The 57,671-nt window shown below is 43.6% G+C and carries 43 protein-coding genes and 6 pseudogenes (2 of these 49 only partly in view); 15 read left to right on the top strand and 34 right to left on the bottom strand.

Annotated elements, in window-relative coordinates; translation table 11 throughout:
• The 8 genes and pseudogenes from M9196_RS11850 to M9196_RS11815 form a co-directional block, all read left to right on the top strand.
• Nucleotides 1-204, top strand: partial view of a TRAP transporter large permease gene (locus tag M9196_RS11850; RefSeq protein ID WP_250617740.1) — the final stretch only. Its footprint begins 1,110 nt before the window's first position; only the last 204 of its 1,314 coding nucleotides appear in the window; its start codon lies beyond the left edge, outside the window; its stop codon occupies nt 202-204.
• A 311-nt stretch (nt 205-515) separates the two neighbouring features.
• Complete coding sequence (locus M9196_RS11845; RefSeq protein ID WP_250617739.1) at nt 516-2,522, top strand: heparinase II/III domain-containing protein; 2,007 nt, start codon at nt 516-518, stop codon at nt 2,520-2,522.
• A 123-nt stretch (nt 2,523-2,645) separates the two neighbouring features.
• Nucleotides 2,646-3,324: pseudogene (locus tag M9196_RS11840) on the top strand (IS5 family transposase); the annotation flags it as partial.
• 57 nt (nt 3,325-3,381) lie between these two features.
• Nucleotides 3,382-3,585, top strand: coding sequence for a hypothetical protein (locus tag M9196_RS11835; RefSeq protein ID WP_250617738.1), 204 nt, complete (start codon nt 3,382-3,384; stop codon nt 3,583-3,585).
• A gap of 123 nt (nt 3,586-3,708) precedes the next feature.
• Nucleotides 3,709-3,891: a hypothetical protein gene (locus M9196_RS11830; RefSeq protein ID WP_250617737.1), complete on the top strand. Its 183-nt coding sequence runs from the start codon at nt 3,709-3,711 to the stop codon at nt 3,889-3,891.
• A gap of 246 nt (nt 3,892-4,137) precedes the next feature.
• Nucleotides 4,138-4,899 (top strand): 2-dehydro-3-deoxy-D-gluconate 5-dehydrogenase KduD, encoded by a 762-nt coding sequence (kduD, locus tag M9196_RS11825; protein WP_250617736.1) that lies wholly within the window; start codon nt 4,138-4,140, stop codon nt 4,897-4,899.
• Between the two features lie 98 nt (nt 4,900-4,997).
• Nucleotides 4,998-5,760 (top strand): annotated as a pseudogene (locus tag M9196_RS11820) (IS6 family transposase).
• An 89-nt stretch (nt 5,761-5,849) separates the two neighbouring features.
• Nucleotides 5,850-6,393 (top strand): annotated as a pseudogene (locus M9196_RS11815) (winged helix-turn-helix domain-containing protein); the annotation flags it as partial.
• Here M9196_RS11815 and M9196_RS11810 read toward each other — a convergent pair.
• Nucleotides 6,376-6,624, bottom strand: a pseudogene (locus tag M9196_RS11810) (transposase); the annotation flags it as partial. The pseudogenes M9196_RS11815 and M9196_RS11810 sit on opposite strands and share 18 nt — an antisense overlap.
• A 59-nt stretch (nt 6,625-6,683) precedes the next feature.
• On the opposite strand from M9196_RS11810, the pseudogene M9196_RS11805 reads away from it, so the two are divergent.
• Nucleotides 6,684-6,890 (top strand): annotated as a pseudogene (locus M9196_RS11805) (transposase); the annotation flags it as partial.
• A 304-nt stretch (nt 6,891-7,194) separates the two neighbouring features.
• Here the strand turns inward: M9196_RS11805 and M9196_RS11800 are convergent.
• From M9196_RS11800 to kduD (M9196_RS11785), 4 genes are read right to left on the bottom strand one after another with little or no spacing between them, the layout of a single operon-like run.
• On the bottom strand, nt 7,195-7,830 hold the full coding sequence (locus M9196_RS11800) for an RpiB/LacA/LacB family sugar-phosphate isomerase (protein WP_250617735.1): 636 nt from the start codon (nt 7,828-7,830) through the stop codon (nt 7,195-7,197).
• 39 nt (nt 7,831-7,869) lie between these two features.
• On the bottom strand, nt 7,870-8,190 hold the full coding sequence (locus M9196_RS11795) for a cupin domain-containing protein (protein WP_250617734.1): 321 nt from the start codon (nt 8,188-8,190) through the stop codon (nt 7,870-7,872).
• A 13-nt stretch (nt 8,191-8,203) separates the two neighbouring features.
• Nucleotides 8,204-8,722 carry a YgjV family protein gene (locus tag M9196_RS11790; protein WP_250617733.1) on the bottom strand — a complete coding sequence of 173 codons (519 nt, stop codon included), beginning with the start codon at nt 8,720-8,722 and terminating at the stop codon, nt 8,204-8,206.
• An 18-nt stretch (nt 8,723-8,740) separates the two neighbouring features.
• Entirely contained in the window at nt 8,741-9,502 is a 762-nt protein-coding gene (kduD, locus tag M9196_RS11785) for a 2-dehydro-3-deoxy-D-gluconate 5-dehydrogenase KduD (RefSeq protein WP_065677435.1), read from the bottom strand.
• Nucleotides 9,503-9,761: 259 nt separating this feature from the next.
• On the opposite strand from kduD (M9196_RS11785), the gene kdgR reads away from it, so the two are divergent.
• The 3 genes from kdgR to M9196_RS11770 all read left to right on the top strand — a co-directional run bounded on the left by kdgR (nt 9,762) and on the right by M9196_RS11770 (nt 13,228).
• A complete protein-coding gene (gene kdgR / locus M9196_RS11780; RefSeq protein ID WP_065677436.1) occupies nt 9,762-10,544 on the top strand; it encodes a DNA-binding transcriptional regulator KdgR in 783 nt (260 codons plus the stop codon).
• An 88-nt stretch (nt 10,545-10,632) separates the two neighbouring features.
• Complete coding sequence (locus tag M9196_RS11775) at nt 10,633-12,501, top strand: DUF294 nucleotidyltransferase-like domain-containing protein (RefSeq protein ID WP_250617732.1); 1,869 nt, start codon at nt 10,633-10,635, stop codon at nt 12,499-12,501.
• A gap of 1 nt (nt 12,502) precedes the next feature.
• Nucleotides 12,503-13,228, top strand: a complete 726-nt coding sequence (locus tag M9196_RS11770; RefSeq protein ID WP_250617731.1) for an exonuclease domain-containing protein — start codon at nt 12,503-12,505, stop codon at nt 13,226-13,228.
• Nucleotides 13,229-13,244: 16 nt separating this feature from the next.
• Here the strand turns inward: M9196_RS11770 and M9196_RS11765 are convergent, their stop codons facing one another.
• From M9196_RS11765 to M9196_RS11745, 5 genes are all read right to left on the bottom strand, one after another.
• A complete protein-coding gene (locus tag M9196_RS11765) occupies nt 13,245-14,834 on the bottom strand; it encodes a methyl-accepting chemotaxis protein (protein ID WP_250617730.1) in 1,590 nt (529 codons plus the stop codon).
• 73 nt (nt 14,835-14,907) lie between these two features.
• The gene (locus M9196_RS11760) at nt 14,908-15,582 is read right to left on the bottom strand and encodes an oligogalacturonate-specific porin KdgM family protein (RefSeq protein ID WP_250617729.1); all 675 of its coding nucleotides are present in this window, start codon (nt 15,580-15,582) and stop codon (nt 14,908-14,910) included.
• Between the two features lie 14 nt (nt 15,583-15,596).
• A complete protein-coding gene (locus tag M9196_RS11755; RefSeq protein ID WP_250617728.1) occupies nt 15,597-16,778 on the bottom strand; it encodes an alginate lyase family protein in 1,182 nt (393 codons plus the stop codon).
• Nucleotides 16,779-16,989: 211 nt separating this feature from the next.
• On the bottom strand, nt 16,990-18,990 hold the full coding sequence (locus M9196_RS11750; RefSeq protein WP_250617727.1) for a glycoside hydrolase family 55 protein: 2,001 nt from the start codon (nt 18,988-18,990) through the stop codon (nt 16,990-16,992).
• Between the two features lie 101 nt (nt 18,991-19,091).
• A complete protein-coding gene (locus M9196_RS11745; RefSeq protein WP_065677440.1) occupies nt 19,092-20,858 on the bottom strand; it encodes a sodium:solute symporter family protein in 1,767 nt (588 codons plus the stop codon).
• A gap of 509 nt (nt 20,859-21,367) precedes the next feature.
• On the opposite strand from M9196_RS11745, the gene M9196_RS11740 reads away from it, so the two are divergent.
• The 3 genes from M9196_RS11740 (at nt 21,368) to M9196_RS11730 (ending at nt 26,707) form a co-directional block, all read left to right on the top strand.
• Complete coding sequence (locus M9196_RS11740; protein ID WP_250617726.1) at nt 21,368-23,134, top strand: sodium:solute symporter family protein; 1,767 nt, start codon at nt 21,368-21,370, stop codon at nt 23,132-23,134.
• Between the two features lie 94 nt (nt 23,135-23,228).
• Entirely contained in the window at nt 23,229-24,671 is a 1,443-nt protein-coding gene (uxaC, locus tag M9196_RS11735) for a glucuronate isomerase (protein ID WP_250617725.1), read from the top strand.
• Nucleotides 24,668-26,707 carry a heparinase II/III domain-containing protein gene (locus M9196_RS11730; RefSeq protein ID WP_250617724.1) on the top strand — a complete coding sequence of 680 codons (2,040 nt, stop codon included), beginning with the start codon at nt 24,668-24,670 and terminating at the stop codon, nt 26,705-26,707. The genes uxaC and M9196_RS11730 overlap by 4 nt, the downstream gene beginning before the upstream one ends.
• 992 nt (nt 26,708-27,699) lie before the next feature.
• On the opposite strand, the pseudogene M9196_RS11725 reads toward M9196_RS11730, so the two are convergent.
• From M9196_RS11725 to M9196_RS11610, 24 genes and pseudogenes are all read right to left on the bottom strand, one after another.
• Nucleotides 27,700-27,902, bottom strand: a pseudogene (locus tag M9196_RS11725) (transposase); the annotation flags it as partial.
• 128 nt (nt 27,903-28,030) lie between these two features.
• On the bottom strand, nt 28,031-28,471 hold the full coding sequence (locus tag M9196_RS11720; protein ID WP_237304580.1) for a DUF411 domain-containing protein: 441 nt from the start codon (nt 28,469-28,471) through the stop codon (nt 28,031-28,033).
• Nucleotides 28,472-28,490: 19 nt separating this feature from the next.
• Nucleotides 28,491-29,051 (bottom strand): hypothetical protein, encoded by a 561-nt coding sequence (locus tag M9196_RS11715; protein ID WP_248368445.1) that lies wholly within the window; start codon nt 29,049-29,051, stop codon nt 28,491-28,493.
• Between the two features lie 18 nt (nt 29,052-29,069).
• Nucleotides 29,070-29,624 (bottom strand): copper-resistant cuproprotein CopI, encoded by a 555-nt coding sequence (gene copI / locus M9196_RS11710; protein WP_182287720.1) that lies wholly within the window; start codon nt 29,622-29,624, stop codon nt 29,070-29,072.
• A 67-nt stretch (nt 29,625-29,691) separates the two neighbouring features.
• Nucleotides 29,692-32,817 (bottom strand): efflux RND transporter permease subunit, encoded by a 3,126-nt coding sequence (locus M9196_RS11705; protein ID WP_250617723.1) that lies wholly within the window; start codon nt 32,815-32,817, stop codon nt 29,692-29,694.
• Complete coding sequence (locus tag M9196_RS11700) at nt 32,817-34,526, bottom strand: efflux RND transporter periplasmic adaptor subunit (protein ID WP_250617722.1); 1,710 nt, start codon at nt 34,524-34,526, stop codon at nt 32,817-32,819. The genes M9196_RS11705 and M9196_RS11700 overlap by 1 nt, the downstream gene beginning before the upstream one ends.
• Before the next feature lie 13 nt (nt 34,527-34,539).
• Nucleotides 34,540-35,859: a TolC family protein gene (locus tag M9196_RS11695; RefSeq protein ID WP_250617759.1), complete on the bottom strand. Its 1,320-nt coding sequence runs from the start codon at nt 35,857-35,859 to the stop codon at nt 34,540-34,542.
• A gap of 164 nt (nt 35,860-36,023) precedes the next feature.
• The gene (locus M9196_RS11690) at nt 36,024-36,434 is read right to left on the bottom strand and encodes a hypothetical protein (protein WP_250617721.1); all 411 of its coding nucleotides are present in this window, start codon (nt 36,432-36,434) and stop codon (nt 36,024-36,026) included.
• Nucleotides 36,435-36,511: 77 nt separating this feature from the next.
• Nucleotides 36,512-37,828 (bottom strand): heavy metal sensor histidine kinase, encoded by a 1,317-nt coding sequence (locus M9196_RS11685; RefSeq protein WP_250617720.1) that lies wholly within the window; start codon nt 37,826-37,828, stop codon nt 36,512-36,514.
• Nucleotides 37,825-38,508 carry a heavy metal response regulator transcription factor gene (locus M9196_RS11680; RefSeq protein ID WP_077460046.1) on the bottom strand — a complete coding sequence of 228 codons (684 nt, stop codon included), beginning with the start codon at nt 38,506-38,508 and terminating at the stop codon, nt 37,825-37,827. Before M9196_RS11680 ends, M9196_RS11685 begins: the two co-directional genes overlap by 4 nt.
• 30 nt (nt 38,509-38,538) lie before the next feature.
• The gene (locus M9196_RS11675; protein WP_250617719.1) at nt 38,539-38,880 is read right to left on the bottom strand and encodes a P-II family nitrogen regulator; all 342 of its coding nucleotides are present in this window, start codon (nt 38,878-38,880) and stop codon (nt 38,539-38,541) included.
• Nucleotides 38,881-38,933: 53 nt separating this feature from the next.
• Nucleotides 38,934-39,314, bottom strand: a complete 381-nt coding sequence (locus tag M9196_RS11670) for a DUF3316 domain-containing protein (protein ID WP_250617718.1) — start codon at nt 39,312-39,314, stop codon at nt 38,934-38,936.
• Nucleotides 39,315-39,597: 283 nt separating this feature from the next.
• The gene (locus M9196_RS11665; protein ID WP_250617717.1) at nt 39,598-39,840 is read right to left on the bottom strand and encodes a hypothetical protein; all 243 of its coding nucleotides are present in this window, start codon (nt 39,838-39,840) and stop codon (nt 39,598-39,600) included.
• Between the two features lie 19 nt (nt 39,841-39,859).
• Nucleotides 39,860-40,147 carry a hypothetical protein gene (locus M9196_RS11660; RefSeq protein ID WP_104046715.1) on the bottom strand — a complete coding sequence of 96 codons (288 nt, stop codon included), beginning with the start codon at nt 40,145-40,147 and terminating at the stop codon, nt 39,860-39,862.
• 180 nt (nt 40,148-40,327) lie between these two features.
• A complete protein-coding gene (locus tag M9196_RS11655) occupies nt 40,328-43,048 on the bottom strand; it encodes a heavy metal translocating P-type ATPase (protein WP_250617716.1) in 2,721 nt (906 codons plus the stop codon).
• A gap of 1 nt (nt 43,049) precedes the next feature.
• Complete coding sequence (locus tag M9196_RS11650) at nt 43,050-43,484, bottom strand: MerR family transcriptional regulator (protein ID WP_250617715.1); 435 nt, start codon at nt 43,482-43,484, stop codon at nt 43,050-43,052.
• 388 nt (nt 43,485-43,872) lie between these two features.
• A complete protein-coding gene (locus M9196_RS11645; protein WP_250617714.1) occupies nt 43,873-44,802 on the bottom strand; it encodes a Tn7-like element transposition protein TnsE in 930 nt (309 codons plus the stop codon).
• Nucleotides 44,777-45,502, bottom strand: coding sequence for a hypothetical protein (locus tag M9196_RS11640; protein WP_250617713.1), 726 nt, complete (start codon nt 45,500-45,502; stop codon nt 44,777-44,779). The genes M9196_RS11645 and M9196_RS11640 overlap by 26 nt, the downstream gene beginning before the upstream one ends.
• A gap of 10 nt (nt 45,503-45,512) precedes the next feature.
• Nucleotides 45,513-47,030: a TnsD family Tn7-like transposition protein gene (locus tag M9196_RS11635; RefSeq protein ID WP_239032805.1), complete on the bottom strand. Its 1,518-nt coding sequence runs from the start codon at nt 47,028-47,030 to the stop codon at nt 45,513-45,515.
• A 2-nt stretch (nt 47,031-47,032) separates the two neighbouring features.
• Nucleotides 47,033-48,691, bottom strand: a complete 1,659-nt coding sequence (locus M9196_RS11630) for an AAA family ATPase (protein ID WP_248368452.1) — start codon at nt 48,689-48,691, stop codon at nt 47,033-47,035.
• A complete protein-coding gene (locus M9196_RS11625) occupies nt 48,691-50,775 on the bottom strand; it encodes a transposase (RefSeq protein ID WP_237304592.1) in 2,085 nt (694 codons plus the stop codon). The genes M9196_RS11630 and M9196_RS11625 overlap by 1 nt, the downstream gene beginning before the upstream one ends.
• Nucleotides 50,762-51,592: a TnsA endonuclease N-terminal domain-containing protein gene (locus M9196_RS11620; RefSeq protein WP_237304593.1), complete on the bottom strand. Its 831-nt coding sequence runs from the start codon at nt 51,590-51,592 to the stop codon at nt 50,762-50,764. Before M9196_RS11620 ends, M9196_RS11625 begins: the two co-directional genes overlap by 14 nt.
• Before the next feature lie 261 nt (nt 51,593-51,853).
• Complete coding sequence (locus tag M9196_RS11615; RefSeq protein ID WP_250617712.1) at nt 51,854-55,702, bottom strand: RNA-directed DNA polymerase; 3,849 nt, start codon at nt 55,700-55,702, stop codon at nt 51,854-51,856.
• Between the two features lie 70 nt (nt 55,703-55,772).
• Nucleotides 55,773-57,671, bottom strand: the 3' portion of a protein-coding gene (locus M9196_RS11610) for a DEAD/DEAH box helicase family protein (RefSeq protein ID WP_250617711.1). It continues 1,710 nt past the right edge of the window; only the last 1,899 of its 3,609 coding nucleotides appear in the window; its start codon lies beyond the right edge, outside the window; it ends in the stop codon at nt 55,773-55,775.

Here is a 57,671-nt window from a genome sequence, read left to right as displayed (position 1 = left end):
ACCTTTAACCTATGTATTGGCTTATGTACTCCGCCAGTAGGTACGGCACTGTTTGCCGGTTGTAAAATTGGTGAGGTGCCAGTAGCTAGTGTAATTAAACCGCTGATCCCACTTTGGGTCGCGCAGATAGCGGTACTTATGCTGATCACCTACGTACCATGGGTCACTATGTGGCTGCCAAATCTATTTGGTTACGGCATGTAACCTTCTCATTTAGAGGTTGAATCCGGAAAAGCCAGTAGGGTATCCCTGCTGGCTTTTGTTATATTCCCCCCAGCAAGAAGCTATCCCTTTACGCGCCCTACCGCACATAAACGAAACTCACCCAAACCAAGCAACCAAGCAACCAAGCAACCAAGCAACCAAGCAAAAATAATTAACACAATGTTTCATGTATTACAAAACAAGACTTTCCTTATCGACCGCGATAGTCTGATCCCGCTTTAGGCTATAGATTTGCTAATACCAAGCCACGAAAATTTTAATCTATTAGCTTCTCAGGGGAGTAAGTGAGTATGCTGCAGTTCTCATCACAACAGATGGTCGCGATTAAAAACAAAGCCACTCAATCTATGATTGATGCGCAGAAAAACGACAACGAAGTAGTGCTGAACAATCCGGTGTTGGTTCCTGAAGATGGCCGCGCAACATGGAATCTTTATTACTTTTTCCCGGAACACGGAGTACGTCTAACATCTGCTCGCGATCAGCCCCTGTCACACATCTGCCCTGTTGATGGTAAAGAGTTTACCGGTGAACCGTATGACGGTGCTTGGTGGCGCTGGCTAAATGGGTTGAACGCCAAAGCCTGTTACGATTTAGGCTTGCTGTGGCAAATTACCGAGGAGCCGATACATCTAGAAATAGTTCGCGAAATCTTACTAGAATATGCAAATTACTACCCTAATTACGAAGTTCACGGCGGTATTCCTTACAATGGGCCAGGTAAAGCAAACGCACAAACCCTATGTGAAGCAAACTGCCATATTGATTTAGCGCGTGGCTATGATTTCATTAAGCAAGCACTGACAGAGCAAGAGCAGGACAAAATTGAAAAGCGCTTGCTACGTGAGGGGGCCGAGTTCTTAATGGAGCATCGTTCCGCTCAGCTGCATAACCATGAAATGAAAATCAATGCGACTATCGGTGTGATTGGACTGATTCTCGATGACCACCGCTATATCGACTTCGCGCTAAATACCGACTACGGAATCCACTACCAGCTAAACCATGGTTGCCTTGGTGAAGGTATGTGGTTTGAAGGCTCAGTGCATTATCACTATTACGCCCTGCAAGCTCTGCTGAACTTTGAAAAGATCGCCCATAGCACACCATATTCTGTGAGCAACAACCCGAACTACCTCAAGATGATGAAGTTCCCACTCAAACTAGTGATGAATAATGGTGATTTCCCTCGCTTGAACGACAGTATTGCCGGGCAAGAAAAGTTAACTCATGCACACCTATTTGAGTTTGTCTACAAGCAAACACCGTGTGAGGAATTTGCACAAGTATTGACGAACATCTACCAAAATATCAGCCGCGATAATATCGATGCGTTGCTGTATGGTGTTGATGAGCTGCCAAATGCTGAGCCGATAAAATGTCAATCAATGCACGCTGAGCAAGCGGGCCTGACTATCTGCTATGATGAAGCTCGCAACAATTCAATGCTACTTAAGCACGCTCCTTATGGTGGTGAACACGATCACTATGACCGCCTTGGCCTGATCTTGAACCGAAACGGTAAAGAGATCCTACCGGATCTAGGTACCACAGGTTACGGCGCAGAGCTCCACTACGGTTATTACAAAAACACTTCCACGCACAATACCTTGGTCGTTAACCAGCAAAACCAGTCTCCGATCAATCCGACACTACTCAACTACCAGCAGAATGAAAAGTTTACTCTGGTCGCAAGCGAAGCGAACTGGGCAAACAAACCAGCTGAAGTCGACAGCCACACTCTCGTACAGTGGAATGAAGAGGCTTACCGTGATGTCTGTTTCCGCCGAGCTATTCTTTGGTTAGGAGATGCAGCAGTTGAACTGAATACGGTTATTAACCCACATCAGCAACAATTCGATTTAACTTACCACGTGCGCGGCACACACCTTGCCAATGAACAACGTAAATCAATCGTTAACCCCCTAAGCGGTGCTTTGGAGCGCATGCGTGATGTCCAGTTAATAGAAAGCCAAACTGAATTCACTCAGTGCTATGCCATTGAAGGACAGCCTGAATTCAACCAGCACTTTGCCGCCGATCGTGAAGTCGATGTTGTTACTGGATATGCGCCTGATAACCCAGCAACCTCTGATATCGCTTATAGTTTGGTACGCTCAAACCAGCCTGAGTTGAAAACTGTGCTGTTGCACGATTTGTCTGAAAAGCAAACATATCAGTTGCAAAAGGTCATCTGGTGTGAGAAACAAGTCGAGTTCAGTTTACTCAAATCGAACCTTACGCGCCGTTTCAGATACAACCAGGCCAACAACCAGATCAGTGAGTTGGCCGAATAGCAGCTAAGTACAAATACTCGGATAGTTTGGCAACCGCCAATTGGCTATTAATCGAGTAGGAGGAGGCCTCACGGCCTATTCCTCTCACACCACCGTTCGGTTTGAGGATTTCTACACCAAGGACTGGCTGATGTTCCATTAAGATGCCCACACTATACCTGCATCAGCCGCCGAGCAAAGGATGTTGAAATCTCATTCAAACCAACGACTCGCGGCGCAATACAACACCTAGCTATTGACGCAACAGGCCTCAAGATTTATAGCGAGGGTGAATGGAAAGTAAAACAACATGGTACCGAGGGAAAAGCGAAGAATGTGGCGCAAGATTCACATAGCCGTTGATACCTCCACTCGTGAAACTGTTGCTGCAGAGGTGAGTTTGTCTGGTGTAACAGACGCCGAAGTACTGCCAAATCTTCTGAAGCAAACACGACGTACCATCAAAGCAATATCAGGTGATGGTGCTGAAGACTCCAGAGAGTGTTATGAAGCTATTGGACGCAAGAAAGCCTCTCATTTGATAGCGCCACGCGATGGCGCAGCTTTTGGGGAGAAAGGACATCCTCGGAATCTGCCTGTTGGCTACCAAAAACTTTACGGCTCGAACAAGAAATGGAAGCAGAAGTACGGCTATCACAAACGCTCACTGTCTGAGACCGCTATGCATAGGGTAAAGTAACTTTTTGGCGGTTCATTTAACCTGAGAAACTAAAATGCTCAGGTTGGAGAAGCTTATACCATGATCCAAGCACTGAACAAGCTTACTAGGCTAGGTATACCTGAAACTCAGTGCATTGGCTGAAATACAACCACTTGGGGAACCTAGCGCTTTGAACATGATTTCGGAAACAAAGCCGGTATGTTCATCAAGAATACCCCGCGCTGGGCTGCTTGGGGCACAGTAGTATTCGGTATCTTGGTCTCTTGGTTGTGTGTCAATGTCTTCACTCCTGAAGCTCTGGGTGATTTGTTAGGCATCGATTTCACGGGGCGTGAAACGTCTGAAATGCGTAATATGATTACTATTATTACTCACCTATTCCTAACTGCAAGCTTCTTCTAGGCGACGACTTTATTCTACAAAGAAGACTCTCTAAATGATCAGGAAAAAGCAGAAGTAGCGCAGTTTTTTGAGAACATCGAAGCAGAATGTATTGCTGAAGACGGTCAAGATGAATACGACAAAATGCAACGCGGAAAATTGGGTCCTATCACCGCAGGTCTATTAGCAATGATATTGCTGCCAAACTCACTGTGGGGGCTATTCTTGTTCCTATGCTGTGCAGGTCTGATTTTGTTAGCAAGCTACCTACTCAAGAATAGTGCCAGTAGTAAAGTCCAATCAGCTGAAGACTTAGCGTTCCCATGATCACCATGTCTGGTGAGCTATGCAAAGCAACGGGACAGGTGAATACTCCCGCCGTATTTTGTGCAACTTGTTAGGCAAATGAGTTCAACAACACGAAAGTCTTTATTCATCCATAGGTGAGCTCAAACCTGACCGCAAAAAAATAAAACTGCGTTTCATTTATTTTATTTCCTGCGAGAGAATGATAATATTGTCTCGGTATTAACTCCCTGGTTTTTCAACCAACCATCATCACGAGGAATAGATATGATACTCAACGCATTTAATCTTGAAGGCAAAGTTGCCATTGTTACCGGTTGCAATCGTGGGTTAGGACAAGGTATTGCACTAGGGCTTGCCAAAGCTGACTGTAATATTGTCGGTGTGAGCTCATCGGGTAGTGATGAAACTAAAGCCAAAGTGGAAGCACTTGGGCGTCAGTTCATCGATATTCGAGCCAATTTGATGAAAACTGACGATATCCCGGGCATTATGGCTTCCACGCTAGAGCAGTTCGGTAAGGTCGATATTCTAGTCAACAACGCTGGAATTATCCGCCGTGAAGATGCCATCGACTTCAGCGAGCAAGATTGGGATGATGTCATGGATATCAACCTCAAAACCGCCTTTTTCCTCAGCCAGGCTGTTGCCAAGCAGTTCATCGCTCAAGGCAATGGCGGCAAGATCATCAATGTCGCCTCTATGCTTTCTTTCCAAGGCGGGATCCGCGTACCTTCATACACCGCATCGAAAAGTGGCGTCTTGGGTATTACCCGCCTGATGGCTAATGAATGGGCGAAGCATAACATTAATGTTAATGCGATCGCGCCGGGTTACATGGCAACTGACAACACTGCACAATTGCGCGACGATAAAAAGCGGAGCCATGAAATTCTCGATCGCATCCCCGCTGATCGCTGGGGCAACCCTGAAGATCTTGCAGGCCCAGCGGTTTTCCTCGCGTCGGATGCAGCCAACTATGTCAATGGTTTTACCATGGCCGTTGATGGTGGCTGGCTGGCGAGATAAGCCCTTCACAAATACACAAAGCAAATAAAAATGGCTTGTTGCGAATAACCGGGGTCGACGGCAAACTTGCAGATTGACGTCATCTAATCGAGCTCGTAATGAAGAACCCCGAGTTTAAATGGAAGCACTTTGCCCCTGAAATCATTCTGTGTTGCGTTCGCTGGTATGGGTTGACCCCAATGAGCTACGCTAACCTTAGCGAAATACTGCAGGAAAGAGGAGTTTCAGTTCACCGCACGACCAGTTATCGATGGTTCATTGAGTATGCCCCAGCATTACGCAAGAAATTACGCCGTCATCAATTCATCCGAGCAGACTCTTAGTGGCAGCTCGATGAAACCTGTGTCAAGGTGAAAGGAAAATGGCATTACCTATACCGAGCTATCAATAAGCAGGGCGAAACAATGGACTTCTATTTCTCCCACAAACGTAATAAAGATGCGGCTTATCAGTTCCTGAAGCGGTGTCTGAGCCACTATCCAAAAGAGTTACAGCCTCAAACATGAAACACGGACAAGCATTCCTGATATGCTAATGCGATTACCCGTTTGAAAAAGGAGGGGCGACGTCGAGCAACGGCAAGTAAAGTATCTCAATAATGGCGTTGAATCCGATCACGCCCCCATCAAGAAGCTCGTTGTAGGTACCGGCGGATTTAAAATACGAAAGTGAGCCTGGCCAACCATACAGGAATTCGAATCTCTACCGATATTGAACAAAGGGCAGTTTGATTTTTGGTTACGCCGAGATGAACATAAAGCCCTTGTGCGGGAGAGATCCGCCTTCATGAATCGCTTGTTCAATGTTGAGGTTATTTACCTATACACACTTCCCGTCGAGGCATTGGGCTATTCTATCTAATGCTAGGTTCTCCAAGTTGAATAGGCCTACTATACCGGTGATCATTGAAGGTGCTTGATTTTCGATGAAATCAGGATCATCTAAGCACCATGAAAATTACACTGACTCCCCAACAAAAGCAGCAACTTGAGCAGATGCACGATTCAACTCGTGATAGTCGAGTGTGCGACCGTATCAAAGCGGTTTTGCTTGCCTCAGAAGGTTGGAGTCAAACTATGATTTATCAAGCCCTTCGTATTCATGAATCGACTGTCGCTCGCCATCTCAGCGATTACGTGCTTTCTGAAAAGCTTAAGCCTGAAAATGGTGGCAGCCAAAGCAAACTTTCTGCCACTCAAACCATGCACCTCATCGAACATTTGACTGAGCATACCTATGCTCATACTCATCAAATTGTCGCTTATGTCAAAGAGGAACTTGGCTTTAGCTATACAGTTGCTGGGATGAACGAATGGTTTCAGTTACAAGATGCCTAAAGGCGTGCCTCATAAGTTTGATGAAACAAAGCAGAAAGCCTTTATTGAGGCTTATGAAGCGCTCAAAGCAAGCTGTAGCAAGGGTGAGTCGATTTTATTCATTGATGCGTCCATCCTATATCGCATGGTTGGATACGAACCGAACAAGATCTAGCTCTTCAGCTTGCTCAGCCAATAATCGTTTGAGTTTGGCATTCTCTGTGGCGAGTTCTCTTTCTCTATCGCTGATTTTCGCGTCTTTTTTGACGGCTTTACGCCATCCATAGATTTGAGATTCATATAACGATAGCTGTCGTGCGGCAGCAGCGACACCGACTTTGTCTGCTAACTTAAGCGCTTCAGCTTTGAATTCAGGAGTATGTTTGATTCGTGTTTTCTTAGTTGTCATTGTTCACCTCGTTAGTGATTGTACTCACTTAACTCAGTGTCCAAAACTTCTGGTGCGGATCACTTCCACCTTATAGCCCGAACCTAAATCCAATCGAACGGCTTTGGAAGGTGATGAATGTACATTCGAGGAACAATGTATATTTCAGGAATAAACGGGAATTCAGAGAAGCTATCGAGAATTTCTGCACTGTGACTCTTCCAGAGATCGCAGGCTCTTTGACATCTCGAATTTTTCAGGTGCTAAAGCCAGCACCTTCAAGTTGATTGGGTATATCTCATTTCAAAGTAAACTTGATATGCTACTTTAAGAGTATATTTTAGGGCTTCAATATGAGTTTTTAATTTTTGAGAGTGAACAATGATTATCGGTGGAATGATGAGAAACTGATAATAGAATCAGTTCATTACTAGACATGAAAAAAACCAGTGATAACACTGGCTGGCCAAATCCCGATATGGACATCAAAACAAATAATAAAATAGCCAATAAGTGCTGCTACGTTTGATTTGAAGCAGCCTCAGATACAAAATTTCAAGGAGTTCTGAGGCCACTTTAAGTCAGATCAAATTAGTCAATCAACGTGCGAACGTATTCAGCAATTTCAGTGACCTGGCAATTAGCAAAGAAACATTCTTGGAACTGAGCGCCACCAACAGCTTGCTTGACTAGATCTTGATCAATCGCTTTTAGTGATGCTACAACGTCCTTGCAAACAGCAGCCTTAACATCATTAAGAATTGCTGCGTTTTGCTGCTGAGGTACAACTCGTTCTACAGGGTAACCTTCGCCACGAGCACCAGTAAATGCTTTTTCGAAGATATAACGAACATTCAGCTCTCCAGCCCAACCAAAGCCTTTCGCAAATGCCAATGAAATAGCATTACCATTGTTAATTTGGTTGAAAAGGAATGCATCTGATGGTTCTAAGCAGTAACCACATACCACACCTGGGTGAAGGTTGCTTGCCACCAACGCACCTTGGCCTGTGCCACAGCCAGTCACGATAAAGTCTACTGCTTTTGAGTTCAGTAGGATGCTCGCCATGATACCTAGGTGAATGTAAGTTAGGTGGTGGTCGTTTTCATCTGTCATACCGACATTGAATACGTCGTGGCCTAAATTACCTGCCACAAGGTTTAGTTCAGAAGCAACCATCGCATTTTTTGGTGCTTGGCTGTTTTCCATCATTAGTGCAATTTTCATAGTAGTTCCCCGACGAGAAGGCTCGTCATTAGTTTAATCTTAAACAAAATCTTTGCGCATTGGTGTGAACGTATCGATTAGCGTACCTGCCTCAACACACACACAACCGTGTTCAATATCTGGCTGCTTATACATGGTGTCACCGGCCTTAACGATGTGCTTTTCCTCGCCAATCGTGAATTCAAAAGCGCCAGACAGCACATAAGTAAGCTGCTCATGTGGGTGCGAATGCATAGCACCAACCGCACCTTTTTCAAAATGGACTTCAACCGACATCATGTTGTCGTTGTGTGCAAGCACCTTTCGGCTGACACCGTCACCTAAGTCTTCTAACTGCACATTTTTATTGAATACGAACATGTGTAAAAACCTATTATGTTTGTGATTCGCTAGACACCAAATCACTTGATTTACGTAATCGATAAATGGTTACTAGGTTCGTCACTATAAGCGTCGCCTCAAGTAAGGTGCCACCTATTGAGCCAACCAATATATTGTTGATTAGCCAACATGTCGCACCAAGCAAAAAGCCAATACGCATTGCCACGCCGCTGAGAACAAACATTGAGAACGTCCCGATCACCGTGCCAAAAATTGACCAAAGCTGCCCTATACCATCAGCAACCCAAAACCCAAAACCACCTGCAACAACAATGAACAATACTGCTACAAGCTTGGACCGTGTATGTATCGATACCAACGTTCTTGCTGCCGACAGTCCGGCTGCCGCGGCAGATACGGTTGAACCTAGTAGTAAATAGTGGAAAAGATGATTGATATTAAAGACAAACATTAAAATTTTGAGCTGCCTGTCGTCTTTTTGGTAAAAGGTAGAAATTCCTAAACCAAAACTCAAAAAACCTAATACCTGTCCGACAGAAAATAGATCCATCACCTTCTCTTAAGCCTGTTAGCGAGACAACCAACCACCGTCAACGGCAATAGTGTAACCATTGATATAGTCAGATGCTTTCGATGCCAAGAATACACATGGCCCCGCTAGATCTTCAGGAGTGCCCCAACGGTCAGCTGGAATACGCTCTAAAATTTCAGCATTACGCTGCTCATCAGCGCGTAGTGCTACTGTGTTATTCGTTGCCATGTAGCCCGGCGCAATAGCGTTAACATTAATGCCTTCTTTTGCCCATTCGTTAGCCATTAGTCGAGTCACACCCATCACTCCACTCTTTGAAGCGGTGTAAGATGGTACTCGAATGCCACCTTGGAATGACAACATTGACGCGACGTTAATGATTTTGCCACCTTGACCTTGCGCGATAAACTGTTTCGCTACCGCTTGTGACATAAAGAACACCGACTTTATGTTGATATTCATCACGTCATCCCAATCTTGCTCAGAGAAGTCAATGGCGTCGTTACGACGGATGATGCCTGCATTGTTTACCAAGATATCAATTCGACCTAACTCCGTAACTGCACGATCGACGATGCTTGGAATATCATCTAACTTCATTAAGTTAGCGCGAATATCAACAAACTTGCGACCTGTCTCTTCGATCATCGCAATCGTCTCTGACGGTTCAACAATGTTCACGCCAACAATGTCACAACCTGCTTTAGCAAGCCCGATAGCCATTCCTTGCCCAAGACCGGTATCACAACCAGTTACCACTGCTACCTTGCCTTCAAGGCTAAACGAATCAAGAATCATAATCTGTACCTTTGTAGTGAATGTGTGGTGAACAAAAAAAGGCCGATGTTCACTCTGTTGAAACTTACATTACACAAAAAATGATACGACCGAAAGTTATTTTTGAAATTGCGTTTTAATTTTTAAAGTTAACTACAACTAATGTGATTGATATCTCAATTATTGGTTTTAAATTAATGAAATGGCTTTTCGAAACTACTGACTCGCTCCAACATGTCAGGTATAATCAGGTACTATCGAAAATGACTCAGAGCGTGAAATGGAAAAATCAACTCAACCGGAAGCTGTATCGTCAGTATTAAAAGTATTTAACATCCTCTCAGCACTGGCTAACCAAAAAGAGATTGGTGTATCCGAGCTATCTCAACGCTTGATGATGTCAAAGGCGACAACCTATCGCTTTTTACAAACCATGAAGACACTCGGGTTTGTTGAGCAGGAAGGGGAAGCCGATAAATACTCACTGACATTAAAATTATTTGAGTTAGGTTCAAAAGCTTTAGAGCATGTCGACCTCATTAATCTTGCTAATACTGAGATGGCGAAAATCTCCAAGATCATCAATGAAACTGTTCACTTGGGCTCCATTGACGAAGACTCCATCATCTACCTACACAAGATAGACTCCAGTTATCATCTACGTATGCACTCACGCATCGGTCGCCGCAACCCGCTCTACAGCACAGCTATTGGTAAGGTGTTGATGTCTCATATGGATGAGCAAGAAGTACGAGCTCTCTTGGCTGATGTTAAGTTTAAAAAACACACGCAGCATACGCATGAAAACGCAGACCAACTGCTTGAAGAATTAAACCTTGTTCGTGAGCAGCATTTTGGTGAAGACAACGAAGAACAAGAGCCAGGATTGCGTTGCATTGCAGTACCGGTTTACGACCGATTTGGTGACCCTATTGCGGCTATCTCTGTTTCGTTTCCTACTATTCGATTCGAAGAAAACCGCAAACAAGAGTACATTGCCCAGCTCCACTCGGCTGGCCGCAATGTTTCTGAGCACTTGGGCTATCACAATTACCCTGTCTGACATTAATACAGTTAAAAAAGCAGCACTCGTGCTGCTTTTTTTGCCGCCAAGCACTTTATTGAAACGCCATTTCACTTAAGGGATTTACATGGGTACTTCAGCTTCAAATAACATTTTCGACTTTTTGATTCACCTTGACCCTTTCGACCTTCTGCCAAAACAGGTGGTTGAATCACTAGCAGGCTCAGTCACAGTCAAATACCTAGCCAAGGGAGAAAGTATTGAGTTTCACTCGATGTGCGAGAAACGGTACCTCTATGTGATTCGAAAAGGCGCAATAGAGCAGCGTACCCAAATCAATAAACTCCGAGCCCGTCTCGGTGAAGAGGATCAGTTTGGGTTTACTTTCCTTGAGCCCCTAAATGAAGCAGAAGATGGCTACCGAGCGGAAGCTATTGAAGACTCGCTCCTTTATCTAATACCACATGCAAACATTCAAGAGACATGCAAACAACATCCCGAGTTTAAAGACTACTTTGCCGCTACAGCAAAAACACGTTTGCACTCCGCCATACGCTCTATCGTCAACAAAGAAGAGAAAAGCTTGTTCTTTCGTACGGTGGGAGAAGTCGCCAGCGAAAATATCACAGTATCAAGTTACGATGACTCGATCATGGATGTCGCCAAGGCCATGTGTGGTAAGCGTCGCAGCTCATGCGCCGTGGTACTAAAAGAACATGAAATTGTCGGCTTGGTCACCGACCGCGATATGACCCAACATGTTGTCGCTCAGGGTGTCGATACCCAGCGACCTATTTATGAAGTCATGACACGCAACCCCATTTTGATCAATAGCGAAGACAAAGTGATTCAAGCGATTTCACTCATGTTGCAGTATAATATTCGATGCCTGCCTGTCATTGCCAATAACGAAGTAAAAGGCTTATTGACGACTACACATCTGGTTCATAACCATCGTACTCAATCGCTCTTCCTCATTGAAAAAATCAAGTACGCCAACTCGATCAATGCGCTTGCTAGCCTACGAGATGAAAAAGAAACCATTTTCCAAGCCTTGGTCGAAAGTGGTGTGAGCGCCGAGATTCATGGTCAGGTGATGTCGATGATCATGGATGCGTTCAATAGACGAATAATCCAACTAACAGAAGAAGTGCTCGGTCCACCACCTTGTGAATACGCTTGGATGGTTGCTGGGTCGCATGCAAGAAACGAAGTACACATGCTCTCTGATCAAGACAATGCTCTCGTACTCGCAGAAGATGCAACCGAGGACGACCGATTCTACTTCGCTTACTTTGCAATGCGAGTGTGTAATGGATTAGCCGCAGTGGGCTATCCCCTTTGTGATGGTAAGTACATGGCAGCCACAGCCAAATGGAACCAGAATGTAGGTCGCTGGAAAGAATACTATACAAAATGGGTAGCTAGCCCAGAATACAATAAACTGCTCAACATCAGTGTCTTCATGGAAATACGCTGTGTGTACGGGAACGCGGAACTTGTCGATACGCTTCAAAACCACCTACACCAGACCATTCATGCAAACCCTCGCTTTATCCCAGCACTAACACGCGATGCCATCGAAACATCACCGCCCCTTGGTATTTTCAATAGTCTGGTACTAGAAAAAAGTGGTGATAACACCAAGTCACTCAACATCAAAAAATTTGCGCTGAATCTCATCATTGATCTTGCTCGGATATACAGCCTTGCCGCTGGAGGGTCGCTAACAGGGACTGAAGAGCGGTTTCGATATGCAGTTGAGCAAGGTACCTTGTCTCAAAACAGTTGCGACAACATTATCGGCGCGTACCGTTTTCTAACTCAAGTTCGTTTTAGGCACCAGCTCAACGCACAGCTTCGTGGTGATACTCCGGATAACCACATCCGCCCTGACGAATTCAGCAGTTTTGAACGCAAGCACCTAAAAGAGGCGTTCAAGATAATCAGCGAACTGCAGGATGTCGCTAAACTCAAATTTGTAGGCGGGTTCTAACATGCTGACCAAAGCCCTACAAAAGCTATTCTCTAAAGGCGACAATATTGAAGCTTTGCACCAATCCATGCAGGCTAAACGCTGGTCTTCTCATGCCCTCGAGCATTACTTTGCCCACCCGCTCCCTAATGCAGAGCGCCCGTTGTCTGAACAACAATTTGTCGCACTCGATTTTGAAACGACAGGATTAAATCCAGACACTGATAGAATCCTCTCTATTGGAACGGTAGAGTTAAACTATGAAGAGATTGATTTAACCAGTGTTAGCGAAGTGATTTTGCGCCACGACGTTGTTGTGCGACCAGAGAGCGCTATCATTCATGAAATTATGCCCATTCAAGTTCAAAAACAGGGGGTGGAGCCCGAGCCAGCACTCGATCAATTAATCGAACATTGTGCAGGCAAAACTATCATTGCCCACAGTGCGGGCATTGAGTATGGCTTTTTATCGTCGTATCTCAAAAGGCGCTATCAATTGGAAAAACTGCCTTGTTACATGATAGACACCTTGATGCTTGAGAAGCGATTTAGCTATTTAGGAAAAAATAGTGGCCATGCTAGCTTCCAACTCGATGATCTGCGCCAACACTATAATTTGCCCGATTATCAGGCCCACTCAGCAGCCAGTGATGCATTAGGTTGTGCGGAGCTATTATTAGCTCAAGTAAAGAGACTAAGACTCTGTCATCGCCCGCTCAGTGAGGTGATGTGCAAACCACCCTATTAAACGTGACAACTCATGCTTAACCTGCCACTAGCTCTTGTTTTTCAAAACCATGGCTATTGGATTGCAGATCGTCCGATAGCCGTTTTAGCTCACTTGAATTCAATGAAAACTGCTCAATTCGCTTCAAATTTGCCTCTTGAACTTTGAGCAGTTTCTCAATTGATAAATAAACCTGCTCAGAAATAGCCAACTCATTTTTTGTCAACTGTTTTAAATCCGCAACGATATTCTGTACATCACTCGCACCTTGCTTTACTTGACTAAAAATAACACCGACCTGTTCAGATTTCTTTTCGCTTTGCGAGATTTGTTCAAGCAGCTTTTTCAAGTCCGTGGAAACATGTTCAGACTCCGACAGTATGTGTTCACTTATTTTAGATATTTCCACAGTCGCATCCGATGTTCTGGCTGCAAGACTTCGAACCTCATCAGCTACCACAGCAAAACCACGCCCTTGCTCGCCCGCTCTCGCGGCTTCTATGGCTGCGTTGAGCGCTAGCAAATTTGTCTGCTCAGCGATGCCTTGGATCACCTCAACAACCCCTGATATCTGTTCATACTTTGCGGCTAACAGGCCAAAACTTTTCAGTGAACCATCAAGGCTTGAGCGAATATCCTCCACTGAACACTCCATAGATTGAATCGCGTCTGCCCCTTGCTCAGACAAAGACTGCGATTGCAAGCTATTCCAATGTGCCTTATCAATTCCAATGTTGATTTCTTCAATGCTGAGCTCGAGCGCCTTCATGGAATCAAATGTGTCATCTGAAATCGAGCGAATTTGACCTAAGCTTTCCGTCGTCGCCGCGACATTACGATCTAGGTTATCAGTAGACTGATTGATCATCACCGAAACAGAGCCGATCTTATCAACAAACTGTTTGAGTGACGCTTGCATCTGACTAACGGACTCTAAAATGCTTCTTTGCGGTACAGACTGCTTCACAGACTGAGATAAGTGTCCATCGGCGATCCGCTTGGTTAATGAAACGACCACATTGGGTTCCCCGCCTACAGAACGGTAGATACTGCGCGCAATGAGGCCGCTTATCAATAATATCACCACTAAAATACCGCAGCTGTAGATCAAAAGGCGCGTCACGAGCTGCTGATAACTTTCCTCAACATCATCCATGTATATCCCAAGCCCCATTACCCATTTGAGTTCTGGGATCATGGTAATCGCACTTACCTTGGTCACCTTTTCCGACGAGTTCGGTTTACTCACCTCGCCGACAACATAGTTGAACTCCTTATCCTTTAGCAGGCTTACATGCCGAGCATAAGAGCTTTGGAACGCCCCCAGTTTTTCGCCACGCACATGCACGCGAGCGATAGCATTGTGGTCATTCGCCCAAATGTAAGCATTACCCAAACGGTAAGTGGACAGAACAGCAATGATGCGTTGCTCAGCCTCTTCCGGGGAGCGGCTTTGTATGATGGCATCCGATGCTTGCTTCTTTGCAAACGAGAGTAACGATGCCACTTCATGCTTTTTGGTTTCGACTAAAGATGTTTTGATTGAATCCAAGCTTACAAACACAATCAACGCGATACTCAACATCGCTGTAATCAGCAGCAGTGCGCCCTTTTTTATCAATGTCATAATCCCTCACTATAAAAAATGGCCACATTAACAAGCTAGCGTGGCCATACGGACAATCAATTACAGTAAACGTCTAGAAGCTATAAGTAATGCCGATACGGCTTCGTAGTTGACGATCGTTTGAAGAGCTCGATACCGAAACATTGGCGAACTCCACATATGGGCGCCAACTCCAGTCTTCGCCTTTATAGCCAAGTTTGAACATTGCGTCCCAGTTGGTGTCGCCGTTGTCAAACAACACTTGGTCATCCAAACCTTTCTCATAGTTCGCCTCTAAACCAAACTGAAAACCATTGTATTTATAATCAAGGTTAGCGGTGACTTTGCTCTTCTGTTCAGAAGAACGGTCATCAGAGAAGTTACGGAACTCATGGCGATAGCGAAGCTTGGTAACAAACCCTGACTCAAAAGAGTACTGAGCGCGAAGCTGAGGTTTATAGGTCACGTGACCAGGGAAGAACGTAATTGGCATACCTGGAATAAGCATCCAATTGTCATCAATTTTGTATTTGTAGCCGAAGTCGAATTCGTTGCCTTTCGATTGCCATTCTGAAAATGGTTTACCCTTTTGCATGGCTTCAACACCAAAATACATATTTCCAACGCCAGCACCAAGCTTCACGCGACTCGCATATGTTTCACTTTCGTGTTTATATTCTTGACGAAAGTCGAGAGATGCCGCAGAAATAGAGGCACTAGCAACCAATGCCACAACCGCAGTTGTAGCTATTTTATAGATCTTAGACAAAGTTTAATTCCTTTTTATTTGAATAGTAGATTTGCAACTTTCTTGCTATTTTCTTTTTCTTTACTCAGCTCAGAAATAGCATTGGTAAATACCGGCTCGCCATATACTTTCTGAGCATAAAGTAAATTCACATAGGCTTTCGAACCATCAAATCCTTTTAATTCTTTGTATTGCCATTTATCAGGTTGATTAGCATGTTTAGCTATATATTGATAACCTTTTTCTAAAGAGTGCTTATCGACTTCATAATTCCAAACGTCGATGCCAAGCTTGTCTCCAAAATGACCAAGGTGACTGTAGGCTTCTAGGTTAAAGTTTGAATAATGCCAAGGGCGAGTACGTTCGAGCTCTCCATGTTGACGACCATTCATATCAAACTGACTACCAATTCGGCGCATTTGAGTGATTCTCAGGCGCTGCTTTGCAATATCTTCTTGGCCGACAAAAATGGCAAAAGCAGCCACTTGTGCGTCATACCACGTACCATGATTGTTGTGCCAATTATCCTCTTCAAAGCCATGATTACTGGTTAGAAGCCATTGGTTAAATTCACTAAACCAAGTAACCATAGTCTGATAGTCTTTCGGATCAAGTTGCTCTTGCAAGATGTTGATACTATCCAGCACTGGGATGAGCAAGCGACTATCAATAATGCCAATACCGCGCCCATCAACAATTCCTGGGATTGCTTGAGCATGATTGAGGTTAGGGTTCATTCGTGTTTTTGGGTCGACAAACCATGCACTAAGCTGAGCTTTCGCTTTGTTTGCGTAAGCTTTATTGTCTGTGAAGTAGTAAGCAAGGCTCAGATCTGTCACATCTTTAGCAAAACGAATAAAACGCTGCTTGTCCGTTGCTGCGCTTTTGGTGGCCATATTATAATCGCCATCACGACGCACATAAGGTAAGCCATCTTCAGTATCTGGATTCGGCCACCAGTATGGTCCAAAGCTAAAATAATCGTGTTTGTCACCACTGGCTGGTAATAGTGTTTTGTTAGTCACCGGATCTATTGGTGCGTTAAGCGCCTTATCTGCTTTTTCAACTAATGCATCTATAGAGCCCTGTTTCATAGTTAAATGTTGCTTGTTATATTCAAGCGCTGCTTCATCATATGAGATGAAGTCAATATTACCCGCCATCACCCCCCAGGAAATAGCAAGAGAAATAGCAAGCATACTTTTACGAATCATCATAAACCTCCTTAATAAAACCAGAAACAATATTAATTGAAACGCCGGTTTAAAATACAGATCAAGATCACTTTATAATATACAACTCATATAAAAAGTGACAATTGTGATTTTGATCAACGATTAAATAATATGGAAGAAATGATGTTTCAATAAATATAAAAAAGGAGCTCTTTATGAGCTCCTTTTTTATATTTATTGAAACATCTGATATCTAATAAGCTCTAAATTTAACATACTGACAATTATTATTTGGTATCACTTTAACCAGCTTACCTGTTAGAGTATTATTGCTCACATAGTTTGATGTCACGTTAACTGAGCCGCTACCATCAATGCTGGATAACGTCCCCCTGAAATCACAACTATTATTTGCATCACTGTCCCACAATTGCACTGTCTTTCCTGCGAGATCTCTATCAATCGCTACACAGCTTGCTTGGGATAAGTCCAACTCCATTTTCTGCCCCCAACTATATTGGGTGACGACATCACACCCTTCAGACACAGGTGGATCGACTGGATCAACAGGCTCCTCTGGATCGACCCCCTCCGGAGGCCAAGAACCTCCAGCCACAGTGACACCAGAAGTTGGTATCTGCTGATGAACGCCCTCTGCCAACGCTTGATTCCAAGTCGCTATTGGCTCTTCATTAATATTGAGATGTTTGTACTGGCTGCCATCCCAATTGAGCGCGTACTCGACATCAGGTTCATCGAATAGCCCCCATCGAGTAATACTGTCACCCGAACTCTTTGCTTTCTCCAGTGTATTGTTGGTTAGGACATTATTAGGCCCTGTCGGTCCTGACCACTTACTGGCGTGGTCGCCGGAGCCAACCCAAATCGGTTGCCACGTTGACCCCGATTCTGGCGCCCCATTAGACCAACTGCGATGCTCGTACGGCACGGCGATATGATTTAAGCGAACCAAATTATTTCGCTCCCAGCCACCGTGGAAGTTCATATCAACATTCAGTGTATTGTGCTCGACGATATTTCCAGTCGCTGACCATTGGAGAGCGAGGTGTCGAATGTTACGAATATCGTTATTGTGGATCCAGCTGTTGTATAACTTAGAGCCACGAACATAGCCATTTCCGCCAGCCCCCTTATTCCACGAGCCGTCGATCGTGTTGTTGGAGATGGTGACTGCTTTGGCGAACTCACTGACAATAGGATGTGAACCGATCATGTCGATACGGACATTATCAACCCAGCCGTTATACGCCCACTTGAGAATGATGCCGTGAATCGCATCTTGTGCACATACGTTCTCATATCGATACAAGACGCCATTAGGGTTGCTCGCCGAAAACTGGTTGCGATTGTAGCCCTCACAATGGCTGCCTTTCGTGTCCATGGTTAGAAAGAAGTCTTGCAGACCAAAGTTTTCTACCGCACTGACTGGCATGACACGGCTGTTGTAACCACTCTCATTGTTTAGCGGAATATCAAACTCTAGACCGCCGTCAAGGGTGACCGAATTGTTGCCACTGTTTACCGCTGTCACTTTAAAAATCTGTGTGCGCATGTGACCGGTTTTTATGTGACTACCACTTCTTCTCGATTCTGGCACTTGCCCTTTATCCAAAAACGCTTTGTCGTTGGCGGCACCGACATAAATAAGATCGCCCTGACTAAACTCACCGGCTTTTCCTGATTCTAGTACAATGGTGTTGTCACCCATTTTTGCAGGTTGTGCAAACTCAATGCTGTGTTTCCAGTGGAAGTTGACGCTCCCCTCGTAAGCGGGTTCCTTGACATGCTTCTGTCGAGTTTCGACACGAAATACGCCAAAACCAGGCCAGTATTTCTTATCAAAATCAGGGGCGTTACTCGCATCCACACCATAAGGTGACCAAGACTTAACGACTATTTGAGTACCCGTGGCTGGATCGCTTCCCGCCCCTTTGATAACCAACCCTGACTTGTCAATATGGATTTCATCACTCAGGTTAATAGTGCCCTGTGGCAGTATTATCACCGTATTTTTACTCGTAGAAGCGGTAACCTCATTGTCAATAATGGCTTGCAGTGCAGCAGAATCATCGATGCCATCGTCGACGATAACACCGTGATCAACTGCGTAGATAGTATTTTGAAATGTCGTAGGTAACGTTGCGCCTTGTTTATAACCTGGAGCTGAAATGCCAGATGCGCTATATAGGGTTAGAGGAATAAGTATGGCGAGTGTGTTCACGTTCATTTTCACGTTTAGATCTCCCTTCCGCGTTTATTATGTACTTCTTTTAGTTACTGGTTAAAAAAAGGAGCTACTGTGAACTGCGTAGCTCCTCATGGGGGGGATTTGAATTATGTGGCGCTACTAGTCGTAAGCTTATCGGCTTGTTTTGCACTTTTCAGAAGCAAACTACCAACCGTCACAATGACCGCTCCACAGAAGACAAAGGCCATTCGTCCCCAGAATGGATTCGGGATGAGTACCATTAGCGTCACTAGAACACCAAATACAAGAATCAATTTGCCTAGCATGTTGCGTTGTTGACGATCCAGTTCATCTTGACCTGCTTCTTCTACTACAGGAGTAGCAACATCGCTCCAGAACTCAGTCAGTTCAGATTCACGTTCACCAACTGGCTCTTTGTAGAACTTAGTGGTTAGGCAGAAGAAACCACCCGTGATGAACAAGTGACCCATGATACCGAGTAGGACTTTTAGGTCTTTCGCTTCACGGCCCGTAAATGGCGTGTCTAAGTTCAGCCAGTTTGCTACAACATCGGCAGTAATCACGAAACTAACAAGGTAAGAGACAATAATACCGACAGCCAATGTTGCCCATGCCGCCCAATCTGGCGTCTTCTTGATGAAGATACCGAAGAATAATGGGACCAATATTGGCATCTGCAGTAGCGTACTGACGTACATCATCGCATCGAACAAGCTCAATCCACGAAGAGAGTTAATGAATAGGGCAACTGCGATAATCAGAGCACCAAACACCACAGTAACCACTTGGCTTACACGCATTAGTTTCTTGTCGTCAGCCTTTTTATCAATGATTGGTGCATAGAAGTTACGAACAAAGATACCGGAGTTACGGTTAAGGCCAGAGTCCATTGAAGACATGGTCGCGGCAAATACCGCAGACATAAGTAGGCCAACCATACCAACAGGCATCGCATTCTCAACGAATACCAAGTAAACCGCATCCGCTGCTTTTTTACCTAGCTGTGCTGCGTGCACTGTGGCTGCATCTGGGTAGATCACTGCCGACACCCAAGGAGGCAAGAACCAAATAGCAGGACCAATCAGCATAAGAACAAACGCAAGTAGCGCGGCTTTACGAGCATTGGTCGAATCTTTAGCTGTTAAGAATCGATAAGAGTCCTGCATGTTGTTGATGTTTTGAAGCTGCTTCACGAACATGAAGATGAACCATGCCACGAACAACAGCGGATAGTTCATATTTGAACCCATGATCGAATCCGCAGGGAACTGTTCAATTAGGTTCGTAGGACCACCTATCTTAATTAGAGCGGCAACAGCACATACTACGGTCACGGCCATAATGACCACCATCTGAACAAAGTCGGATGCTACAACACCCCACGCGCCGCCGATAACAGAAATAAACAGGACGATTAGACCTGTAACAACGATTGTTGTCTCAATATCTACTTTGAATACCGCGCTGACAAACAGTGCCAAACCATTTAGCCAAATACCGGTATAAACGATGCTGGTTGGCATGGTCGCCCAAGTAAATACTTGCTCATTTGTAGCACCAAAACGACGACGAACGCCTTCAATCGGTGTTACGACTCGCATTTGGCGAAAACGGTATGAAAAGAATAACCAAGAAAGTAAAAAGCCAAATGCGTTAGCCATAAATACGACCATAATGGGAAAACCATCGGTAAAGGCTTTACCTGCCGCTCCCGTAAAGGTCCAAGCACTAAATTGCGTCATAAAGGCAGTTGAGCCGACCATCCACCAGAGCATTTTACCACCGCCTCGAAAGTAGTCACTGGTAGAACTACCTGCGAAACGTTTAAAGATGACGCCTATCGCTATCATAAAGATAAAGTAAACGCCCACGACGAGCATATCGACATTCATTCTGAACTCCTTTTACATTTTATATATTTTTAGACTAATTTTTAAAACTCCGTTTCATTATTAAACAAATGACGTTTTTATAAAGTCCAGCCAGGTTATTATGTGAGCTATGTAACTAATTATCTCTAACTGTGTGATTTTGTGTTACCGCGATCAAAGAATGTGCAACAGGCAAGATCAACCGTTTCTTATATGGTTGTAGGTAACTCATTTATTAACCCATGACTCACCCTTTATTGTATGTATCACCAAGTAAGATAAGGCACAGTGTGCGTTTACTATTGGATGAGTAGCGAGCCAACTCCGACTTAATAAGCACATAAGCGTAGACAAGATAGGGGGCTGAAAAACCTAATAAGAAAAAGTCACAGTCAACATAAAAAAATGAAAAATCGTTTCATTCATCACAAAAACCCACAGTTCGTTGGTAATTGCGACGCTGCAAATGCAATAATGAACCATCGTTTTAATTTCTATCTAATCAATTTTTCATTTTAGAGGTAAGTTTTATGAATATTGACATTGTTGTTGTCGGTGTCTACTTCGTCTTCATGATCGCTGTAGGTGTCATATTCAAGCGTCTATCAGGCAGCTCGACCAGTGACTACTTTCGCGGGGGCGGTAAAATGCTCTGGTGGATGGTCGGCTCAACTGCCTTTATGACTCAGTTCAGCGCTTGGACGTTCACCGGGGCAGCAGGTAAAGCATTTACCGATGGCTTCCCTATCATGGTTATTTTCATGGCCAATGCGTTCGGTTTTTTGCTGTCTTGGCTGTTTTTCTCCTACCGCTTCCGTCAAATGCGTGTTGTCACTCCAGTAGAAGGGGTGCGTCGCCGCTTTGGCACGACAAACGAACAGGTATTTACATGGGCAACCATGCCAACCAGCATTGTTTACACTGGTATTTGGCTAAACGGTCTAGCGCTGTTTGTTAGTGCCGTTTTCAATATCGACATCGAAACGACCATCGTCATCACCGGTCTGATTGTTCTATTTATTTCCGTGATCGGCGGTTCTTGGGGTGTGGTTGCGTCCGACTTTGTGCAAATGGTTGTAATCATGGCGGTAACTGTCGTATGTGCCGTTGCAGCTCTCATCAAGATTGGAGGTCCAAGCAACTTAATTGAGCAATTCCCAGCAGACTCAATAATGGGTGCGAACATGAACTACCCGCTACTGTTCGTAGCATGGTTCATCTTCATGTTTGTGAAACAGCTTCAAAACATCAACAACATGCAGGATTCTTACCGATTCTTGACCGCTAAAGACTCCACCAATGCGCGCAAAGCGGCACTGTTGGCGTTTGTTCTTATGCTGATTGGCCCTGCGATTTGGTTTATGCCACCATGGGTAACGGCTGTCCTTTACCCTGACGCTGCGCTAGTACACGCTGACGCGCTCGGCGGCAAAGCAGCGGATGCCGTTTATCTTGTGTTCGTTGAGCGTGTCATGCCAGTGGGTATGGTAGGCCTTCTAATGTCAGCTGTTTTTGCCGCGACCATGTCATCAATGGACTCAGGTCTTAACCGTAATGCTGGCGTCTTCGTTCGTAACTTCTACAGCCCAATCATCAATAAGAATGCATCTGAGAAAAAACTGATGCGTGTTAGCCAAGGCGTCACTATAGTGTTTGGTGCTCTGATTATCGCAGTTGCACTATTCATCAACTCCCTTCGTGAATTGAGCCTATTTGATGCCATGATGTACGTAAGTACATTGCTACAAATGCCTATCCTAGTTCCACTGTTCTTTGGCATGTTCGTTAAGAAGACGCCTGATTGGGCAGCTTGGGCTACGCTAACAGTCGGCATGGTGGTCTCTTATATGGTGAGTTTTGTCATCACACCAGATGTCATCGCGAACCTTCTAGGTATCGAGGGTGGCTTCACTAGCCGTGAGGCGGCAGACTTGACGGTAATGAATGGCATCATCGGTCACCTTGTATTCACTGGCGGATTCTTCTGTCTAACCACTAAGTTCTATAAAGAGCCACAAGGCGAACGTAAAACGGAACTTAATGAGTTTTGGACTGACGTTGCTACGCCTGTCATCGAGGAAGAAGGACAAGATGCCGTCGACCGCCAACAGCGCAGCATGCTTGGTAAGCTCATCTTAATCTTCGGTTCGTTAGTTATCTGTATGGTACTGATACCAAACCCATTCTGGGGTCGCATGGCATTTTTGTTCTGTGGCGGCGTGGTACTCACTGTTGGTGCTTTACTGTTAAAAAGCGCCAAGGATACCAAAGTAGTGGACCTACAGACTCAAAGTTAGCGTAATGACAAGGGGCTGGCCACCAGCCCCTATTTTGCGTTTAGCAATCCACTCGTCACCGCTAACACCGTTGAGTTTTCAAAAGTATTTCGAGATGAAACCCATGAACCAATACATTCACGACGATTTTCTTTTAACCTCAGATTTGGCTCGCCGCTTGTTCCATGACTACGCCAAAGCTATGCCGATAATTGATTATCACAATCACCTAGATGCGAAACAGATTTGGGAAAACCATCGCGCGAGTAACATCGCTGAATGCTGGCTGCATAGTGATCACTATTTATGGCGAGCGATGCGCAGCAATGGAATTGAAGAACACTATATAACCGGCGATGCGCCCGACAAGAAAAAGTTCGAGAAATGGTGTCAAACCGCCCCTTATCTTCTCGGCAACCCGCTTTATCAGTGGTCTCACCTAGAGCTGGAGCGTTTCTTCAACTGCTCACTATTATTAAACCCGGACAATTGCGATGCCATTTGGTCACACTGTGAAGCCGAACTTGCCACATCTAGGCTCACAACTCAGAGTGTGTTGAAGCAGTGTCATGTCACTACGCTTTGCACTACAGATTCACCGCTCTCCGATCTTCACTATCACAAACTGATTGCCGAGTCCGACTTTGACGTTGAGGTGCTCCCTACATTCAGAGCAGACGACCTATTTGCGTTTGGATCGCCAAGTGCTTTTCGCAAGATGATTGATACATTAAGCACGATGACCTCTTTGCATATTGCATCCATCAATGACTTTCTCAATGCGATTTCAAAGCGAATCGAAGCATTCCATAACGCTGGCTGCCGACTATCCGATCTTGGACTCACTCAAGTGCATTTTGCACATTGCTCACATAATTCCGCTCATCAACTATTTGAAAAGCTGCTAACAGGGAAAGTGCTTAAAGATATCGAAAGCAAACAACTTAGCTCTTTTCTGTTCAACCAGTTAGGTCAGCACTACCATAGCCGTGGCTGGGCAATGCAACTCCACATTGGTGTATTGATTAACGTTAACGAACGCAGAAAACAGGAGCTTGGCGGTGGCACCGGATTTAGCGTGATGAATGATCGCCTTATTGCCGAAAATCTAACCCAGCTTCTCAGTCAATTAGATTTAACCAACCAGCTACCAAAAACGGTGCTTTACAGCATCAATCCAAATCACAATGCACTACTTAGTTGCATTGCCGGTGCTTTTCAAGACAGTGACTCCGCCGCTGGAAAAGTCCAATTTGGCGCAGCATGGTGGTTTAACGACCATAAAGACGGCATGGAAGCCCAGCTCACCACATTAAAGAACTTAGGTGCTCTAGGCCGGTTCATAGGTATGTTGACCGACTCTCGCAACGTATTTTCGATGAGTCGCCACGAATATTTCCGCCGTGTACTTTGTAATCAACTCGCCGCTTGGGTCGAAAATGGAGAGCTTCCAAATAGTGAAGCGCTACTGAAAGACACCATAGAAAACATCTGTTATTACAATGCAGAGCGCTACTTTAATTTTCCTCAATCCAGACTCACAGGAGATGCTCAATGATCCAGTTTAGCGAACAACAAATTCAATCCATCAAACAGCGCGCTTCTGAGCAAACTATCGCCCAACTCATAGAAGACAATCATGTTGTGCTCAATAGCGATACCTTGGTTCCGCCCGACGGTCGTGCGACCTGGAACCTGTATTACTTTTGCCCTGAGCATGGCGTTCGCCTAACGTGGGATCGTGAAAAGCCACTCTCGCACTGCTGCCCAGTTGATGGTAAAGCGTTCACGGGTGAACCATATGATGGCGCCTGGTGGCGATGGCTAAATGGCCTGAATGCAAAAGCGTGCTACGATCTTGGCTTGCTTTGGAAACTGACTGGAGAACAACGTTTCTTCGATAAGGTTAAAGACATCTTGCTTCAATCCGCTAAATACTATCCGGACTACGAAGTTCATGGTGGCATCCCCTACAACGGTCCTGGCAAAGCGAATGCACAGACTTTATGTGAGGCAAACTGCCACTTGGATCTTGCTCGCGGTTATGACTTCATTCGTGAGCAACTGTCACTCGACGAGCAGTCATACATCGAGCAGCGCCTACTTCGTGAAGGGGCTGAGTTTTTGATGGAATACCGAACTGACCAGCTACACAACCATGAAATGAAAATCAACGCCACCATTGGTGTGATTGGGTTGATCCTCGAAGAGAGCCGCTACATCGATTTTGCTCTGAATACTAACTACGGTATCCACTATCAACTTAACCACGGCTGCTCAGAAGAGGGAATGTGGTTTGAGGGCTCAATTCACTATCACTACTACGCCTTACAAGCGCTGTTAAACTTTGAAAAAATCGCCTACTCAACGCCTCATTCCGTGAGCTCCAACTCTAACTTTGTTAAGATGCTCAAGTTTCCACTAAACTTGGTACTTAATACGGGCGACTTCCCGCGTCTCAATGACTGTATTGCCGGCCAAGAGCGCATTACTCACTCACACCTGTTTGAGTTTGCCTACGCGCAGTACCCTTGTGATGAGTTTGCGAGTGTTCTTACTAGCATCTATCAAAATATCTCAAGAGATAACATCGATGCTCTACTTTACGGTGTAGATGAACTTCCAAAGGCTGCGCCACTGCAATGTCAATCTATCCACACCGCTCAGGCGGGCGTGACGATTCATTACGACCAAAGCAATGATCATTCTCTGCTTGTTAAGCACAGTCCTTATGGTGGCGAACACGATCACTACGATCGATTAGGCTTGATCATTGTTCGCAATGGCAAAGAGATACTGCCCGATCTCGGTACCACCGGGTATGGCGCAGAGCTGCATTACGGCTATTACAAGAATACCGCTACGCACAACACCCTTGTTGTGAATCAGCAGAACCAATCGCCAATCGATCCAACGTTACTTCACTTCTCTGACTCTCCAATTTGCAAAGTCATAGATACGCTTGCCGATTGGAATCAACCAGCAGCAGAAGTCGATAGCCACACCATCGAGCAGTGGGATAGCCAGTCATATCAGAACGTCATGTTCAGGCGTATCTTGTTCTGTGTTGGCGAAGCGTATGTAGAAGCAAACCTGATAGCCAATCCGCATCAGCAACAGTTGGATTTGACCTACCATATTCGCGGTGAACATACCGAAATGGACAGCTATGAGGTTTGCGCTAACCCGTTGCCAGGCGCACTAAACCGAATGACCAATACACGTCAGTTGAGTTCGGTTTCAGCGCACTCCCATCGCTACGCCATTGAAGGACAAACGCCATTTAGCCAAAAAATGGTATTCAGTTCGCCGTGTGATATCTTGATTGGTGAAGCGCCAGATAACCCAGCAACATCAAACCTCGCGTATACTCTGGTTCGCTCCAATGCGACCATGCTAAACACCATGGTACTTCACGACCTATCGCAAAATGCAGATCTTCTGCTTGAAGATATCTCTTGGAGCGACACCGAAATCACATTCAGTATCAACCAAGATGGAAACAAAACCACCATCACCTACAATTTGTATTCGCATTCTTTGCGAACTCAAAGTTGGCAGCCTGAAAGCTTCAATCTGGCGCTCAACGAATAACGATAAGGCCAGCTCTTTCACCAAGAGCTGGCTATATTTTTCTCGGTATCCTCAGTTAACTATTTGTCACCAATACACAAAACCTCTAACCAAAGACAGCACTTTCGATATTATCGCTTTCACCCAAGCACAACGCCCGTTTTGAATAAGACACCAACTTTAGTAGCCAAGAGCTTGACCTATATTTGACTTTACTTCACTACATTATCCGAGCATAAACACTTACTTTCCTTGGTTATTATGTTGATACTGTCTTAATGGCTCTGTCTAAAGTTTCAATCCATGCGGTCTCATACTCACTTTCAATTTTAAGCACGGTTTCACCATCGACGTTTTGGTACTGAAAGGATGTTTAACTTCCACCACCACTGAACAATGATCTTCGTTTACTGAGAAGTCCCAACGAACACTTTTCTCGGAGCAAGCTCTCATTACGCGAGCGAGCCAGCCCGTCCTACCACCCTCAGAAAAACCTAATAATCTATTTTCATCTAAACGTTTTTGGTCTTTCTTATTGAGTGACTTATCTGCATCTGACATAAAAAAACCTCCGACTAAGCGAAACTTAGCAGGAGGTTAAAAAACGACCAGACTTTATTGTAACTGATCAATCTTTATTGTCTTTCGACACCCATTGTCGAAGGACATTAAAGTTTGAAACTTTTCTCTCCTGTAAGGTTTAATACCAAGTAGCTCTAGATACAAAAAGTGACAATAAAGTTTGAAACTAAATTGATCAATAACCTTCTGTACAACAGAATTATGACAGTAAAGTTTGAAACTTTTTGAGCGTTACAAGAGACAGTCCTTTCTAATCATTTAGTGGTTGGTCAACCCGAGTCTCGCTTAACAAACTTTTGGATAAAGCGGAATGATGGGGGCTCGTTGCAGTTAGTGTAAGTGCTGCTTTTAATTAACTTAACAACCACCTACTAAAGTAGGTGGGTTAGTATTGCGGACTGAAAGTCCGGATACGGGTCAAAGACCCGTTGTTAGTCGTTTTCAGTTCGAAAGTTATCTTCGACCTTCGGCTCAAAATGATGCTCTAGATATTCTTCGATCATTGTTTCACTTGGATCCGTTCGGTGGCTAATACCAAAAGATGCACGTGATCTTTGCTGACCCCTTTGAGTATGTCGATTTCAAACATTTGACATACTTGCCTGATTAGCTCTCGTGCTTTCAATCCAACTTCAACTATGTGCAAAGCTGTAAAGTATCATAGCTAAAGCTGACCGACTAAAGTCGGTGGTTTTAACCTTCTAGGAGACTAATAAAAGAGCTCCTCTCTTACCTCAAGAGCCCAAAATGCTTAATCGACTTTTAGTACTTATTGTACAGCTTCATGTGACCTGTCTTGTCAAAAGACACCACATTAAAGCCGTTATACTCTTGCCCTGGTCGTGCCATTCCCGGCGAATGCTGCGGCATACCAGGAGCGGCAATTCCTGAAATATTTTCAGGTTTCTCCTCAAGCAAACGTTTGATATCAGACTCAGGAACATGCCCTTCAATCATATAGCCATCAATGACAGCTGTATGGCAGGACATCAGTTGATTAGGCATACCAAACTCTTGTTTGACATCACTCCAATCACGAGCATGGTTAACATTCACTTCATAGCCTTTCTTCTCCATAATTGCAGCCCATTCCTTGCAGCAACCACAAGTAGGCGATTTATAAAGCTCAATAACAGGCTTAGCAAAGACGTTAAAACTCAAAATCAAAGATGAAAGTGCAATAAGTCTCAATTTTTTACTCATAAAGTTACCTAACTAAAATCTATTTTACGTTAATACTGACGGCTTCATCGCCATAACTCAGCTCATATACTCCCTTTTCAGGAAGCCACTCAAAGTACTGAGTTTCATACGGCTCTACACGCAGTGTTAAATGTTTACCAGCCAAAGGGGAGAGATCAATTGACATCGACTCAAACGTTTTATTTAGTACCACCAACTGACTCTTCTCACCGCTATCTATAGAGACTGAAAGCAGCGCCCCTTTGGTGCCTTCATACATCCAATCCACTAATTGAAACGCTCCAAGATACTCCATGTAATCTGCTAGGTTTATCTTATCCTGTTCACTTAGTGCATCGCCTAAAAGCTTCATTGTTTGTTCATACTCTAGGCTATATTTCAGATCATTTAAGGAGCGACCTCTGATGTTCCCACCAACGTTACCTCCCCCTTGACCGTATAGCCCATGACACGCAATACATCCATATCCACCTACAGTACGAAAAGTGGACTCACCGGCAGAAATTGAGCCTTCCGAAGCATAGGTATGCAAGCTCACACTAAACATACCCGCTAGCATGAATGAGCGCTTTAACATCATTAAACTCCTTTATAGCGCCTATAAACTCACTTTTTTAATCATGCCTGCTTCTGCATGCCCTGGAATATTGCATGCAAATTCAACCTTGCTATCCCCGTGGAAGTGCCAAAACAACTGCTTAGCTTTACCCGGTTTTACTGTAACTGCATTCCCAGAATCATGCATATGATGAGGCATTTTCTTCATCATTTCTCGATGTTCAAGTTGCTCTTTCGCTGAACCAATAGTGAACTCGTGATCAATCTTGCCAGCATTCATAACCACAAATTGAACTACATCATTCGGTTCAATTTGTACTTCTTTTTTGAACTTGATTGTCATGTCATCTGCCAACACAACATGGACCACTTTATCTGGCTTTGCACCTGTTGCTGGCATACCAACATCCAACATTCCCTCCATATTCATCATAGAGTGATCCATTTTTGAATGGTCCATATCTCCATTATTCATATTACTGTGGTCCATGCTCTCACGGTTCATAGAACCGTGGTCCATCTTTGAATGATCCATCTCTGCCATAGCTGACGCTGCTGTCATTGAAAGTAATACGGCTAGTAGTGTCTTTTTCATGGTTATATTCCTTACTATTTCATTAATAAGTTTACGGGCTAAGTTCGTTCTTAGCCCGAATGTGTGTTTAGTCGTGTTTCAGTTCGCGTGTTTTCCAAAGCTTGAAAATCGCTGGAAGAACAAGAAGTGTGAGTAGCAGAGCCGATGCCATGCCACCAATCATTGGAGCAGCGATACGCTGCATTACCTCAGAGCCTGTCCCCTCACCGTACATGATTGGGATCAAACCGATAATCACAGTAAGTACCGTCATCATTACCGGGCGAACGCGCAAGCCAGCGCCTTCTTGAATCGAGTTACTTAAATCCTCTTCATTCAGTGATTTGCCCTGCTCTTTGGCATCCAATTTGGTGTAGTGCCATGCTTGGTTGAGGTACACCAACATGATGACCCCGATCTCAACAGCAACTCCAGCTAGAGCAATAAAACCAACGCCTACCGCAATTGAGAAGTTGTAACCAAGGTAATGCATGAGCCACAAGCCACCTACCATGGCTAACGGCAGAGTCAGCATGATGATCATCACCTCACCAACACGTCGGAAGCTGAAGTAAAGCAACAGCATGATGATGGCAATCGTAATTGGCACGACGACACCCAAGCGCTCTTTCGCACGCTCCATGTATTCATATTGACCTGACCATGCAATTGAATAACCTGCAGGCATATCAAGTTGCTCTGCAACCGCCTGTTTTGCTTCCTCAACGTAAGAGCCTAAATCTCGACCATCGATATCAACAAACACCCAACCATTTGGACGAGCATTCTCTGTTTTAATCATTGGTGGTCCATCTTCATAGCGCACATCAGCCACATCAGCTAAGGCAATTCTAGCGCCACTAGGGGTAACTAATGGCAGTTGCTTTAGCTTAACGACTGAGTCACGGTAATCTTGTGGATAACGGACATTAATTGGATAACGCTCAAGACCCTCAATGGTTTCTCCAACGTTCATACCACCGACAGCGGTAGAAACTACCTGTTGTACCTCTTTGATGTTAAGACCGTACCGAGCTGCCGCTGTTCGATTGATGTCAATAGTGACATAGCGACCACCGGCAACACGCTCTGCGTATACAGAAGCAGTGCCGGCAATATTGTTAAGAATAGGTTCTAGTTGAGCACCTATCTTCTCAATTTCAGCTAAATCACTTCCAGCTATTTTTATTCCAATTGGAGTTTTGATACCGGTTGCCAACATATCGATGCGCGTCTTTATAGGCATCACCCATGCGTTAGTTAAACCAGGAAATTGAATCAAGTCATCAAACTCTTTTCGTAGCGACTCAGTTGTCACGCCCTCACGCCACTGATCACGCGGTTTAAGCTGAATAACGGTTTCAATCATAGTTAAGGGAGCAGGGTCTGTCGCAGTGTCAGCACGACCGACTTTACCCCATGTTGTCTGTACTTCGGGTACCGTCTTAATTAGCTTGTTTGTCTGCTGAAGCAACTCTCGCGCTTTACCAATAGAAATACCTGGATAGGTGGTTGGCATATACATCAAGTCACCCTCATCAAGAGGAGGAATGAACTCACTACCGAGCTTCATTGTTGGATAATAAGCAGACCCCATAAGAGCAATAGCCAATACAATCATGCTTTTCGGGTGCTTGAGACTAATATTCAGTAAGGGCTTGTAAAGGGCAATTAGACCTTTATTAATAGGGTTCTTGTTCTCTGGTAATATTTTACCGCGAACAAGATATCCCATGAGCACCGGCACTAACGTAATAGCAAGGCCGGCTGCTGCCGCCATTGCATAAGTTTTAGTAAAGGCGAGTGGCGAGAACATCTTGCCTTCTTGACCTTCCAATGCGAATACAGGAACAAAACTTAGCGTGATGATCAGTAGCGAGAAGAACAGCGGTGCACCAACCTCTTGCGCCGCATCACCAATCACTTGCCATCGGTTTTTGTCAGTCAATGGAGTCCGTTCAATGTGCTTATGTACGTTTTCTATCATAACGATAGCACCGTCTACCATTGCACCTATCGCGATTGCAATCCCTCCTAGCGACATGATATTGGCGTTGATACCTTGCCAATGCATGACAATAAAGGCTCCTAAAATACCGACAGGGAGACTCAATGCGATAACGAGCGAAGACCGAATATGGAATAGGAACAACGCACATACAATAGCGACAACAATGAACTCTTCTGCAAGCTTTTTCCAAAGGTTCTCAACCGCTGCATTGATTAACGTAGAACGATCGTAAGTAGCCACTATCTCAACACCATCAGGCAAGCTACCCTGAAGCTCGTTTAGCTTATCCTTAACATTATTGATCACTTCGCTCGCGTTTTCTCCAAAACGCATGACAATTACGCCACCTACGGCTTCGCCCTCTCCATTTAATTCAGAGATTCCTCGTCTCATCTGTGGTCCGAGGTCAATATCAGCAACGTCACCTAATAATAGGGGGGTTCCTTTTTTGCTTACCTTGAGTGGAAGCGCTTTAATGTCATCAATACTAGACAAGTAACCAGTGGTTCGAACCATGTGCTCAGCTTCAGCAACTTCTACTACAGACGCGCCACTTTCTTGGTTACCATTTTGAATAGCCATATTGACTTGTTGTAAGGTAAGGTCATATGCGCGTAATTTAGCCGGATCAATTTGTACTTGGTACTGTTTAACCATACCGCCAACAGTTGCAACCTCAGACACCCCATCAACAGTTTGCAGCTCATATTTCAAGAACCAATCTTGTAAGCTACGCAGTTCAGCAAGGTCATGCTTTCCAGTTTTATCTTGCAATACATAATTATAAATCCAGCCCACACCTGTCGCATCTGGACCCAGTGTTGGCTTAGCGCTTGGGGGAAGGTTTGGCGCAACTTGACTTAAATATTCAAGCACTCGCGAACGTGCCCAATACATGTCTGTTTTGTCATTGAAGATGATATACACATAGGAATCACCAAAGAACGAATATCCACGAACAGTTTCAGCGCCAGGAACCGCAAGCATCGCCGTTGTCAGAGGATACGTAACTTGGTCTTCCACCACTTGGGGTGCCTGACCCGGGTAACTTGTTTTTATGATCACTTGCACATCTGATAAATCAGGTAAGGCATCTACAGGAGTGTTTTTTACGCTATAAAGCCCACCAAATACGAGGGCAAAAGTGGCTACCAACACTAAGAAGCGATTGTTGATAGACCAGCGAATAATGGCACCTATCATTACTTATCCTCACTTTTAACTAACTCTTTGAGAAGATAATCGGATCCTTGTTTCTCAACTAGAAACCGAACTTTGTCACCCTCCTGAAAACCTGAGAGTTCAAAGTCACCACCGACTGAAAAGTTGAGCTCACCTGCATCCCAGGACCAATCAGCCACAGGGGCATGATTTAGTGTCACCATACCAAAGTCCGCCATTAACATAGAGACATCACCGTCTATCCATACTTCTGTATTTATGCTCAGCTCACTTACTTTGTAATCAACGATTTCATATTGACCCGATTCAGATTTTTTCATTTCAAAGTCGATCATTTTCCCCTTTGAAAGTGGTTCCATTTCAACGAGCTCTGACACCATAAAGTTCATGGTCATCCCGGGCCAATCCCACTCTGGAACAGGCTTATGATTAATCGTTAGCATCCTATGTCCAACCATTACATCGGTAATTTCACCTGTTGCCCACGCCGTTTCGGCAGTTGGCTCAACACCATTGATTCTGGATAGATCGGCAGACTGACTTGATTCAGAGTCCAACATGAAGTGCGCGGACGTAACAACACGATCTCCTCGTTGCATTCCCTTTATGACCTCAATCTTGTCAGCGGACTCACGACCAACTTCAATTCTGGCAGAGCGATATTTTCCTTCCCCCTCAGCCAGAACCACGCGAGTCATACCGCCAGAGCGGATGACTGAGGAACGTGGAATGGTTAACACTTCATCACTTGATACCGGTTTTAGCGCGACGTTAGCGAACATATTCGGCTTAAGTTCACCTTGTGGATTATCGAATCGAAGGCGGACACGCAATGTACGCGTACTAGGGTCAAGAATGGGATAGACATAATCCACTTCACCATTCCATTCTCCACCTGGTAAGGCATCCAATGTCATAGATGCTTGACTGCCTTGTTTAATCCAATGGGATTGACGTTCAAAGACTTCTGCATCTACCCATACTTGATTCAAAGGACCTGCGCTGATCACCGCTTGAGCTGGAGAAAGGTAGCCACCTTCACGAATATTGAGGCTTGCAATAACGCCGTCTGCCGGTGCTTTAATTTCAATGGTTTGTGACGCTTTACCTCGACGGGCGATGGATTTAATTTGATTGCGGTCAACCCCCAAACTGATCAAACGATCGGTAGCACCTTGTATCATTCCTTTACGTTGGGTCTTATAGGCACTGATCAGTTCTTCTTGTGCTTTTACAAGCTCTGGGGAATACAGAGTGAACAGCGTGTCACCTTGATTCACTTTTTCACCAACGGCATTGATATAAAGCTTTTCAACCCAACCCGATACTCGAACATTGGTCTGCCAAAGTTGACTCTCATCAAAGGCGACATAACCGACAGTTTCGATGCGTGGTGCAAGGACCTCTTGCTTTACGGTATCTGTTTTTACACCGAGGTTATTTTCAACCGCAGGATCGATTTTTACTGTTCCAGGCTTGTCGTTACTACCATTGAGGTCATCAGCATACACAGGAATAAGATCCATCCCCATAGGCGACTTTCCCGGTTTATCTCGCTGATAGTTTGGGTCCATCGGTGCGACCCAATACAGTGGTTCATCACTTGATTTAGACTCAGAAACTGTCATTCCAACCATGTTATAGTTCATGCCTGAAAGGTAAATATTCGCTCCATAACCCAATGCGCTGCCGATTAGTAACGCTAGGCTTGCAACTTTAAATGTACTCATCTTGATTCCTTTATTATTGTTCTTTGTACTGAGTATTTGGCGCAGAAACTTGATATTCGAAACCACCAAGTAACATGGATAACTTGCTATTGACCTGGTTCATATCGGTTATTAGGCGAGCAAGCTCCATTTGAAGAGCCAATTCATCGGTTGATGCAGTAATGACATCACCAAACTGAGCAGTATTGTTCTGATAACCGCGCTCTATCGCTTCAATGCGGGCTTTGGACTGAGGTAATAAGTGCTCTTGGTAGCGCTGAATGCGTTCAATGAGATTCATTCTGTCCGTCATTAATGCGTTTACTTGGGCGTTCATTTGAGCGAGCAGCGTATCTTTTTGATATTGCGCTGCGCCCATTTGGTATTGAGCGGCCGCTACATTTTTATCTTGGCGGTTATCAGTGAACAAAGGGATATCCATAGTAAGATAGGCACTCAGCAAATCTGAAGCTGGTTCACCTTTCATGTTGTCAGATTGACGGTAGGCATACATCACTTCGACACCAAATTGTGGTGTATAAGATTGTTCAGCAACCTCAACTTGGGTGCGATTAGCAGAAATGTTGGCGTCAGCCATTTGCGCCATAGGATGTTGGTTAAGCAGTGAGTAGTACTGAGTGTTGCTGGTTTGCTGCTCTAAAAGCGTATTCAAACGCGGCCAGTCTAATTGATAGCCTGCCTGATTCGAATCAATGGAACGATGATTTAACCACTCTGAGCCTAGCCATTCTGATAACTGAGCTACGGCTCGATTTTGCATTTGTTGATTCGATTGCAGCTTTTCGTCGAGCTTATTGACTTTAAGTTGGGTGTTAAGCAGATCTTGCGCTTCGCTCTTACCAATTGAGTAATTGGTTTGAATATACTGCTCCATCTCTACCATGAGACGTTGATTAGATTCAATCAACGTTTCTGCGTATTGAAGGTAGCCCAGCTCCAACCATAGTTGAGTAATACTATTCGCCACTTCACGTTCACGAACTTGAACCTGATACGCCATACCATCGGCCTGTTGATTCGCTTTACGTTGGTTAAGATCTAACGTTGCACCTCGTTCAAACTGTTGCATTAATCCAACAGAAATGTTCGTCATAGGATCTTCGTCAAACTTAAATGAATCCACAGGTAAACCGCCAAAGCCCACCTTAAGTTTTGGATCCATGAGAGTCGAGCTTGCAACGCCCGTTTCACGCATCGCCTGTGACTGCGCAGCATATTGAGAGCGACTCGTATCATTTGCTAGAGCCGCTTCAATTAGGGCGTTCAACTGCTGCGTCGAAGCCGCGATAGTTTGTGGAGTCGCGTTCGACCCCGCATGTGACAGGGCAGGCATTGCATAAAGTGCAATTGCAACCCCAAGACTCAGGGATTTAAATGCCCTGAAGCCGTTTAATTCAATACTCATTGTTGTTTATCCACGATAAAACGATATGGACATACCTCAACCTCTGCCTTCCAGCAGAAAGAATTGAGAGCTAAATAGTTATGATTGTTGAATTAAACAGAGGGTGGACGCAGTAAGCTCTGAATACGAGTTACTGTAACGCCTATTTTGATTGGGTGACGCAGGGCTAAATCAGATTCAGATGTACTGATTAAGCGAGAAGATGAGAGTGGGAAAAATACGCTAGTACACACGCTTTTACAGCAGTCACCACCAGAGGTAGATGAGCTACCGCAATGAATAGAACTATCGCTCTTTGTCATCTCCATCGATGGGCAGCCTATCATCGCATGATGGCTTGCTGTAGTCTCAGACATTTCCATCGAGTCATGATTAGAAGGTTGAACTGAAGAGGTCGATATTGGACTCATATCCATCATTGGCATACTTGAGACGTAGCTCGACATCAACATCGCTAAGATGCTGATAATCAAAATACTTGTTTGTCTCAAAGAGTTTGTCATGTGGTACCTTTTCACTTTGAATTCATAATACAGTATAAGAACTGATGGGCAATAGTGATATTTAAAACTTGTTAGAACTAAAGGTTATTGAAAATAAAGACGAACTCACTTCGCTCATCCTTCGCATTAACTAAGATATCCCCATTGTGTGCTTTCATAATAGCCTTAGCTATAGGAAGCCCTAATCCAGCACCAACACTTCCGTTATGGACACGCGATTTATCGGAGCGATAGAACCGATCAAATATATAGGGCAAAGAGCTCAAAGGAATAGGCTCACCAACATTGCTGATTGTCACTTTGTTGCTCATTTCTGATTCGGAGATTACTACCGATATATCCGTATTATGAAAGCAGTGCCTCAACGCATTAGACAACACATTACCAAATGCTCGTTGAAGCATATCTTTGTCACCGAACAGAGTCGACGAACCATCTAGGGTAAATCGAACGTTTTTCTCTTCCGCCAACACCTCATAGTACTCAAGTAAGGGCGTGATAACCTCTTTCAACTCAAGCTCTGATTCGGTCTTATACAGAAGTTTGTTCTCTGATTTAGCTAGGTACAGCGTATCCGAAATGGTCTTATTGAATCGTTCTAGTTCTTCGATATTCGATACTAAAATATCTTGGTACTCTTCAATGGAGCGCTCTGTACCAAGTGCCACTTGAGTCTGAGTCATGATATTGTTCAACGGTGTTCTTAACTCATGAGCAATATCGGATGAAAACTCACTCAACCTGAGGTAGCCTTCTTGCAGCCTCTCTAACATTTCATTTTGAGAAATAACTAAGCTGCTTAACTCCTTTGGAAGTGAGTCACTTGGTATACGCATACTGAGGTTGCTCGTGTTCACTTGCGCGATATACTCTTTTAACTGTTTCAATGGCTGTAATCCATTTCTAACAATAATTAATGCGTAAGCACCCGACAAACTCAGTGTCAAAACTAATGTCCAAAATAGAATAGTATTTAGCTTGTCGAAAAACACCTTATGGTGAGTCACATCCATTGCAAGAACAACCGCACCACCTTCTATCTCTGGGTAATCAAACTTAAAAGCATGAAAACGGTTATTGCCTACACTCCATTCATATGAGGAGCTGCCTATCAGCTCAGATGGAAAGTCAATAGTTTCATTATTTGTTTTCACCACCTGTTTGTTGTTTAAGACCCAAGCGGAAATATCCCAAGAATGGAACAAGTCCAAATCACGCTCAACAGTGCCTATCAAAGGGCGGAGTTTTGTTTCTAGGTGCCTATAGTCCTGTTCATTAAAGTGGTTCTTGATAGCGTGTTGGATCGTTAAAGCAAACACGACTAAAACCACAAAAGAGGCTGTGACAAACATAAACACTAGTTTGCGTGCGATTGATTTAGTAATTTTTTTCATTCTACGCCGTCATCAAGCTTGTACCCCATACCTCGCACGGTCTGGATGAGTTTGTTTTGATAAGGCTTGTCGATTTTCGACCTCAATCTTTTCACTGCCGCATCAATAACATTCGTATCACTATCAAAGTTCATATCCCAAACAGCGGACGCTATCTGAGTGCGAGTGACGACTTGACCTCTTTTCGCAAATAGATATTCCAACAAAGAAAACTCTTTTGCTGTCAGAGGGATCGTGTCATTGTTGCGAGTCGCTTTTCGTTTAAGCAAGTCGAGGCTCAAATCAGCAATACATAGAACAGACTCAGTTTTGACTGTGGTAGTTTTATGACGTAATGCATTTTTGACTCTAGCAAGCAATTCGACAAAAGCAAAAGGTTTGACAAGGTAATCATTCGCTCCCAGCTCAAGCCCTTTCACTCTATCTTCAACCTGATCTTTAGCGGATAGAATGATGACAGGTGTAGAAATGTCACTGCTACGAAGCGTTTGCAATAGCTGCCACCCATTCAGCTTTGGTAGCATAATGTCTAAGACTATCAGGTCATAATCATTGGTGGTAGCTAAGTACAAAGCATCAACACCGTCGGTAGATAGATCTACAGTGTAGCCTGATTCAATTAAGCCCTTTTTAAGATAAGCTCCTGCTTTCTCTTCATCTTCTACAACGAGTAACTTCATATAAGAAAAATGCCTTGATTTCCTTGGTTATTATACATTGAGCTTGTGATTATATGATGGGTTAGAAATTTGATTTTTCGTATTATTGTCAAACAACAAAACGTTCTCAATAACGGATGTAACCCCATTTCCTTCTTGTGATACACATAGAGTATTCAAAAGTGTATCGACCAAGCTCTGAGTATGGCTATTACCGATGAAAATATCTAGTTGGTAGTGTGTGTTTAAAGCATGGGTATCAATTACGTTCGCATGCCTTCCACGCCCTTGCACTTGATTAATCGTGAAGTTTCGCACACCTTCCTCTGCGAGGAGAGATTCTATATCTTCAAGCTTTTGTTCCTGAAATATTACCGATACTTTATCAATCATAACGGGGCTCCTTTGCTCCTAGAACCCGTTGAGGCCCAGGAGCTCTGTTGAGTTTATTTATTGCTATCTCGCTCTTGATAATGAACATCAAAGTGTACTTTGGCTACATACTCCAACTGACCTTGATGGTTCAATCTCTCTTGAACTGTCACGTATCCCTCATCTTTTAAATGAGTATTGTTTCGGTTGCTACCATAATTGTTTGCTCGAACAATTTTTGAGTTAAGTTCTTGAGCTGTCATTCCTTCAAGCTCAGCTAACTTTATCGAGCCAAGGTTATACGCCTGTTGCTTAGAATCTGCTGCTTCAACAGAGAGCGTTTTGTGATCGACTCGACTAATGTAATTGCCACCGGTATACAACGGCTGAGCAATTGCAGCGGCGCTAGTCAGCAAAATAGAGCTAGTTAATAGCGTTTTGTTTAATAAGTTCATTTACTTTTCCTTTTCTGTTTTGATGAACTCAGTTTATCTAAATTATTGTGACGATTTCCGGCACTCAAACATGACATTTTTGTCATATTGAGATTTAGGTGGTAGGTAATCAAAAAACTTTTCACCACAACAAAATCAAGCAACCCTATAAGCAGCCTTGTTGTAATTGCGATGAATCCTGTGGCAATAAACGATAAAGAGCCGCCCAGTTAGCTGAGGCGGCTCTTTTTTACTAGAAAAAGTAAAGGGGATCTATTTTTCTGATTACGAGTATTTCATTGGTTCAGCTACTCATCATTTTTTTGCACTCTTCTGGCATGTCTTCCATGTTCATGCTTTGCATCATTTGCATGTGTTCCATCATCCTATCGTGATCCTTCATCTTATCCGCGTGAGATTGCTTAACATGCACTTTCTCATTTTGCGCGACATTGTGATGTCGATGCTGATCATCGATGGAATTTGTTGCTAACACCGGCATCGCAACTAGACCACTTAATAACACTGATACATATAACTTTTTCATAAAATCACCTAACCCTTACTTATGCTTTGAACTGTTGATTGTTTTCAATTTTTTCCACCGATTGCTCGTTGGCTTCGGAGTCTTTCTTTTCACTTGGCATCATCATCTTCATCATTAAACCATGCATAGCTAAACAGATGATTAATGGAACAATCGCACTACTAAGGTATGCCCAACTAAACATCTCTTGGCTAGAAGAGAGAATAAATAATGGAATACCCACCATTAATAACGCGCATAGAACCATCATCCATCCATGACCTTTATGATGACCATTCTTGTGACAATCTGATTTTTTGCTTTTCATTCTCTTGCTCTCCAAAATAACTTTAACTCGTTTAACTGAGACTCAGTTTATCGCAACGCTTAGATCAGGAGTGGGGAGGGATTCATGACAGTTTTGTCATCTTAGCCGTTTTTCTTACCCCAAAACCACCAGACTATAAACACGATTGCTGTAAGACCTAATATATTGACTAACATAGTATTACTCCTCATTGGTTGTAGAGGCTGAAGCTGGTGTATAAAAGCGCAAGCGATTAGCATTGGTTACAACAGTAACAGAGGACAGTGACATCGCAGCCCCAGCGATGATCGGACTTAATAGCCAACCCGTGAACGGAAACAGAAGCCCTGCTGCCACAGGAATACCCAAGCTGTTATAGATAAACGCCCCCCACAAGTTCTGCTTAATGTTTTTCATTGTGGCAGTACTGATCCCAATCACATCTGAGATACCGTGGAGTGAGCTGCGCATCAAGGTAATATCGGCACTTTCAATCGCGACATCCGTACCACTGCCAATAGCAAAACCAACGTCTGATTGAGCAAGTGCTGGCGCATCATTGATACCATCACCGACCATGCCGACAACATGCCCTTTCGCTTGCAACTGCTTAATCCAGTCAAGCTTATCCTCAGGCATCAATTCCGCATGATATTCATCAACATTCGCGAGTGATGCCACCGCCTTCGCTGTATTGTGGTTATCCCCCGTTAGCATCACGACATGAATGCCTTGCTGATGAAAACGATTTATCGCACTTCGAGCATCATCTCGAATCGGGTCACTGATACCGAACAGCGCTTGCACTTGAGCGCCTATCGCAAAATACACCACTGTGGTGGCTTCTTGCTCCCACTGCAATGCATGCTCTGTAACCAATTCAACATTGACGTTAAACTGTTTCATCAGCTTGCGATTGCCAAGCAACACGCGTTGACCCGCATACTGAGCCTGAACACCAAGTCCGGTTAATGACTCGAAATCTGACACTTCTGGTAGGCGCGCTTCATCACGCACCTCACTTTGAGTAAATGCGATTAACGCTTTAGCTAGCGGATGGTTAGATCCTTTCTCCAAAGCATTGACCAGAGGCAAAAACTCTGAATCATCTGACAACGAGACAAAATTTGTTACTTCAGGTTTTCCTTGAGTAATCGTACCGGTTTTATCCAGTACGACGACATCCAACTCACTGGCTCTTTGTAACGCTTCTCCATTTCGGATTAGCCCGCCAAACTCGGCTGCCTTACCGACACCAATCATAGTAGAAATCGGCGTTGCTAGACCAAGTGCACAAGGGCATGCGATGATCAACACCGAGGTAGCTGCCACTATCATATAGACTAAGGAAGGTTGAGGGCCAAAGTTATACCAAGCCAGCGCTGTCAGAATCGATAGAATCATCACGGTTGGTACAAACACTGAAGACACTTTATCGGCTAGATGGCTGATTGGTGGCTTTGAGTTTTGCGCGTTCGACACCATGCTGATGATCTGAGCAAGAACGGTATCACTGCCCACTTTCTGCGCCTCAAAAACGAAACTTCCGTGGTCATTAATCGTCCCGGCAGAAACTGAGCTGCCCACTTGTTTAACAACAGGAATTGGCTCTCCAGTGAGCATAGACTCATCAATCGTTGTCTCGCCCTCTGTAATCACACCATCAACCGGGACTTTTTCACCGGCTCTAACCCGAATCAAGTCGCCTGTGATAACTTGTTCAATCGATAAAGACATCTCCTTGCCGTCACGAATCACCATGGCAGTTTTGACTCTCAAATCAAGCAAACGCTTGATAGCCTGCGAAGTTCTGCCTCGAGCCTTTAACTCAAGCGCCTGTCCTAAATTGATTAAACCAATGATCATGGCTGTAGCTTCAAAGTAGAGGTGCCTTGCACTTTCCGGAAGCCACTGCGGCCCGACAACGACCACCATTGAATAGAGCCAAGCGGTACCCGTTCCCAGCGCTATTAATGTGTCCATGTTCGCATTACGGTTCAGAAAGGCCTTCCAAGCTCCAGTAAAAAAGTGCTTGCCCGCACGGACTAAAATGAAAAATGTCACTAAACCTAAGGCCAACCATAGTAACTGCTCAGATTGCGTATTGACATTCATTGGTCCGCCGAACAGACCGTACACCATCAACGGTACTCCGAGACCAAGACCAATAACGCTTTGTTTTACTTTAAAGCGATACTCCTCAGATTCACGCTCTTCTTTGAGGTCACTTGCTAACGCCTGATCGACAATTTCTTCTGCGTCATATCCTGCGCCTTGTATCGCCTCAATTAGTACGCTGGCAGGCTGACTTGAAACCACGGTCGCCGTTCGATTCGCAAAGTTCACGTCAACAGAGTCGACACCTGACACCGATATAAGAGCACCTTCAATCGTGTTAACACAACTTGCGCAAGTGACACCGATTAATGACAGCTCGATACTGACATCCAACGCCTGTGTTGTTTTCACTTTGTTCGATTTAATGACATCCGTAGTTTGTGGTTGCGTGTCATCAGTCATACCGCTATAACCCAGTTCGACTAATACGCTTTCAATGTCATTGCCGTTCAAACTGCTATTCACAACCAATGTTTGATTTTCTAAATCAACAACCACTTGAGCAGCACCATCCAATCCACCTATCGCTTGAGTGATTTTACCCACACAGTGTTGGCAAGTAACATTAGATACTGATGTACGGTACTCTTGTTGCGTAGGTATTGAAGCCGCATAACCTAACTTTGCAAGGACTTCTATCGCGCTTTCTGGCAGCAACGTGGTTATGAGCTCTGCTCTGTTTTTCGTATCATTAATAGTGAAAGATACATCCGGGTCTCTTTCACGTAACCCATCTACAATTTTAGCGACACATCGGCCACAGTTAATGCCGGAAAGTGCTAGAGAATACTGTGTTGTGTTCATGTTAGTTTTCCTCGGGTAATACTTGATGGTGCTTCTCAGACCAGTCCTCGATTAAGCAACACAATGCGTTGCCGTTGGGCTCCATATCCGGTTTTTCATTCCACTCTGCGTAAGTTGCTTCCATCATGGCTAAATGGCGTTGGTGCTCTTCGATCTTTTGCTTGGTTTCTACGATTTTATCAGTCAGCATTTGCCTCACAGCTGGGCAAGGAGTCAGCTCTTGCTCGGAGTAATCAATGATTTCTTGAATCTGGCTAAGGCTAAAACCAATAGATCGCGCATGAGAAATGAACTTCAGGCGATTAACGGCACTTTGCTGGTACATCTTGTAGCCATTGTTGGGATCTCGCTCTGCATAAAGAAGGCCTTTTCTAGTGTAAAACCTGACTGTTTCAGCAGTCACACCTGCTGCTCTCGCAATTTCAGTTGTCAACATAATCCATGCCTCTGAAGGTTTAACGCACATGAAACTTTATTCGTTTTATGTTGCTAGCCAAAAATAAATGCGACTAAAAATATAATCACAAACAACCCAATAAACAGTTTAAGTAACAACTTAGGGTCACTGCTCCCACCGTTTGGGGCTTTGTTACAACAACTCATAACTATCTCCAATTCGTTACCAATGTGTATTAGTTGTAGCTTAAAACCTATGTGTTAGACATAGGTCAAGCATATTGAGAAAAAATTTAAGAGGAATATTATTGGTGAGGGATAAATTGGAAGCTAATTAAAAACAATGTAATGGACATTAACTCTAAATCATTTGGAGGCACTTCGAATTCAGATAGTGCCACGAATCGCTTGCCACATAGCTAAAAACACTAGAGTTTCTCAGCAACCCTCCCGGCCCAGTCTAAGATAGATTCAGTTGGAATACCTGTAGGGTGCCCCTCTACTGATTTAGGGTGAGAAATGCCAATGTGCTTTTTGAAGCCAAACATGGCATCCATTTCTTGTGTTGGCCATCCAAGAGATTTTGTCACCACGCCTTTTTTGATTCTAGAAAACTGATTTTTCCAGTTACGAGTATCGTTCTGCCTAACGCATTTGGTTGAGAGCCATTTATTCAGGCCCGTTACATCAACTTCGAGCAAGTAATTCACATGACTATTTCGCTCCACGACAACGCAACGAATCGTTCTCTTTGCATCAGAGTCAATCAAGTGGCATTTACTACGTCCAACCTGATCTAGCTCATGAGTGTACGAGTCAATGATTGTGCAGGCGTATTTTTCCTCTAGCATTTGCACCATCATGTTAAAGGCCGTAAAACGAGAGGCATACTCCTCTGATCTATCAGTGCAATCTTGCATACCTCCACCCATGTCTGCCGAAGGTATCTCACCATTACTGCCAGGTTCATTGGTACTGACCATATCACCAGCTTTCTTAGCTGCATCTTTGCTTCTATCTGGCCGATGACTTCTTTTAGGCGTTGTTGCTTTCGACGTTGAAAAACGATTTTTAAACCTTACTGAGCAAGTATTTTCACCTAGTAAGAATGCATGGTTAGCATCGGAAGCCTCACGCTCATCATCGATAATATGCTCTTCTGGCCGCTCGTATGGTTCAGGGCATTTTCCACCAGTGGTTGACTCTTGGCCTTCATCTGGATGCGTAAAAGAAGGATTATGGAAATAGACCCTAGACGGCATTTGAGCATTAATTCCAATATCCGTGATCTTTTCAACCAGAAAGTAGCGGCCACTTGCATCAAGCCGGCCTTCATACGAGAAAGACCACCCAGACATTTGAGGGGGGGTCGAAGTGAAATAGCCAGCGCTTATACCCCATAGATACATCTCGGTCCTTCTCGACGTTAAAGTATCTAAAAATCGATTCAAATGAACGCTTTGCATTGCTATCAATAAGTAACCAGCTCAACATTGCTCTTGTTGCAGAATCATTGAATGCGGAAGGAGGGAAGTTTGATGTTTGCAACACTTCGATATTGGTATAATCCTCCTTGGTGTTGACTTCGACTTTGAAGTCGGTGAGCAAACGAGAAGACATTAATGACGCTCGCGATAAGTAAGAGCTGGCATAAAATAGGACCCTTGCCAACTCTAGCTGAGGAATAATCAGTTTAGGGGCAGCGCCTCGGTCTAATACAAATGCATGTTGCGCTGACTCTTTCTTTCTCAAAGACTCTGCTGACTCTGAGTCGGGGAACTCACTCAAGTTACTGTGTCGAAGGAGCTCATTACTTCTAAATTTATGACGCCCTCGTTTAGCGTAACTTTCTGATAACCCTCTTTGATTAATTATTTTTCCTCGATACAAAGCAGGAACGTTAGAAAATGCAGTCGCATGAAAATTATTTTTCTGCTGTGGGGGATAGCACCAAACCTCAATTAAAGGCCGGTAAGACTTATCACTTTCCCGCACCAATATCTTACCAGTATGAACTACACGCACATCATCATCACACTTGTAAAACCTCGCTCCCATCAGTCCATCCTTATTTTAGATTTGATCCCGTGGCTACCCAGCCAAGTAAGTCGTCGACGATTGGCACTATTCTTTCTTTAGGAAGGCTTGCTGAACGCATCAATTGCCAGCAACTCATTCCTAAACCTGTTTTTGATTTTGCGATTACAGCTATGACTAGCCGACGAGCTTGAAACTCAAAGACGCTTTCTTGATACCGATTCAAAGCAAAAGATAGCAAGGGTAATAAGTTCAGTTTTTTGCTCACCGAACCGTAATCATCTAGCTGCTTAAGTAAGAAATTTTTGCTTCTTCGAGGACCATCAACAACAGTATCTAATCGTTCTACAATCCTAATAAACTGCTTAGTTAGTGATCGGTCTCTTGCTCTCCAATCTACTTTTTTCTGCCTTACATGCGATTGGGATTGATGGACTCGATTGAAAGCTAATAGCCAATCTCTATCATTTCGGTATAGCCAAGCATACAGTGCACCACCACCAGGAAGTTTGCGTGCTCTCTTAACCGGGGCGTTACCTATTAAATGACGCCACAGCTCACGTTTTTCTTCACTTGGATTTGGCACAAGCTGAGCATTGTCCTTCGGGATCGATACCGTCACTTTATCTTTTGATTTTACTTCTTTTATGATCTCACTAGCCGACATTTCAGGAATAAAAGCACACCAAACCGTTAAGTGCTGTAGATAGCTAAAAGCTTTACGATGACGGCGAAATAACGTGCGAAGCCAGTTAGTATCTCTATCAGAGTTGATGGTTAGCTCAGGGGTAACGATCTTGCTTACAACTAAGTCCGCAATCTTATCGTGAGCAATCTGTTTAGGGCCTTTTCCACACCCAAAGTCGTGTGCTAGATGATTGTAGAAAAGGCTCCATTGATGCTGAGTCGGGGAGCCTTGGGCTGGTAAACACATTACCTCTTTAGCTTTGCTCGCTAAGTAAGCAAACCGCTGCGCTGTTATATTCTGGTGGTTACATAAAAAGGGCTGACATTGTATTCGGCCACATGCATGGTACGTGTGCCGACTATCATGGTAAGAGGTTGTCGATTTATTCAGAAGGCCGTGCTCAGGGCAATAAGGTAAGGATGGTAAAAACCACAACCTAGACCAATAACTTTCTCCATATTTTTGCTTTTGCTCCGCGACACAAGCTGGGCAAACACGAAAGTTATCCGATGTTTTTACAATAGAAGCTGGGGCTCCCAGCATTAGATGAACAGAGCCCTTAGCGCAATGTTCCATTCGCTCCATCGCTCTAATCCTAATGCTTTCATCAACAAAAGGAGCGTAAATCGGGAACATTGTATGCTCATAAATAAGCTCTTGAATATCAAATCGTCCCGTGTTGATTAGCAGCTCTGATATCGATGACAAATGACTAGGCAGGTCAATTGTCGCAATCACTCTTCTGTCACCAAACACTTCATCTAGTAGCTGTTTAGAACTTGTTATCGCACTGCGAATTCCAGCTCTAGCCACCAAGCTATAGATTAATTCATCTGGGTATGGGACAGGGAAGCAGCGCAATATTAAACCGCCTTTTCTAGCAATGACTGAATGTCTAAAATCAAACCAGACTTTGACATTGCTGTGTACACTTCTTTATCAGAACCAGATTGAGAGTGAACAAATCTCAAGTCCTCACTATCAAGCGTATGCCACTGAGTCTGTTTGATTGATGATGCCCTCTTGCCCTTACTTGGCTTAGCCTCTTTTTTAGATTGTAACTGTTCAGGATTAGTGAGATGTTCATGTACCAGTGGCAGTAAGCTTATCCATGTCAAATCAGGATATTGATCAAATAGCTGTCGTATTACAGGAGCTAAAAGCGTTGAGTCAAACTCATCTTTTAGGGCCATATACACTCGCCGCTCTTCATCGGTTCTAAGCTGTTGATATGCAAACTCCTCTGGTGTCTGCTGAGCAGTTGTGGCTACCTGTTTTTGCAGCTCAAGCAACCTTTTATCAGTGTTGCTTAGTTTAAGATCTGAAAATTTAATCATTTCTTCAACGTCACCAGAACGCAGGGCTGCTAGCATTGGATGGACAGGTTTTAATTCATCCTCGTAAACCTGTTGCATTAATTTAGGCGTAATCCTTTCTACTTTTGTCGCGATTGCTCTCAACTGACACAAGACATATAGCTTAACCACAATATCTAGAACACCTTGGCTCAGGTCATACCATAGAGAACGAATGTCATCCGACAGCACCTCATCACGTTTTTGTAGCCATTGAAGAGTCCATAACTTATCCGTGAGCGCTTTCCACTCTCTTCCTTCTTCCATTGGATCCCAAAAAATCGCACCAAGACCAGAGCCTCGCCTTGCAGATCTCATATCAGCTTCAAATATCTCGCGAGCTCGTGGTGTTCCGACCAAAATAACAGGAAGACCAATGGTATTTACTAATGTCACAAAAAAATTGAGCATTTTCTCAGATCCACCAGAGCGAGAACGGCTAAGATGCTGTATTTCATCAATAATAAGAACACCTACTGCGTGAGTATTTGCAACTTGGGCCATTGCAGCCAAAAGTGTTTCAATACTGGGCCTTTTGCTCATCGAGTATTGTCTTTCGTAGTTGGATGTTCCTAATGCTCTATCCATCGCACGAAAAAAGTTCAAGCACAGCTCTTTAAGTGATCCATCATGGGAGCAGTCAATTTTTAGATAAACGACTTGCTCAAGATTTCTGTCAGGGTGGTAAATAACTTGAGGATATAACGACAAAAGCTGCTTGATCGCTGTTGTTTTGCCATTGCCGCTACATCCAATCAATGTCATGCTTTGGGCTGTAGAACAAACTTCCGTGAACTTTATCGCCTTCAAATCACCAGATAAAACACGCTCGTAACCATTTTGTATATGTCTTGCCCAATCACCTGTTTCGGGATTTCTTCCAACATAGCCACGCCGTATCATCAATGAAAGTCGTTCATGTAACTGTATGTGCTGACTGAGGGGCTGGAAAAAATCATCAATAACACGACAGATACTATGCGCTCTTTCAATGCCATTTCGATGAATATCTTCTGCGGTGCACCTTAACGAGCCCTTTAGAGCAATCGAATCGACCAGGAAACTATTTATCGGTGGTAGTGCTTCTATCAGCGGGTTATCTCGATAAGCTGAGAGTGTTGCACTTTGATAGACGGCAACTACACGATGATCTTGGCATTTTTTCATCAGTTATCATCCTCATCATCAAATAGCTCCGGTATGAAGTCAGGCAGTTGATAACTTTCCTCCTCTCCCTTTATAGGTATCACCAGCGCGACTTCTTCTTGTTTTGCCCTAGCGGGCTGTATTGCTAATTCCTTTCTCTCTTTCTCTCGCGCATTCCGTTTATTGTCTTTAATTTCATTTATCTTTTGCGCGTTGCTCAATGTACTGGTTTTACGATTCTTTTTAGCCTTCTTCAGTTTCTTTTCAAGAAGATCATCAAAATCCCGTTCTACTGGTGCAAATTGATAGTTAGCCTCAGCCAAACTCTGTTTTTGAGCCGCTTGACGTTCCCATACTTGATACCAAGTTAGATCACGGAACTCTCTACTTCGACTAGAAAGATCACAAACCCAAAATGTATTTTTTCCTTCTTCAGGAAAAAGATATATGTGATTAGCAGAACCAAGCTCATAAGCTGCAAATAGTTTTTTAGGTCTAGATACTTCCGAAGAGCGGTGCATCCATCCTATCTGAATAATTTCTTTTCCTGTGTAGGTTAATCCCCATAACTTTATGCCTAACTCGGATACAGTGACTTTTTGACGCGGTAACAGCAGTACCTTTGCAAGATCCGTATCAATGGCTCGTATACGTCCAGTACGATGTTGAAGCCCCCACTTCCAAAGTTCAATTGGGATCGAGGGAAGGTTTTCTGGCATATCAGGAGCACGATCGTACTTTTCTAAAGGTTTATTTAAGTTGTGAGCAAGTATTGAATAGAGCAATATCTCAACAAAGTCAGATCTCGCCACAGCAGCTTCAACTCTATAATCTTTTTCACCGTGCTTCTTAACCTTGTTACCAGTTACGACACCTGGCATATAGGGCTTGAACTTAGCCTGTAATGTGCCAAATGATCTCTCGACAATGCCTTTAGCATCGCCTCTTCGAGGTGGAGCACTTTCAAGTCGAACACCAATAGCATCAACCAAATAATTTGCTTGGTGGCTCATCAATTCACCGCGATCAGCTAGCAATACATCAGGAATACCTATGCATGGCCACTGTTCTTCTGAAATATCGATACCATATTTTGCGCAGGTTTCTACTTTGCTGCTAAAGCTGCATATCAGGGCTTTCATTGCAACGGGGAAAGATGGATTATCGAAACCAATATAAAAACCAGCAACCATTCGACTAAAAACATCAATGACCATATAAATCGTCGGCCGACCGATAACCTTGTCTGCATCGTCATCATCTACTAAGTAAATATCTGCAATGGTGGCATCAATCTCATATCGACTACCTGGGCCTAAAGCTTGCTCGGTTGCAGTTCCATGTAGTGGCCTAACATCTTTATTGTAATTGCCTTGAGGTGTTTGAACGGTAAGCTTTGTGACCTTGCTATACTCGGTTTTGTAGAAATATCTAAATTGGCGGAGTGTTGGAATTTCATGCTCTTCAGCATCTGGGTTCTTTAATTTATATGCTTTTGAAAACTTCCTATGTGCATAAGCAACGGAGTTCCCTTTATCATTCATCAAATATTTATCACAAATAATTCGGAACTGTTTTCTGATTTCTTCAGTGACTTGTTTGCCATCACCGACGCCGTAAACCCTAGACTTACCAGCTTTATTTGTTGTGAAGTTTCTTCTCTTTCCGGCAGCGCCTGAGTTTTTGTAATCTGGTATTAGAGCATTTTTTATTTGTCCACGCTGCCAATATCTCCGAACTAAACGATAGATGGTCGATTTTGTTTTATTTGAACTGGCAACCGCATGACTAAACCTTTTTGCTCGAACTCTTTTGTCAAACGCTCCTTCGCCATCTACGATAGGCTTAATCAAATCAAAGTCGTTGTGCCTTTCCTGATATACATTTGACTCTTTGCTCCAAGATTCTCCTTGAAGATATGAATAAGGGTCAGGAATTTTTTCTATACGCCCTTCATCGACCCAGTTGCGGCATTCATCAAAATAGACTCTTTCAGGTAAACCTTTATCCTCATCAATAGCGATCCAATAGAAGTAACTTGTCTCAGTAAAAAGCACGCGGTACGCCTTACCGTTAAACGCTAGAGTTTCGTTAACTGGCCACATTACGATGCCCCCCGAACAAAGATCCGCTTCTAAACGCAATTTCTTTAGCTTTCAAACTATAAAATGGTAAACGAATATCGAACGTAATAAGCCTTGCTGCACACATTAAACGAATATCATAAAGTGACTGACCAAGATCTTGCTGGTATGCCATGTCATACTCTTTACACAGTTCAACGACTTTTCTTTCTGGGTGTTGAACAAAATAAGCACCGATATGCCCAAAAGTAAGCGATAGCTCATCCGTTATTACTTCATCAAAGTATCCCTTAACCCCGTATAGCCACTCAATATTCGATACGACTGTTTTGTCTATCTCTTTATCTGTCACTAGGAACCAGGGGATTTTTTTGAGCTGCCAATAACGGCGTTCTATTTCAAGCTTTTCAATGGTTCTTGGGTCTTTTAAATCTTTGGAGTACTTTGCTTGAATAGCAAACTTAGGCTGGGTTTTAGAAGCTGTGTTAATCAAAAAATCTGAGGACATGACAAGGTTTATCCCTCCTTGCGAAGGGTGCCAAAGCTGACCTTCCTTGGAAATATTAAGAGTGTCATCCCTGTTGAGTGGAAACTGCTCACGAATGTCTGTTACGGCAGGGTTATGGTCTAGAAGTAGAAAGACTGCGAACTCAAGATCCGATAGTACATGATGAATTCGGCCAGTTAGGTGAGAGTAGACTCTCTGAGATCGGCCTTCTGAAGGAACCTCAGTAACATACAGCCACGGCTTATAGTTGGAAAGCCTTCCTGCACCTCGGCCTTCATTTATCCGCTTGATGATTTGTTTTTCAGTTAAAACGTACTTTGATTTTGCCATAACAAAAACCCGGTTAACTTTTAATCAGTTTAACCGGGTTTAAAAAGTTTTCAACTTTAGTGTTACAGTTTCAAACTTTAATGTCACAGTTTCAAACTTTAATGTCTACCGACACCCATTGTCGGCGGACAAAAAAGTTTGATCATAATTAGGGCTTTTTTCATACTGAAACAAGCCCTAATAGTTTAAGTTTGATCGTTTTTGTTCTGAGGCATTCCCTAGCAATCAAAATTTGAGACAATATAGTTTGTTCATTTTTGACTATTGACTTACTTCCACTCCAGCAGGGGCTGTTTTCTTCTTCAAATCTGATTTCATACCTTCACCAACACCATCTCGTCTAAAATCAAACATATTCATTTCAAAAGTGTTTATTGATACCTGATCATTACCGTGAACATGAGCAATTAAACGTTTATGAGCATCTTTGTAAGGGGCTTTAGCGTACGAGCCACCAAACTCACCAGAGTTAACCAGTGTAACGTGTTGGTACATATGGTAATGCAATGCCTCCACCATCGAATCAAATGTATTTACATCTTGGTTCAGAGCACTAATCATATATGCGTTAGATTTGTTTCTAAGATCTGAGCTTAAAGCAATATCAGTTGCGTCGTAACAAATAGAGCCAGTGATAACAAAACCTTTTTCATCTTTGAAAGCAGGATGAACAAGCTCTAGCATTAATTGGTATGGTCGCCACGGCTGAATCTTATCTTTTTCAAATGCCGTCATATTGTGCTTGCCTTGAAGACGCACTATCTCTCGCTGATTTGTATTATGCTTTGTCGGGATAATCCAAACAGCACAATTATTCGGCCCTTTAACGCCATCTTGATCAATAAAGCCAAGCCCTGAAAATATCATAGCTTTAGTTTTCTGAGAAAGTGCGATAAGTACATCTAGCTCATCATTATGAACAGCAAGCTCCGGCCAAATTATCAGGTCAGCATTTGGCTTTTTACTACCTATTTCAACCTGCTGTGCTTCAAGATGTTTCAAAACTAGCTCAGCCACCCTTGCTACGTGCCTACGATGCTTAGCACGATACTCCGGCTTATCAAGCATTAGACCAGCTTCACTAAAGTCTTTTAGAGCAGGTAGCTTAGACTGTACCATTACAACAGAAAGGGATTCTTTACCATCATTCCAGTCTAAAGCTTGCTTCTCAAGTAAACTTGGAATGCCAGACTGGGTGCAATAAGCCGCTTTTAATTCATGCAGTCGAGCATTAACTAACTGCTCAACAGCTGCTACCGACCAGTTTATAGGCCAATCGTAACCATGGTCATTAACTCGAATACCTGGCCACTTCAATAGCTTCGATAGTAATCCCGTTAACCAACCTGAAATTTGAGAACCAACTCCTGAGATAGACTCAGGACTTGTCATTAGTCCTAATTGCCGCTTATAGAAGCTAGAACGAATACCTCGATAGCCTGGTTTAGGTACAACACCCAAACCGAATGAGGTCCAATCTTGATTACCAACTAGTACTGCCCGAATAAACTCCCCTACGTTGCGTAACACTCGCACATCATCAGATACAGTGGAATTAAAATCATCCCAGGAAGAAAATAAATCACTGTTATCATTAAACTTAAGAGCCAGGTTTAGGTCTTTATCAAATACAGAAAATGCTACCGGAGAGCTAAAACCATCAAATTCGATTGTAGTTGCTGCAAGATCGATACTTTTCTCTCGATGCTTCGCAAGCACCTCATACTCACTCAAAACAGCTTGCAAGAGTTTCAAAGCCATTATTTCATTAGCGAACGGATTATCATCACGCAAGATAAGTCGAAGAATACTAACTTTCGTGCTGATCTTACTTAGAGGTTTGCTGTATGTCTTCGTTTCAAGGTTCAGCGGTGTAACCAATTCCTTTTTGATTTTATCTAATGTAGCCCAGCGATGCTTTACTCCTCTAGCATGGCGAATAAGAGCAACACTCAAAGCTCTATCTTGAACAAGAAGCAACTTAAGAGTACCAAACAGCAGGTCAATATCGTCATGGATTTTCTCAAGCAAACAGGAACAAGCTCTAATGCAGTCTTTGCTCATATTCGATACTTGATTTGCCATAATAATTGATACCGCTATATCTTGAGAGTTCCAATCATCTGGAAGTGTAATTTCCCTAAAGCCATGCGTTAACTTAGAGATGACATCAAACTTTGATTCTCCAACTTCATGCTCTAACACTGTATCTGCTCGGACAAGCATCAAAAACCTTGCTTGTTCAGAAAGTAAATTAAAAGATTGACCCAGAAGAACGCTATGTCCTGCTGCTGAGCTTTGCAATCTCTCAAAGTACGCATCTAAATCCGCATGCGCTGGAAATGCGAGAGAATCCTTTTTATGGATTACAGTAGCAGAATGGCGATAGACCTCTGCCAAACAATAGTTTGCCACCGCAACTTGCTTATCATCTTTTTCATCTAACAGCACTTCAAGCTGAACGAGTATTGGCTCTAATAGCTTGGTACTAGGGAACAATTCTAGCCCTTTCTTAAGTAAAAGCACTAAAGACGGGTCATAACTCCAGCAAGCTATAAATCTTCTAGCTATTCGCTCTTGAGAGTAGTCCCATTCTCCAGGTTGTAATACGCCATTTTCATCTGGTAATTGTGTGGCGAAATGTCGTTTCTCACGTAATACTTTAGATAATTTATTCGCAGCAAATCGTTTAAGCGTATCCTCTCGAACATCAAATCGAGTTGCCTCAATTGAGGCTAATCCATTGACTGTATAAGGATTCTTGCTTGCAGCTACAACGGATTCAGGTGGCGCTTGTAAGGATAGTAATGACTCTAGTTGTCCTAGCTGATTATCCGCTTCCTCCAAAGAAATAGGCCCACTTAGCCTACTTTGAATTTCATTCAAGTTTTTAGAAACACCAACCTTAAGACCATGAAAAACGACAACATTAGTTTTATTTGGCTGGATGGATAGCTTTAATTCTTTATATGAGTCTAATCCCTCAACCAACTCAACTACTTGTTTGGTTACTTGTTGAATACGGTCTAAACCATCGAATGATTTAGGTCCCACGATAACTAAACGTAAATCATCAACGTAGCGGCAGTAGTCAATCAGTCGCAACTGTTGGTCATCGCCAAACTCAGTACCAATTTTGCTATTAAATTCACTATCAAAACCCAGCATATAGAGGTTTGAAAGAAATCCTGAGGCCACTAACCCTTGAGGCAAGCCTTTAGGAGCAGTGGGAACCTTGTCCGATGCACATAAATTGGTGTATTGTTCTTTGGCCTCACTAGACCACTCCCAATCATTAAATGCCGCAAGCAGCTGGGTGAGTTTATCGTAGTCTTTCTCAGAGGATTTTCGTTTAATGAGCTTGTCAATTTGTTCAATTAACTTCTGACGACTAATCCCATCAAAAAATTTCTCTAAATCGAGTTCAATGATGTAAACCCTTTCATCAGGTGATATCTCACCTAACTGCTCAAGTGCAAAGTGATGTGGTCTGTCTAGAAAACGGCGATAATCGACAAAGTACTTGCTGTAGATAGTGGTTGACCCAAAACTATGTTGCGCATTGTCATCAGCATCGTAGGTGCAATATAGTCGATTGCCATAACTCACAACTCCTTGCTTATGCACATCCGTAAACTCGGAGCTTGGGTTGCCTTGTATAGTTTCAACTTTGTTTGCCAACCCCATCATCAGCAACGACAACATTGACTGTTCACGAATAGGGATATGAGCAAGCGGTCTCAGTTTAATTAGGCTTTGGGGAGGTTCTGGGGGAATGGTATCTTTCTCGCACTCAACGGGCTTTGGTTGCCATTTAATTATATGATTTCCATCGCTATCATCTTGGACAAACTCCCAAGCACAGGTCTTGGGAGCAGGCACTAATTCTAATGGTTTGAATACAACCTTATTGTTTAGCTCACCAGCCCAATTTTCACACTGTTCAACCAAGTTAAGAGCTGATAAATCTAATTCAAAATTATCCGCATACCAGTTAGTCGTCCGGATATATTGATGGCTTTTTTTCCAAGCCAACGCTAGGAGTAATGGATCACCTAAATGTTCATCTTTAAGTGATAACTCTTCATATTTTTTATCGATAACTGGCATACATACCCTTGGGTTCAAAAGGAGTTTATCCTCTTGATGACTAAATTTAATCTTGATTGAGAATCAAGCCCTAAGCACTCTTACTCTCTTCAACCACTGCATTCGCATTCACCTTGCGAATCACTCCAAACAGCTCCACGACGGTGCCTTCATCGAAGAAGCCGTAGGCGCTTTCGCCGTGGTTGTCAGTAAATGGTGGCTCGAAGAGTTGCGACATATCTAAGATGCCGTTGCTAACGAGGTAGTCAATCACTTGATCGACGAACTGAATTTGCTCGGCGTTATACGCCTCTTCATCAAGGAAACTACTGAATGCTTCTTTTGCTGCATTCATGTCTAAGCCGACAAGCTCGCGAATAAACGTACCTAAAGGCTTCTCTTGTAGGATTTTTTCGCGATACGTTTCCACATCACTCATACCGCTAGCTTCCAGTAACAAGCCTTCTAAAACATCCAAGTCCGCTTGGGTAATGGCTTTATTACGCTTTAGCTTTTGGATGGTTAATTGATCTTGGTGGTCTTGAATATAGAGCTCAATCTTCTTACGGTACTGTGCTAAATCAACGCTTGGATTCTTGTATACGTTTGTCACGTCATGGACACCTTGAACCTCGTCTTCGAAGTTGGTGTACACCATCTCTTTTTTATCTTTGTCCAAAGCAAACATCAGATTTCGCAACTTACGTCGTATCTCTTCTAGAGTGACTAAGTGGATATCTTGCCAAAACTCTTGGGTCTGGATGTCCTGAATCAGTTGTAGTTGCGCTTGTACTGCTGGAATAGTTGATTTGGCTTCTAGCTGCTCAGCGAACTCTACTACACGACCTCGGCTCGTCTCAGAAATCATACCTTTTTCTAAAAGGTCTAACTGCATGGTCAGCACAAGGCTGTCAAAGCGGTGTGATAGATGGTTAAGCTGCTCATCAGAGTTAAAAGCGTTTGCTTCCGTCGGTAGTTCTGAGATCTGACTCTCTAGCTCAGTAAACTTAGCGTCATCAATGTTATCCCAATGCTCACGCTCTAAAAATGGCTCTATCGCTCGACGCTTAGGTCTTACAATAACGTTATCGAGATTCATCCCACTGACAATGTGGTGCAACATATCCAGTTGGTAACGATTTAGCTCAGAATAGCGCTCGCAGTCTTCTGGGCTTTGCTCTCTGAACTCTTCATTATTCAACTTGCTGTTAAGCAATGTACTGAGTAGGACGCGCTTCTCGAATACCTGTTGAGTCACTGGTTTCGCCACTCCGACCGCAATACCTTCAGGGTTCGCATCGAAATACTCAAAGTTTTGACAATAATCGAAAACCTTAAATGTCTTCTTGTCATCATTCGGACCAAACAGGTCTTTACACAAACGTGTTCCACGTCCAATCATCTGGGTGAATTTCACTTTTGAGCGAACGACTTTAAAGAAAACAAGGTTCACGACTTCTGGCACATCAATACCGGTATCGAGCATGTCTACGGAGATTGCAATGCGACATGTAGGGTTCTTAGGGTCGAATTCGTCAATCTTGTTTTCGTCGCCGCTGAACTCATCGATAAGACTTTGTGCATAAGTCTCTTTGAAGGTGATCACTCGCGCCAACTTACCAGCCCACTTGGGATAGTTCTTATTGAACATTTTCTCAAGGAAAACCGCGTGATCATTGTTGGCTGCAAAGATAATGGTTTTACCGATAACATCACCACCTTCAACGTGGATACCGCCACGTTCGTCTTTACTCATCAACTGAGCAAACATCTTCTCGGCAGTGTCCTCGTTAAATAAGAATTTGTTGACCTCAGATGGCAATACTTCATCTCGATCTTCGAGTTCAGCTTTGTTTTCCCACTCTTCTTGCTCTTCAGGTGGTAAGTCTTTGTACTTAACGCCTTCACGTAAAAACTTGGTTGCCACAGAAATCTTAGTTGGTGGTACGAGGTAGCCTTGGTCATACGCTTTGTCGTCTTCATAAGCGTA

The organism is Vibrio methylphosphonaticus, assembly GCF_023634655.1.
Classification (GTDB): Bacteria; Pseudomonadota; Gammaproteobacteria; order Enterobacterales; family Vibrionaceae; genus Vibrio; species Vibrio methylphosphonaticus.
This window is presented reverse-complemented; position numbering and strand designations above follow the sequence as displayed.

Coding starts and splice junctions, on each gene's coding strand:
- M9196_RS11845 (WP_250617739.1), top strand. CDS start 516: ATGCTGCAGTTCTCATCACAACAGATGGTCGCGATTAAAAACAAAGCC.
- M9196_RS11835 (WP_250617738.1), top strand. CDS start 3,382: ATGTTCATCAAGAATACCCCGCGCTGGGCTGCTTGGGGCACAGTAGTA.
- M9196_RS11830 (WP_250617737.1), top strand. CDS start 3,709: ATGCAACGCGGAAAATTGGGTCCTATCACCGCAGGTCTATTAGCAATG.
- kduD (WP_250617736.1), top strand. CDS start 4,138: ATGATACTCAACGCATTTAATCTTGAAGGCAAAGTTGCCATTGTTACC.
- M9196_RS11800 (WP_250617735.1), bottom strand. CDS start 7,830: ATGAAAATTGCACTAATGATGGAAAACAGCCAAGCACCAAAAAATGCG.
- M9196_RS11795 (WP_250617734.1), bottom strand. CDS start 8,190: ATGTTCGTATTCAATAAAAATGTGCAGTTAGAAGACTTAGGTGACGGT.
- M9196_RS11790 (WP_250617733.1), bottom strand. CDS start 8,722: ATGGATCTATTTTCTGTCGGACAGGTATTAGGTTTTTTGAGTTTTGGT.
- kduD (WP_065677435.1), bottom strand. CDS start 9,502: ATGATTCTTGATTCGTTTAGCCTTGAAGGCAAGGTAGCAGTGGTAACT.
- kdgR (WP_065677436.1), top strand. CDS start 9,762: ATGGAAAAATCAACTCAACCGGAAGCTGTATCGTCAGTATTAAAAGTA.
- M9196_RS11775 (WP_250617732.1), top strand. CDS start 10,633: ATGGGTACTTCAGCTTCAAATAACATTTTCGACTTTTTGATTCACCTT.
- M9196_RS11770 (WP_250617731.1), top strand. CDS start 12,503: ATGCTGACCAAAGCCCTACAAAAGCTATTCTCTAAAGGCGACAATATT.
- M9196_RS11765 (WP_250617730.1), bottom strand. CDS start 14,834: ATGACATTGATAAAAAAGGGCGCACTGCTGCTGATTACAGCGATGTTG.
- M9196_RS11755 (WP_250617728.1), bottom strand. CDS start 16,778: ATGATGATTCGTAAAAGTATGCTTGCTATTTCTCTTGCTATTTCCTGG.
- M9196_RS11745 (WP_065677440.1), bottom strand. CDS start 20,858: ATGAATGTCGATATGCTCGTCGTGGGCGTTTACTTTATCTTTATGATA.
- M9196_RS11740 (WP_250617726.1), top strand. CDS start 21,368: ATGAATATTGACATTGTTGTTGTCGGTGTCTACTTCGTCTTCATGATC.
- uxaC (WP_250617725.1), top strand. CDS start 23,229: ATGAAACCCATGAACCAATACATTCACGACGATTTTCTTTTAACCTCA.
- M9196_RS11730 (WP_250617724.1), top strand. CDS start 24,668: ATGATCCAGTTTAGCGAACAACAAATTCAATCCATCAAACAGCGCGCT.
- M9196_RS11720 (WP_237304580.1), bottom strand. CDS start 28,471: ATGAGTAAAAAATTGAGACTTATTGCACTTTCATCTTTGATTTTGAGT.
- M9196_RS11715 (WP_248368445.1), bottom strand. CDS start 29,051: ATGATGTTAAAGCGCTCATTCATGCTAGCGGGTATGTTTAGTGTGAGC.
- copI (WP_182287720.1), bottom strand. CDS start 29,624: ATGAAAAAGACACTACTAGCCGTATTACTTTCAATGACAGCAGCGTCA.
- M9196_RS11705 (WP_250617723.1), bottom strand. CDS start 32,817: ATGATAGGTGCCATTATTCGCTGGTCTATCAACAATCGCTTCTTAGTG.
- M9196_RS11700 (WP_250617722.1), bottom strand. CDS start 34,526: ATGAGTACATTTAAAGTTGCAAGCCTAGCGTTACTAATCGGCAGCGCA.
- M9196_RS11695 (WP_250617759.1), bottom strand. CDS start 35,859: ATGCCTGCCCTGTCACATGCGGGGTCGAACGCGACTCCACAAACTATC.
- M9196_RS11690 (WP_250617721.1), bottom strand. CDS start 36,434: ATGACAAACTCTTTGAGACAAACAAGTATTTTGATTATCAGCATCTTA.
- M9196_RS11685 (WP_250617720.1), bottom strand. CDS start 37,828: ATGAAAAAAATTACTAAATCAATCGCACGCAAACTAGTGTTTATGTTT.
- M9196_RS11680 (WP_077460046.1), bottom strand. CDS start 38,508: ATGAAGTTACTCGTTGTAGAAGATGAAGAGAAAGCAGGAGCTTATCTT.
- M9196_RS11675 (WP_250617719.1), bottom strand. CDS start 38,880: ATGATTGATAAAGTATCGGTAATATTTCAGGAACAAAAGCTTGAAGAT.
- M9196_RS11670 (WP_250617718.1), bottom strand. CDS start 39,314: ATGAACTTATTAAACAAAACGCTATTAACTAGCTCTATTTTGCTGACT.
- M9196_RS11665 (WP_250617717.1), bottom strand. CDS start 39,840: ATGAAAAAGTTATATGTATCAGTGTTATTAAGTGGTCTAGTTGCGATG.
- M9196_RS11660 (WP_104046715.1), bottom strand. CDS start 40,147: ATGAAAAGCAAAAAATCAGATTGTCACAAGAATGGTCATCATAAAGGT.
- M9196_RS11655 (WP_250617716.1), bottom strand. CDS start 43,048: ATGAACACAACACAGTATTCTCTAGCACTTTCCGGCATTAACTGTGGC.
- M9196_RS11650 (WP_250617715.1), bottom strand. CDS start 43,484: ATGTTGACAACTGAAATTGCGAGAGCAGCAGGTGTGACTGCTGAAACA.
- M9196_RS11645 (WP_250617714.1), bottom strand. CDS start 44,802: ATGTCTGGGTGGTCTTTCTCGTATGAAGGCCGGCTTGATGCAAGTGGC.
- M9196_RS11640 (WP_250617713.1), bottom strand. CDS start 45,502: ATGGGAGCGAGGTTTTACAAGTGTGATGATGATGTGCGTGTAGTTCAT.
- M9196_RS11630 (WP_248368452.1), bottom strand. CDS start 48,691: ATGAAAAAATGCCAAGATCATCGTGTAGTTGCCGTCTATCAAAGTGCA.
- M9196_RS11625 (WP_237304592.1), bottom strand. CDS start 50,775: ATGTGGCCAGTTAACGAAACTCTAGCGTTTAACGGTAAGGCGTACCGC.
- M9196_RS11620 (WP_237304593.1), bottom strand. CDS start 51,592: ATGGCAAAATCAAAGTACGTTTTAACTGAAAAACAAATCATCAAGCGG.
- M9196_RS11615 (WP_250617712.1), bottom strand. CDS start 55,702: ATGCCAGTTATCGATAAAAAATATGAAGAGTTATCACTTAAAGATGAA.